The organism is Streptomyces neyagawaensis, assembly GCF_023516595.1.
GTDB lineage: Bacteria > Actinomycetota > Actinomycetes > Streptomycetales > Streptomycetaceae > Streptomyces > Streptomyces neyagawaensis.
Genome location: NZ_JAMGBG010000148.1, coordinates 1 through 53718, shown reverse-complemented (window position 1 = coordinate 53718; position 53718 = coordinate 1). Strand labels below are relative to the sequence as shown.

The window sequence follows — 53718 nt, the reverse complement described above, 5'->3', positions numbered from 1 at the left end:
GTAGTCGGCGAGGACCTGGGGATGGATGCCGTGGATCAACTCCCGCAGCTCCCCGAGGACCTGGTCGGCCTCCCGGTGCGCGGCGGCGAGCCGGTCGGCCAGCTCCGGAGGGGCGTCCAGCCGGACCAGGCCCAGTGTCATGCTCAGGGACACCAGTCGCTGCTGGGCTCCGTCGTGCAGATCGCGTTCGATGCGGCGCCGCTCCGCCTCGAAGGCGGCGACCAGCCGCGCCCGCGAGCGGGTCACCTCCGCCAGCCGCCGCTCCCCCTCGGCCTCACTGGGCGCGAGCAGCAGCCGCGCCACCCCGGCGCGGGCCCGCGCGTACAGGGTGAGCGGCCCCAGCAGGGCGAGGACGAGGGCGAGTCCGGCGGCCGCGCACAGCAGGGCCTGGCCCTGGGTGTCGATCAGCCACAGCTTGACGATGCGGGTGTCGCCGCCCGAGAGGGCCAGCTGGAGGGGCGCCCCGAGCAGCGCGCCGGGCACGGCCACCGCCGCGCACAGCGCCAGCGCGTCCAGCGGCCACAGCACGAACCCGAGGAGCAGGGTGTACGCCAGCTCCCGCCAGGTCGCCCGCTCGGTGAACCGCAGCCGCGCCCAGGCGGCGAGCCCGGGTTCGACGGGGGTGGCGTGCGGGCCGGGCGGTGGGGATGTGCGGGTGACGAGCAGCCGCCGGCGCTCGAGGGCTCCGACGGGGACACCGGACAGGGCGAGCAGGGCCAGCAGCGGCAGGCCCACGAGGAGGGGGGCCAGGGCGAGGCCGAGGGCGCCCAGGACGAGGAGCAGCAGGAGCAGGGGCACGCCCACCAGCACCCCGCTCAGCAGGTACGCCACCGCACCCGGTGTGTCCCGTACGACCGTTCGGATCATGGGCTCACGGTAGGCGGCGGCGCCGGGCAACGGCCATACGGACAGGGGGTGTTCCGAGGTAGGTCCAGCCCTACCTCGGGGTGGGCCCGGCCGGCGGCGGGCCGGGCCCTCGTCCGCCCGCCCGGCTATCGGGTCAGCAGCTCCTCCCGGCCCCGTGCCCGGTACTCGGTGACCAGTGCCGCGAGGTCCACCGCGGTGAGCCTGCGGTACGCCCACTTGCCCGGAGGCCGCCACCAGACGGGGTCGGGGCAGCGGAAGCCCTCGCGGCGCAGGGTGGCCCGCTGGATCTTGTTGGTGGCGGTGACGGGCATGCGGGGGACGACGCGGACGAAGCGGGGGGTCATCTTGGTGCCGAGGTCGGGCTGGTCGAAGAGGAACTCGGTGAATCCGTACGGGTCGAAGGTGCCCGCGATGGTGGCCATGACCTGGTCCCCGGCGACCGGGTCGGGGACGGCGTAGACGGCGACGGCGTCGGCGCCCTCGTACCGGGCGAGGATGTTCTCGATGGTCGCGGCGGCGAGGTTCTCGCTGTCGACGCGGAGCCGGTCGTCGGTGCGGCCGGCGAAGTAGAGGAAGCCGCCCGTGTCGCGGTAGAAGAGGTCGCCGGTCCAGTACCAGCCGTCGTGGCGGCGGGCCGCGTCCGCCTCGGGGTTGCGCCAGTAGCCCTCGAACGGGTTGGGGCCCCGGTTCACCAACTCCCCTATCGCGTCGGTGCCGTTGAGGAGGCGGCCGTCCTCGGCGAAGACCGCCGGCGGGCACTCCTCGCGGGTCTCGGGGTCGACCACGGCGAGGTCGTCGCCGGGTGCCGCCCGCCCGATCGCGCCCGGCGGGGTCCCCGGTGTCCGCTGGATCGCGGCGCCGCCCTCGGAGGAGCCGTACCCCTCGACGAGCCGCACCCCGAAGCGCCGCTCGAAGGCCGCCGCGTCCACGGCCCCCGCCTCCGTGCCGAAGCCGGTGCGCAGCGGGTTGTCGTGGTCGTCGGGCCGGGGCTCGGTGGCGAGGACGTAGCTCACGGCCCGGCCGACGTAGGTGAAGTACGTGGCGCCGTACGCCCGTACGTCGTCCAGGAAGTTGGAGGCCGAGAACCGGCGGCGCAGGGCGACGCCCGCCCCGGCGACGAGGGCGGGCGCCCAGTCGGCGATGACGGCGTTGCCGTGGAACATCGGCATGCACACGTAGTGCACGTCGTCCCGTGCCACGTCGAAGCGGTCGACGAGGGCCCGGCCGGCCGCCGCGAGCCGGCCCTGCGAGCAGATCGCGGCCTTGGGGGCGCCGGTGGAGCCGGAGGTGAAATAGAGCAGGAGCCGGTGGGACGGGGTGGCCCCGGAGGGGTCGGGTGCGGCGCCCGCGTAGGGGGCGACGAGGGCGGTGTACTCCTCGGTGTCCGTCACGAGGATCCGCACACCGGGCAGGTGCAGGCCGTCGAGCAGCGGGAGGTGGGCGCGTTCCGTGACGAGGATCCGGCACTCGGTGTGGAGGATGTCGCGGGCCAGTTCGGGGCCCCGGCGGGTGGGGTTGATCCCGGCGACGGCGGCGCCCGCGAGGGCGGCGGCGCTCAGCCACAGGGGGTACTCGGGGGTGTTGTCGAGGAGGACGCCGAGGTGTGGCTCGGCGCCGGGTGGCAGCAGGTCGGCGAGGAGGGCCGCGCGGGCGGCGGCACCGGCGGCGACCTCGTGATGGGTGAGCACCTCGTCCTCGAACCACAGCCCCGGCCGGTGGTCGCCCCACCGGTCGGCGACGAGCTGCGCGACCGTACGCCTCGTGGACTCCATACGGGCGCACGGTAGTTGACGTTCCGTCAGTTGGGGAGGCGCATGTCGGTCACGGGCTCGGGAAGGCGGCGTCGGCGGACATCTGGTGGAAGGTGACCATGAAACCGACACAGAAGACGAAGATCACACCGAGGAAGGCGAGGATGCCGAAGCTGGCCGCCGCCTGCTTCGCCCGGCCCGGCTGGTGGGCCGTGGCCACCACGGACGGGCCCTCGGTGTAGTACACCGTGACGAAGTCGCCCTCGACGGTGGTCATCGGACCGTCCTCCTCCTCGAAGCGGATGGGGCGGCCGTCCCGGGTGGTGAACTCGTACACATGGTGGATCGTGGTGTGCACGGCGCTGCTCTTCCCCATGGCCTTGCTGACCGTGGTGAACGCCTTCAGGCAGCGGCCCTCCGCCGTCAGCCCGCTGTTCCAGGCCCGCTGGATCAGCAGCCAGCGGCGCAGTACGCGGTAGGCCGCGAAGGCGACGACGGCCATGATCAGACCGGGAACGATGTACAGAAACATATCCATGGTGATCCCCCGCTTTCGGTGACCGCCCTGGTCGGCGGTGCGTGGGGAACCTACCCGCGCGGGGGCCCCGCGCAGCTCAAGCGATGCTCAGAACTCGCGGGGCCGGTGCGCTGTCGGTCAGAACGTGACGTCCGAGCAGGCGTAGAACGCGTTGCCGGTGTCGGCGATCGTCCACACCGCGAGGATCACGTGGTGGCCGCTCAGACCGGACGGCAGGCGTCCGGTGTGGGAGAGCGTGGACGGGGGTCGCTGACCGTTGTAGGGGACGGTGAAGAACGGGGTGAGGTTGAGGTCGGAGCGGGCCAGCGCGTGGTTCTGGTTCCAGCCCGGCTTGGTGACGTAGTACTTGAAGTCGGTGGTGGCGTGCATGGCGGTGAACTGCCAGCGGAACGTGTAGTTCTGGCCGCCCGTCACCCTGGTCGTGGGCCAGGCGCCGCCGCCCGGCCTGGTGGGCGAGTTGAGCTGCCCGAACCGGCTGTGCCCGGCGGAACAGATCTGGCCGTCAGCCGGCCCTGAGCCCGGGAAGCCCTTCGGGCCCTCCACGCTCTGCGGCTCCCACTGGATGTCGCCGCAGTTCGTGACGGTGCCGTTCTGACAGAGCTTCTGCCGGCTGACGGGGAGATCGGTGTAGCCGTGGCCGGAGGCGCCGCCGCTGGAGAAGACGAGGGCTCCCATGGTGGCGAGACCGACGCCGGCGGCGTACCACTTGGCGCGTTTTCGGGTGAAGGTCCTTGGACGCATGCTGCCGCTCCCTGGAGTACGTGGGGATGTTCCAGGTCTAGACCAAGCATCAGAGTAGGAGCGGCGGTTGGCTGTGTCCATATCAACAACAGAACGCTGCCGGGCGGGTGTTCACGGCGACACTTCGCGCCGCCCCGTGTAGAACGCCACCGTCAGGTCCTTCACCAGCGCCTTGCGCTCGTAGTCGTCGAGTTCCACCAGGCCGCGCATCGTCAGCCGGGTCACCGTGTCCTCGACGGAGTCGACGACCGACGTGAGCACGGTGTCGCGGTGCTGGGCGTCGAGCGCCGCGATCCGCCGGCGCTGCATCACCGCGGCGACCTCGGGCGCGTACTCGATCCGGATGGGCTGCACGGAGAACACCTCCAGGCCGACCGGTGCCGTGTCCGCGACGAGCAGCCGGGTCAGCGCCTCGCCGACCGCCTCCGTGTTGCGCAGGGTGGAGTCCCGGACGAGGGCGTTCGGCGGTACGTCGGCGGGCAGTTGGGAGAGCACCCGGGAGAGCGCCGCCTCGACGCACTCGCGCAGGTAGCGCTCGTGGTCCTCGATCCCCAGCACGGCCCGCGCGGTGTCCTTCATCCGCCAGGCGACCAGGACGACGGCCCGCAGCGCGACCCCGTTCGCGTCGACGGCCGGCATCGGCTCGCTCCGCCAGTGCCGCAGCCGTACGTCGACCCGGCGGCGCAGCACGAGCGGGTTCACCCACAGCAGCCCGGCACGGCGGACGGTCCCCCGGTACCGGCCGAACAGGTTCAGCACCCAGGCTCGCCCGGTCCGCCCTCGCGCGAGCCCGCCGAACCCGAACAGCGTCAGGGCCCCGGCACCGGCGTACGCGGCCCACTGCGCCGGACCGAGTCCCCCCGGATACCCGGTCGGCAGCCCCAGCCCCCTGACGACCAGCTCCGGCAGCACACCGGCCCACCACGACGTCAGGACGCAACCGGCCACGCCGCAGGTCCCGCCCAGCACGCCCACCATCCCGGGCAGCACCCGCGCTGGGCGCTCGACCAGGTCGGGGTCGACCTCGACGGCGGGCCGCGGCTTCACCGACGCGGGGCCCCGCCGCACCCTCGGCTGCTCCCCGGTCCCCCGCCGGCGGCCCACGACGGCGGGGGTGACCGGCACGGACACGGGGGCCGGGTCGTCCCGGAACAGCAGATGGACGGGGATCTCGGTGGTCGTCTCGTTCTGGATGAGCCGCGCGGGCCGCGCGACCCCTTCCGGCTCCGGTGTGGGTGAGGTGGTCGTACTCATACGTGCCTCCATGCCTCCGCGCAGGAAGAACCGTGGTGCGAGCTGATGAGGGTGAAGAGAGGGCGAGCGAGGGGGGGCGAGATCGGGGCGAGCGGGGGTCGGGAACAGGGCGAGCGTGAGGGTGAGAACAGGGGAGCGTGGGGTGAAACATCGGGCGGGCGTGGGGCGAGCGGCGGGGTGTGTGACGTCGAGACGGGGCCGTCGGCCTGCGGTCGAGCGCCGGGCGAGCGGCGGTGGTCGGGGCCGGGCGAGCGGCGGTGGTCGGGGCCGGGTGTCGGGCGGGGTTCGGTGGCCGGGGTGGGTGGGGGTGTTCGGCGGGGCGGGGCTCCGTGGCCGGGGCGGGCGCGGGGCGTGATGGGTGCCGGGCTGGGCCGCGGGGGTCGTGGTCGTGTCAGGAGAACAGGCGGCGCCAGGTCTCCGGGCCCGGGTAGCCGTCGGCGGCGCCGCCGCGCCAGCCCTGGGACCGCTGGAACGCCTCCACGTTCCGCCGGTCCGCCTCGCCCCAGCGCGGCCCCGGACCCGAGGTGTAGTACTTGCCGAACCCCAACTCGACCAGCCGCTTCCCGAGCAGCGTGACGTGCGCGTTGTACGCGCCGGGCCGGAACGCGCCCCGTCCCGGATACCCGGGCACGCCGTGCGAGGCGGGCGCCTCGGAGCCGTCGGACGGCCCCGGTGTGAGCGGCGGCTTGGTCGTGACCGGCGGCCGGGACGTGACCAGTGGCCTGCCGCGCGGGCCCGGGCTGTCCGCAGGCGGAATGTCCTGGCCCTTCCCGCTCACCAGGTACGACCAGGTCATCGGGCCCGGCAGCCCGTCCGCGTCCGGCCCGGTCCAGCCCTGCGCCCGCTGGAACGCCTGGGTGGCCCTGCGGTCCGCGTCCGACCAGCGCGGCCCCGGCCCGGCGGTGTAGAAGCGGGCCCCGCCGCGCTCCACCAGCATCTGCCCGAGCCGGGTGACGTACCGGTTGTCGGCGCCGGGCCCGAAATAGGCGGCACCCGGGTACCGGTTGCCGCTCGACGGACTCGTCGACCCCTTCGTACCGCCGCTCCCGGAGGAGTCGGGGTCGTCGGTGGAGCCGTCCGTCTCCTCCGGGACCACCGTGCCGTCGTCGACCACGCCCTTGTAGCGGTACGGCACATAGCGCGTCGGGGTGGACCAGTAGCCGTACGGGGTGACCTCGCGGCGGGCGTGGGGTCGGGTCGACTCATAGGCGATGTACGAGCTGTGCGTCGAGTCCGTCCAGCCGCCGAAGATCACCACGTGCGAGCCCTTGTGCGGGTCGCTCCGATTGTGGAAGAGAAGCATGTCGCCGGGTTGCAGCGATTCCTTGGAAATGCGGTCGGCGAACTTGTCCAGACTGCCCGTCCACTCGTTTCCGGGCAGATGCCAGGCCATGGAGACGAATCCGGAACAGTCCTGCCGATATCCGTCCGACCAGTACTCCGTCATGCTGTACGGCACCTCGGCGGTGACCCAGGTCCTGGCCCGCCGGATGATCTCCGCCCGGCTGATCGGCGGCGTCTTCACCTCCTCGGACGGCTTCTCCTCGTCGGCCGGCCGACCCGCCGGGCCGTGCAGCGGGGTCTTCTCCCCCTGCGGGGTATCGGGCCCGTCACCTGCGGGAACGCCTCCGGGGAGGGTGGGGGCGTGGGCTGCCGCGACCGCCGGCGCGACATGCCCGGCGCCGAGGGCAGCGCCTGCCGCCGTGGCCACGACGAGAGCGCGCCTGGCCGTTCTGGCGGCCGGGTGACCCGGGTGGTCGTACAGGGTCGAGTACGGCATCACGCGCCGCCAGTGAACACAGCCGGGGCATTCGCAGGCGGCGCCCGGATCGATTTCCTCGAATGCCGGAGCGTCCATGCGATTCCCCTCACGGGCGGGGCGGAGAATTCCACGATTCTGCACGACGTCAAGTTTTCCAAGTGTCTCGTGCTGTCGCATGCTGACGGTCCAAATGATGTACGCGCGGCACTGAGCGCACCGGCGGGCCGACGGCCGTGGGCGAGGGCGGGGCGGGGCGGGCTCGGGGCGAGGGAGGGCGGGGGCGGGGCGAGGGTGAGGGTGGGGGAAGTCCTTCCCTCCCGGAAAACGGGGGGCGCTCGATGCGCCGAGGGGCGCGTGAAACCGCGCGTGCAACCACATGTGCCCCACAACCGACGGTCGCCGCCGCCCCGCCCCAGGCGCCCGGCACGGTGGTCGGAAGCACCCCCGTCCCTCCGGTAAACTTTCACCGCACGCGCCGCTAGCTCAGTTGGTTAGAGCAGCTGACTCTTAATCAGCGGGTCCGGGGTTCGAGTCCCTGGCGGCGCACCACCGAAGAGGCCCCTCGCAGCAGCGAGGGGCCTCTTCGCATACCTCCGCACCCCCACAAAGCGCCCCAGGTTTCACAGATCCTCCACTCATGCCCCAAACACCGCGTATGACCGGTAAACACCGTGTTTCCGTCTTGCGATCAAGAAGAGCGCCGTAGAACCCTGGGCCCTAAGGGACTGCGGATACACGGCAGTTGGGGGGCGTGGGCGACGTGCGCGCGGGGATGCGGATCATAGCCGCCCGGCGACGCCGCGACGCGCGAACTCTCGAACGAATGCCTGGGGGGCATCGAAGGAACCGGAAGGTTCCCCGTCCCGTGTCTCCATGGTGTAGATCACATGGTGGCGGCGACGATCCGCCACCGATGCGTCCGTAAAGGTCGAGGGGGACCGAAGCGGGCGGAAGACCGACTAACACACACGAACGTGTGTGCGGGGGGAATGACTCATGACGCCGACGGGCGCCCGGCATAACTCCGACCCGTCCGACACGACACGACTGAAGGTCCCGTCGCACCGGACCGGCACCTTCCGAAAGCTGAGGAAGACACTTCCGAGATACGACTACGAGCACTACAGCCGACTCGCGGGGCCGCTCACCCAGCCCGATCCGAGCAAGCCCTACACGGTGCAGTACCGCTCCCTGATCTCCCAGGAGCCGCACCGCCTGAGGGTCGCACTGATGCTGGCCGCCGCCCCGCTGCTCTCCCTGGTCCTGCTCACCTGGCTGCTCCAGCCGGAGCACTGGACCAGGCGCGACTACGTCGAGTACGAGTTCCTGCCCGCCCTCGACATGGTCATGCTGGTCTCGATCGGCCTGATCGAGTTCTTCCGCTGCATGAACGTGCTGTCCAACGCGCACGCCACCCTGGTCGCCCGGGACCCGATCCCCGTGGTCCCCGAGGTCGGCACCAGAGTCGCCTTCCTCACCTCCTTCGTGCCCGGCAAGGAGCCGCTGGAGATGGTGACGAAGACCCTGGAGGCCGCCGTCAGGCTCCGCCACCGCGGGCTGCTGCACGTGTGGCTCCTCGACGAGGGCGACGACCCGGAGGTGAAGGAGGTCTGCGCGCGCCTCGGCGTGCACCACTTCTCCCGCAAGGGCATCGCCAAGTGGAACCAGCCCAAGGGCCCCCACCGCGCCAAGACCAAGCACGGCAACTACAACGCCTGGCTCGACGCGCACGGTGACGACTACGACTTCTTCGCCTCCGTCGACACCGACCACATCCCGCTGCCCAACTACCTGGAGCGGATGCTCGGCTTCTTCCGGGACCCGGACATCGGCTTCGTCATCGGCCCCCAGGTGTACGGCAACTACGACAACTTCGTCACCAAGGCCGCCGAGTCGCAGCAGTTCCTCTTCCACGCGCTGATCCAACGCGCCGGCAACCGCTACGGCGCCCCGATGTTCGTGGGTACGTCGAACGCCGTACGCATCAAGGCCCTCAAGCAGATCGGCGGGCTCTACGACTCGATCACCGAGGACATGGCGACCGGCTTCGAGATCCACCGCCACAAGAACCCGGTGACGGGCCGCAAGTGGCGCTCGGTGTACACACCGGACGTGCTCGCCGTGGGCGAGGGGCCCAGCGCCTGGACGGACTTCTTCACCCAGCAGATGCGCTGGTCGCGCGGGACGTACGAGACGATCCTCAAGCAGTACTGGAAGGGCTGGTACTCGCTGCCGCCGACCAAGCTCTTCAACTACACCATGATGATCATCTTCTACCCGATGTCCGCCCTCAACTGGATCCTCGCCGCGTTGAGTTGCGCCCTCTTCCTGGGTCTCGGCGCGTCGGGCGTGAACATCGACCCGACGGTGTGGCTGATGCTCTACGGGAACGCCTCGGCGCTCCAGATAGGCCTGTACGTCTGGAACCGCAGGCACAACGTCTCCCCGCACGAGCCCGAGGGCTCCGGCGGGGTGGCCGGCATGGTGATGTCCGCACTGTCCGCGCCGCTGTACGCGAAGGCGCTGATCGACTCGGCACTGCGCCGCAAGAGCAAGTTCGTCGTCACGCCCAAGGGCGACTCGGCCAGCCCCGACCGGTGGTTCGGCACCTTCCGGTACCACTGGTACTTCATCGCCATCTTCGGTGGCTCGATCGCCGCCGGCCTCGTCTACGGGCACGCGCACCCGGCGATGATCACCTGGGCCACGTTCGCCCTGCTGATCACCGCGCTGCCGATCTTCGTCTGGCGCCACATGCTGCGCCAGGACAGCAAGAAGGCCGCCGCCGCGGCCGAACTGCAAGGGTCGATGGTGGCCCCGCCCGAGGCGGCTCCCACGCCGCACGCGCCGCACCACGCACCGCACGCCCCACCCGCGCCGCACGCTCCCCAGCACAAGCCGAGCTGGGCCGCGTCCGGATCGGGCGGCGGAGGTAGCGACCAGACCATGCAGATCGCCCTGGGCGGACTTGGGGGACGTAAGGAATGAAGGACCGTGCAGGCCACCGCCGCGCCCGTCGCCTCGCGATCGGCGGGGCGGTGGTCCTCGCGCTGGCCGGGATGAACGGGCCGTGGCTGTACCGCTTCGGCACCGAGCAGTACCACCAGTACAAGATCAACCGACCTGAGTACAAGGCCGCCAACGGGCACTGGCAGATCGTGGAGTTCCCGAAGAAGTACCGGCAGAACACGATCCACGCCGCGCTCCTGCACACCGGCAAGGTCCTGTTGATCGCGGGGTCGGGCAACGACCAGGACAACTTCGACGCCAAGAAGTTCGACACCCGTATCTGGGACCCGGTCAAGCAGACGATCAAGCGGGTGCCGACCCCGGCCGACCTCTTCTGCACCGGGCACACCCAGCTGTCCAACGGCCGGCTGCTGATCGCGGGCGGTACCAAGCGCTACGAGAAGCTCAAGGGCGATGTCACCAAGGCCGGCGGCCTGATGATCATCCACAACGAGAACCCCGACAAGAAGGTGGAGCTGAAGCCCGGGACACGGTTCGTCGGCAAGGAGAACGGCAGGACCTTCGTCCTGAAGGACGAGGTCGAGATCAAGAAGGCCACCAAGACCTTCGACCCGGACACGGGGAAGTTCACCGGCAACAAGCCGGGGCTCGCCCGCGCCTACGTCGAGGCCGAGCGCAGCGGCAAGCGGTACGAGACCGGCACCGAGGACAACTACCGGATCGTGGGCCTGAAGGGCGCCGACGCCCGCAACACCTACGGCATCGCGCAGAAGCTCGCCCTCGACAAGAAGGACTTCCAGGGCATCAGGGACGCCTACGAGTTCGACCCGGTCGCCGAGCGGTACATCAAGGTCGACCCGATGAACGAGGCCCGCTGGTACCCGACGCTGACCACGCTCGCCGACGGCACGGTGCTCAGCCTCTCCGGGCTGGACGAGATCGGCCAGCTGGTCCCCGGCAAGAACGAGATCTACGACCCCGCGACCCGGAAGTGGACGTACACCAAGGGTGTGCGGCAGTTCCCGACGTATCCGGCGATCTCCCTGATGCAGAACGGCAAGCTGTTCTACTCGGGCGCGAACGCCGGGTACGGCCCGGACGACGTGGGCCGGCAGCCGGGCGTGTGGGACCTGAGGACGAACACGTTCACCAAGATCCCCGGTATGAGCGACGGCAAGCTGCTGGAGACCGCCGGGACGGTGCTGCTGCCGCCGGCGCAGAAGGAGAAGTACATGGTGATCGGCGGCGGAGGGGTCGGTGAGTCGGAGCGGTCCAGCCGGCGGACCCGGATCGTCGACCTGCTGGACGACAGCCCGCGCTTCGTGGACGGACCGCGCCTCGAGAAGGGCACCCGGTATCCGCAGTCCTCGATCCTGCCCGACGACACGGTCCTCATCTCGGGCGGTTCCCAGGACTACCGGGGCCGCGGCGACTCCAACATCCTCCAGTCACGCATCTACGACGCGCGCACCGGCACGATGCGCCGGGTCGCCGATCCGCTGGTCGGCCGCAACTACCACTCCGGGTCGATCCTGCTGCCCGACGGACGGGTCGTCTTCTTCGGGTCGGACTCCCTGTACGCCGACAAGGCCAACACCAAGCCGGGGGAGTTCGAGCAGCGCGTGGAGATCTACACGCCGCCGTATCTGTACCGGGACGGGCGGCCGACGCTGTCGGGCGGACCGAAGACGGTCGAGCGCGGCGGGAAGGCGACGTTCGGGACGCGGCACGCGTCGTCCATCAAGACGGCGCGGCTGATCCGGCCGAGTGCGTCGACGCATGTCACCGATGTCGACCAGAAGTCCGTCGCGGTGGACTTCACGACGTCCGGCGACAGCGTGACCGTGACGGTGCCGAAGAACCGGAATCTCGTGCAGTCCGGCTGGTACATGCTGTTCGTGACGGACGCGGCGGGAACACCTAGCAAGGCGCGGTGGGTGAAGGTGCCGTAGGGCTCCGCCGGGTTGTGTGATTCGGGTGCGGGTGTGTGGGGGCTGGTCGCGCAGTTCCCCGCGCCCCTGGAGGGACGGGCCTGCGGCCCGCCCTCCCCCTTGAAGGGTTGGGCCTGCGGCCCTCCCTTCGGCCTGAAAAGCACGGGCGCAGCCCGGGCGCTTTTCAGGGGCGCGGGGAACTGCGCGAGAAACCACACACCACCCGCACCCGCCAACGAACCGCGCACCCCCGAGCCATCAGGCACCCCGCGTTCAGTCAGACGCCTTGGCCAATGCCAGCGCGTACTCCGGCCACCACTCCCCCGCCTTCGGCCCCCCCTTGCACTCCCCGTCCGACTCCCCCGGCCGCTTGACCCACAGATACGCGTCCACCAGCGGATCCGACGTCTTCGTCGTCGGCGTCTCCCCCAGCGCCCGCCCCGGCGGGTTGCACCACTGTTCGTCCTTGTCGCCCCCGGTGTAGGGGCCGTTGCCGTTGCGGCTGGTGTCGATGACGAACGGCTTGCCGCCGACCTTCGCGGACAGCTGCTTGCCGTACCGGACGGAGTCCTCGGTCGTGTAGAAGTTCGAGACGTTGACGGCGAACCCGTCGGCCTTGTCGATGCCGGCCCACTTCAGCGGCTCGGCGATCTTGTCGGCCTCGCTCCACCCTGCGTTCCCGGCGTCCAGATACACCTTCGTGTTCTTCAGCGCGCCGAGCTTCTCGATCGCGCCCTTGAGCAGGTCGTACCGCTCCCCGTGGAACTCGCCCGGCGTGCAGCCGTCCACCACGTGGAGGACCGCGTCGGGTTCGAGGACGACCGTGGCCGGGCGGTCCCCGATGCCCCGGGCGACGGCGTCGATCCATGCCCGGTACGCGTCGCCGTCGGCCGCGCCGCCGCCCGAGTACTGGCCGCAGTCGCGGTGCGGGATGTTGTAGAGGACGAGGAGGGCGTCTCGGTCGGCCTTCTTCGCCGCCTCGGTGAAGCCCTTGGCCTCCCGCTCCGGGTTCTCGGGGCCGATCCACTCGCCCGTGGGCTGTTCGGCGATCCTGCGGATCAGCTCGGCGTTCTCGTCCTTGCCCGCCTTTTCGTAGGCGGCGACCTGGGCCGCCGCGTTCCCGTCCGGGTTGACCCAGAACGGGTCGGTCCCGCTCGGCTGTTGGGTGATCCCGGAGCCCGTGGTCTTGTCGTCCTCGCCTTCGCCGTCTCCCCCGAAACAGCCTGCGAGCAGCAGCGTGGCCCCCGCCACCGCCACGGACGCCCGGACTCCGGCCCCCCTACTGGCGTACATCCAACTCCCCCTTGGGTGCACCGTGTCGTAAGGGCCAATCCTGGCATATTTCCCGCCTCGCCCACGAGGATGCCGCCGCCTGACCGAGAGCTGTTGCCTCCTGATCACCTCGGACGGAAACCGCCTGCGAACGGGGCCGCGGGCTGCCCGGACGATCATGTGCGGGACCGTGTGTCATGGGTTCAGGGGCGGGTGCCGCTGAGGTACGCGGAGACGACGACGTTCGCCGTGTAGGTGCGGCTCTTCTTGTCGAAGGTGCCGCCGCAGGTGACCAGGCGGAGTTCGGCGCGGCCCGACTGCCGTACACCGTAGGCCTGTCCGGCGTCGAAGTCGTCGCGGCGCAGGACCCGCACGTCGTCCACGGTGAACTCGGCGACCGTGCCGTCGTCGCGGGCCACGCGGATCAGCTCGCCGAGCCCGAGGGCGCTGAGCTTGTAGAAGACGGCGGGGCGGGTCTCGGTGTCGACGTGTCCGACGAACAGCGCGGTCCCGGTGGCGCCGGGCCGGGTTCCGGCGGCGTACCAGCCGACGACGCCCGGCTGGTCGAAGGAGGGCGGGTCGATCGCCCCGTCGACGTCGAGGCCACGTGCCACGACCGGGGCCTGCACCCCCATGGCGGGGATGTCGAGGCGTTGGGGGCGGGCACCCTTCAACGGTTCGACGGCGGGCGGGAGTTCGGCCTGCGCCGGCCTGCCGACGGCGGCCACGTCACCGGTGGTCGGCGCCGCTATGCCATGCCGTACGTCGGTGACCTCGCGGCCCCAGAGCCACAGGCCGAGCAGCAGTACGGCCCAGGCGACACCGGTGGTGAACCGGCCGGCGCTCGTACCGCCGCCGCTCTCGCCGATGTCGGAGTAGTCCTGACCGGACACGGCGACCCCTTACCTCGCGCCCCGGCCCCGGCGGGCGCCGCGCACCACGACGACGGCGGCCGCGACACCGGCGAGGACCAGGCCGACCACCGCGTGCCGGGCGCCGGGCCCGGTGTTGCGGGCGTTCATGGAGTTGACGCCGTCCGCCGAGGCGGCGGCGTCCGCGGAGGCCACCGGGTGCGCCGCGAGCAGCGCGGCCGCTCCGCCGCCGCCCGCACGGACGGGGGCGACCGGGGAGGCGGGCGCCGAGGGCCGCCCGGTGGGCCGGGCGGAGGAGGAGGGCCGAGTCGAGTCCGAGGGCCGGGCGGGGGGCTGCTTGCCGTCGCCCACCTCGATGGTGCCCTTGACCTTGTCCTCCGTGCCGTCGCAGGAGACCCGTACGCCGTAGGTGCCGGGTTTCAGCGAGGACCGGATACGGGTCTCGCCGGACAGGGTGCCGGCCCGTTTGCCGCCGGCCACGGTCAGCTGTGCGTCCGCGACGAACGCCGCCGAGGCCGCGGTGCCCGACTTGCCCCCGCAGCCCTTGACCCGCACCTGGATGTCGGTGCCGGGCGCCGGCGCGGCCGGCACCACCGAGACGTTCCCCGCGTCGGCCGCGTGGACCGGGGGTGCCGACGCGGTCAGCGCGGCGGCGACCACCGCCCCCGAACAGAGAGTGAGTCGCAGTGAGCCCATGGTGAACCTCCAGACTCCTGAGACTCCCCCGCCGGCACGGGGGCCGCATCCGGGGAGGGCCTGTCACTGCTCCGTACGGGTGCCCGTGGGTTTACCGCCCGGGGCTCCGCCCGCATGGGGGCATGGCGGAGGCGTGGGTCAGATGCGGTCGACGAGGTCCGCGATGGAGTCCACGATCTTCGAGGGCCGGTAGGGGAACTTCTCCACCTGGTCAGGGGTGGTCAGACCGGTGAGCACCAGGTAGGTCTGCATCCCGGCCTCCATGCCGGCGAGGACGTCGGTGTCCATGCGGTCGCCGATCATGGCGCTGGTCTCGGAGTGGGCGCCGATCGCGTTGAGGCCGGTGCGCATCATCAGCGGGTTCGGCTTGCCGGCGAAGTACGGCTTCTGCCCGGTCGCCTTGGTGATCAGCGCGGCCACGGCGCCGGTCGCGGGCAGCGGGCCCTCGGTGGAGGGGCCGGTCTCGTCCGGGTTGGTGGCGATGAAGCGGGCGCCGGCGTTGATCAGCCGTACCGCCTTGGTCATGGCCTCGAAGGAGTAGGTGCGGGTCTCGCCGAGGACCACGTAGTCGGGGTCGTGGTCGGTGAGGACGTACCCGATGTCGTGCAGGGCGGTGGTCAGGCCGGCCTCGCCGATGACGTACGCCGTGCCGCCGGGCCGCTGGTCGTCCAGGAACTGGGCGGTGGCGAGGGCCGAGGTCCAGATGTGGTCGACGGGGACGTCCAGGCCCATGCGGGAGAGCCGGGCGTGCAGATCGCGCGGGGTGTAGATCGAGTTGTTGGTGAGCACCAGGAAGGGCCGGCCGGACTCCCGCAGCTTCTTGATGAAGGCGTCGGCGCCGGGGATCGGCACACCCTCGTGGATGAGCACCCCGTCCATGTCGGTGAGCCATGACTCGATGGGCTTGCGCTCTGCCATGTTCGATCTCCTGCCGTACGTGCGGATCGGCTCCCAACCCTAGGGTGGCGTGGCTGAAATGAGGAGGGCGATCTTGGCCGCTGAGACCGTCGCGCCCGTTCATCGCCGACGTCTGCGCACCCCTGTCGCCAGTACCCCTCCGACGGCGAGGGCCAACACCCCGACGGCGTACGGCAGCAGGACGTGTCCGGCGCCGCTCGCGGCCAGCTCCCCGGGGTACGGTCCCGCGTCCGGCGCCGGGTCGGGTTCCGCGCTCACCCGGTCACCGGGGGGCCGCTCGCTCTTCCCCGCCGACGGTGTCGGGCTCCCGTCGCGCCGCCCGTCCGCGTCCCGGTCCCGCTCCTCGCTCTCTCCTTCGTGCTCGTCCTCTTCCTCGTCGGTGATCCGGAAGCGGTAGTCGTCGGACTCCCCCACCCATTCGCTGTCGTCGCCGCGCCGCTGGACGACGGCCGCGTTGGCCACGACGTCGTTGGGCACGGCCGCGTCGGAGGTGACGGAGAGCCGGACCTTGACGGTGAGGGTGCCGCCGGCGGGCACGGTGAAACCGTCGCCGTCCTCGTCGAGCACGCCGACCAACTCGTCCGAGTCGGTCTCCTCGAAGACGACCGGCCGGGAGGTAGTGCCCTTCGCGTCCTCGAAGTACTCCAGCTGCGGCTGCGATCGCTTCAGGGCCCGCCCGTCGTCGACCAGCACGATCACCGGGTGGACGTCCGCGCAGGTCCGGTCGGTGGTGTTGGTGAGCTCCACCGCCCAGGTCCGGAAGCCACCGCCGGCGACATAGGTGGCCGGTCCCCCGTCGATACGGGTCAGGATCGGGAACTCCTCGCTGTCGGCCCCCGCGCAGCCGACGGCCTCGCCCACCGCCGCGACCGCCACTCCCGGACCACCGCCGAGGCCGGCTCCGACGGCGAACACCAGGGTCAAACAAGTACACAGTCGCATGAACACATGACCATGCCAGCGCCGCCGGGACGGGCGGGGAGCCACGCCCGGGACCGCCGGGGAGACGGCGGAAGTCCCCTCGATCAGCGGAGGGAGGGGCAGGAGGGGCACCGGAGGGGCGCCGCCCCTCGGGACCGCTCGGGGGCGCGGGGCTGTGACCCGTGCGGCTCCGCCGCGGGCGGTCCGAGCGACGCCCGGCGGGCCTACCCGTCGGCGCGGCCGAACAGCGGGGCCAGCAGCAGTTGGGCCGCCCCCTCCGCGACGCCCAGCGACCCGCCGGAGGCGACCCGTACCGGCACGTACGGCTCCTCTCCCTGGAGCCGGGCCCACTCGTCGAGCATGGCCCCCACTCCCCGGACGAACACGTCGGGCTGTTCCTCGACCGTGCGTCCCCCGAGCAGCACCAGCTCGATGTCCAGCAGCCCGACGAGGTTCGCGGCCCCGGCCCCCAGGACGCGCGCGGCCTCGTCCACGTCCCCCCGCGCGACGGCCGCGAGGCACAGCGCCTCGATGCACCCGCGGTTGCCGCAGCCGCACAGGGGCCCGTCCAGCTGGATGACCTGGTGCCCGAACTCCCCGGCACGGGTTCGCGCGCCCCGGTGGACGGCCCCGCCGAACACGAGCCCGGCGCCGAGGCCCGTACCGAGGTGGATGTACGCGAAGGAGCCGTGCGTCGCGAGGGCCACGGCCAGCCGCAGCGCCGCCGCGTTGGTGTCCTTGTCGACGACCACGGGGGTCCGCAGCCGCCGGGCGAGGGCGGCCCGCAGCGGGAACCCCTCCCACTCGGGGAACCCGGTGACCCGGTGGAGGACGCCGTGCAGATGGTCGAGGGGGCCGGGCAGGGCGACACCGACGCCGAGGAGGGGGGCGTCCCCCTCGGCGAGCAGCCCCTCCACCTCTTGTGCCGCGCTCTCGACCACGGCGTCCGCCCCGGCGCCCAGGTGCAGAGGGGCGCGCCGCTCGCCGACCACGGCGCCGGTGAGGTCGCAGACCACGGCGGTCAGCGCGTCGCGGTCCAGATGGAGCCCGACCGCGTGACCGGCGTCGGGGACGAGCCGCAGGACGGTGCGCGGCTTGCCACCGGTGGAGGCGCGGTAGCCCGCCTCCGTCACGAGCCCGTCGGTGCGGAGCCGGGCGATGATCTTGCTGACGGCCTGCGGGGTGAGCCCCGTCCGGTCGGCCAGTTCGAGGCGGCTTATCCCGGCCGCCCCCGCGGTCCGCAGCAGGTCCAGCACCAGCGCGCCGTTGTGGCTGCGCAGCGCCAGGAGGTTCACTCCCGACGCCCCCGCGGCGCGCCCGTTCCGGTTGCCGGTGCCGTTCCCATTGCCGTTCACCCTCCCATTGTCCCCCGTGCTTGCACTTTGGCAACAGCGTTGCTTAAGTGGGGGCATGACTGGCACCACGAACGGCACGGACTCCACCGGTACGGCCCCCTCCGCACCGGACGCGCCCGGTGCGGCCCCCGCCGCTCCCCTGCGCGTGGCCCTGGTCGGCTACGGCCTCGCCGGCTCCGTCTTCCACGCCCCGCTGATCGCCGCGACGCGGGGCCTCGCCCTCGACACGGTCGTCACCTCGAGCCCGGAGCGGCAGGCGCAGGCCCGCGCCGAGTTCCCGGACGTACGACTCGCGGCCACCGCGGACGAGGTGTGGGACCGGGCGGACGAACTGGACCTGGTCGTCATCGCCTCCCCGAACAAGACGCACGTCCCGCTGGCGACCGCCGCGCTGGAGGCGGGTCTCGCGGTCGTCGTCGACAAGCCGATCGCGGGGACGGCGGCCGAGGCGCGTGAACTGGCCGCCCTGGCCGACGCCCGCGGCCTGCTCCTGTCGGTCTTCCAGAACCGCCGCTGGGACAACGACTTCCTGACCCTCCGCAAGCTCCTCGCCGACGGCGAGCTGGGCGAGGTCCGCCGCTTCGAGTCCCGCTTCGAACGCTGGCGGCCCCAGCTCAAGGGCGGCTGGCGCGAGTCCGGCGACCCCGCAGAGATCGGAGGTCTCCTCTACGACCTGGGGAGCCATCTCGTCGACCAGGCCCTCACCCTGTTCGGCCCCGCCACCCTCGTCTACGCCGAGTCCGATCTGCGCCGCCCCGGCGCCGAGGCGGACGACGACACGTTCATCGCGGTCACCCACGCGAGCGGCGTCCGCTCCCACTTCTACGCCTCCGCCGTCACCCCCCAGCTCGGCCCCCGCTTCCGGGTGCTGGGCTCCGAGGCCGGCTATGTGAAGTACGGCCTCGACCCGCAGGAGGCCGACCTCCGCGACGGCGCGCGTCCCGCGCCGGGCGCCCCCTGGGGCGTGGAGCCCGAGGACCTGTGGGGTCGTATCGGCGCCGGCGAGTCCCCCGCCACCGGCGGCGGCGGCCCCGTCCCCACGGTCCCCGGCGACTACCCCGCCTATTACGCGGCCGTGGCCGCCGCCCTGCGCGGCACCGGCGAGAACCCGGTCACGGCGTACGAGGCGGCCGCCGCGCTGGAGGTCCTGGAGGCGGCGCGGAAGTCGGCGGCCGAGGGAGTGGCGGTGAGGCTCGCATGACGAACACCCCGAGCAGCGAGACGCCGGGCATCGAGGAACTGGAGGCGCAGGAACGCCGCCTGGTCCTGCCCCGCTTCGGCTTCGACGACGCGTGGGCGCTGGGCTCCCTGCTGGTGGAGATGGCCCGTGAGCGGGAGACTCCCGTCGCCATCGACATCCGCCGCGGCCCGCAGCAGCTGTTCCACGCCGCGCTCCCCGGCTCGACCCCGGACAACGACGCCTGGATCGACCGCAAACGCCGCGTGGTGGAACGCTACGGCGCCTCCTCCTACCTCGTCGGCGCCCGCTTCCGCGCCAAGGGCACGACGTTCGAGGCGTCGTCCCGCCTGGACCCCGACCGCTACGCGGCCCACGGCGGCTCCTTCCCCCTGGCGGTCGAGGGCACGGGCGTCATCGGCACGGTGACGGTGTCGGGCCTGCCCCAACTGGAGGACCACGCGATGGTGGTGGAGGCACTGGAGCGCTTCAAGCTGGAGCGCTCCGAGGGCGACGCGTAACCCCCGCAACCCCTCAGGGGCGCGGGGAACTGCGCGACCGGCCACGACGAACCCGCGGCCGCCGACCAACCCCAGCACCCCCGCCCCTCAGGCGCCCGGCGCCCCGCGGCTCGCGTTACGCCTGCCCGAACTCCTGCCGCTGCCGCCCGAGCCCCTCGATCTCCAGCTCCACCACATCCCCGGCCTTCAGGAACGGCTTGGGATCGGGCTCCCCCAGGGCCACCCCCGCGGGCGTCCCCGTGTTGATGACGTCCCCGGGGTAGAGCGTCATGAACTGGCTGACGTACCGCACGACCTCACTCACCGAGAAGATCTGCTCGGCGGTCGTGCCGTCCTGCTTCAGCTCCCCGTTGACCCACAGCCGGAGCCCCAGCTTCTGCGGCTCGGGTACCTCGTCCGCCGTGACTAGCCACGGCCCCAGGGGATTGAACGTCTCGCAGTTCTTGCCCTTGTCCCAGGTCCCGCCGCGCTCCAGCTGGAACTCCCGCTCGGACACGTCGTGGGAGACGGCGTACCCGGCGACATGCGTGAGCGCGTCCTCGCGGGACTCGACGTAGCGCGCCGTACGGCCGATGACGACCGCGAGCTCGACCTCCCAGTCCGTCTTGCCCGACCCGCGTGGGACGAGCACCGTGTCGTACGGGCCGACGACGGTGTCCGCGGCCTTGAAGAAGATCACCGGCTCGGCGGGCGGCTCGGCCCCCGTCTCGCGGGCGTGGTCGTGGTAGTTGAGCCCGATGCAGACGATCTTGCCGATCCGGGCGAGTGGCGGCCCGACCCGCAGTCCGGTCGCGTCCAGCTCCGGCAGGTCTCCCGCCTCGGCGGCCTCCCGGATCCGGCCGAGCGCCGCCTCGTCCGCGAGCAGCTCGCCGTCGATGTCCGGCACGACCGCCGAGAGGTCCCGCAGGACACCCTCGGCATCGAGCAGCGCGGGCCGCTCCGCGCCTGGCGTACCGACTCGCAGCAGCTTCATGATCACCATCTCCCTCGAACGCCGACCGCCCGACCGATGGGTGCAGCCATCGGAGGACTGGTCGATCGTCCAAGGTCACCATTCACTCCGCAAGACCCGGTTCACGGACTGGACCACTACCCGCTGGTAGCCCCCGTACCGGGGACGGTCCCGCTACGCGGCGGCGGGCGTCGGGGCGGCCGCGGGGGTCACGGGGTAGAGCGCCGCCCGCTCGATCGCGCTCCACGTCGTGCTGGTCACCACGTACAGCGCGGCCGCCAGCGGGACCACCGCCACGGTGAGGAGGGTGAAGAACGACATGAACGGCATGATCTTGCTGACGGCTCCCATGCTCGTCGCCAGCCCGGGCACCGGGTCGTCCCCGGCGGCCGGCATCCCGGCCGTCCCCGCCGCCATCATCCGCTTCGTGCGACGGAAGTTGAAGGCCGCGACCCCGGTGACGATCAGGAACAGCCCCACGTAGACCAGGCCCTGCGGCCCGAGGAGGCCGCCCGCGCCCAGCGCGTCGGCGAAGCGGTCGCCGAGCGGTGCCGCGAACAGCCGGTGGGTGAGGAGTTCATTGGCCTCGCCGCCGATCTCCTTGTTGGAGAACAGGTGGTAGAGCAGGAAGAACGCGGGGAGCTGGCAGAGGCTGGGCAGGCATCCGGACAGCGGTGACACCTTCTCCGCGGCGTGCAGTTCCAGCACGGCCTTCTGCAACTTCTCCGGGTTCTTCGCGTGCTTCTTCCGCAGCTCAGCGATCTTCGGCTGCAACGCCACCCGGGCCCGCTGCCCGCGTGCCGCCGCCCGGGACAGGGGGTGCACGAGCAGCCGTACGAGCGCGGTGAACAGGACGATCGCGGCGGCCGTGGCGGAGGCGTGGAACAGCGGGTCGAGCAGATCGGCGAGACGCGCGACAAGGTCGGCGAAAACGGACATGGGTGGGAGCCCTCCAGGGGTCTCGTCGTGCCAGGAGTGGTCCGGAACAGCCCGGTGACCGGGGCGTCCGATGACGGGGAACTCGACGCGACGGCCCGCGTGAGGGGCACGGGGGTGGTACGAGGAGGTGGTGGTGTGCCCTACGCGGTGACCGTCAGGAGGGCACGTCCGGGCGCCCGGGGTCGCGTACGACCGCGGGCGTCGGGGTCACGTTGGGCGAGGAACGCCGTACGGCGCTCCCGGTCCCTGATCGCCGTCCTTACGCGCGTACGCGGGACGACGGGGGCACAGCGCGACGCGATGACCGCGCAGGCGGCGAAGGCCGACCCGGCCGCGGCGGTGGCCGCGAAGGCCACGGCGGCGGAGAGGGAGCCGGCGTCCAGCACGGACAGCTCGAAGAGCACGAGGAGCACGACGGCGAGGGGACGCAGCGAGGCCAAGACGCGGAACACGGCTGACTCCCCCTTTCGATGCGACACGGGCTCCCTCCCGTTTATACAGGACGCCCCGGACCCCGTTGCCGGGTCCGGGGCGTGGGATCCGCTGCACCGGGCCTCGCCGGACCACACCCCGGCGTCGCCCGGCCGCACCCTGCATTCGCCGGGCCTCGCCGCGGCACTCACCGCGGCCCTCACCGCAGGCTCACTGGGCCGGGGCGTCGGGCGGGGGCAGCTGGACGGTGCGTTCGCGGTCGAGGGCCTCGACGCCGTCGACGGCCTGCAAGGCCTCGATCCGGTTCTCCGGGACGGTTCCGGAGAGCGTGCCGACGACGGGCTGTTCGCCCGTGACGGTCAGCCCGGCGCGCCGCAGGGCGTCGACGACCTCCGCGAACCGGTCGGGGTCGACCGCGAGGACGACCCCGACCGGCGCCGAAGCGGCGGACTCGCTCACGGGGCCTGCAGCAGACCGTGGCCGACGTCCCGGACGGGCTGCGCCAGCGGGAACGCGCCCGCCTTGAGGCGGGCCACGAGGTCGGCCGCGGACACATTGGGGTGCGCCTCACTGAGCAGGGCGAGGACGCCCGCGACATGCGGCGTGGCCATGCTCGTACCGCTCAGGTTCTGGTAGCCGCCACCGGGCGCCGCCGAGCGTACGTCCCTGCCGGGCGCGGCGAGGTTGATCTCGCCGCCCTGGCCGTTGATGCCGCCGTTGGAGAAGAACGACGGGGTGAGCGCCCGGTCCAGGGAGGCCACCGCGAGGATGGAGGGACAGTTGGCGGGGCGGCCGACGGGTTCGATGACCGGGGGCCGGTTGCTCTCGTTGCCGGCCGCGGCGACGATCACCGTCCCGCGCTCCAGGGCGCGCCGGGCGAGGATCTCGTACGTCTGCGGGAACAGCTCGCCAGGCCGGACCGGGGCGCCCAGCGACATGGAGATCACCCGGGCGCCGCGGGAGATGGCCCAGGCGATGCCCGCGAGGATCTGGCCGTCCGCGCCACTGCCCCGGTTGCTGAGAACCTTGCCGGCGAGGATCCGTGCGTCGCAGGCGACGCCGTAGCGAGGGCCCTGATGGGGCTTGGCCGGCCCGGCGACGGTGCCGATGCAGTGGGTGCCGTGGCCGTTTCCGTCCTCGACCGACTCGCCGAGCACGAACGACATGGTCTCCTCGATGCAGCCGGCCAGGTCCGGGTGGTCGGTGTCCACACCGGTGTCGAGGACGGCGACCTTCACTCCGCGACCGGTCAGGTGGGACAGGTTGGCCCGGATGGCCTGGAGGCCCCAGGTGAAGGTCTGCTCGTCCACGGCCGGGCCCTGGGCGGCGGCGATCTCGGCCCGCGTGTGGCGGTCGACGACCTCCTCGTCGCTGCGGTAGGCCGGGAAGAACTCGGTCGGCGCCTGCGTCGGGGCGGTGATCGGCATGGCGTACACCATGCGCTCGGGCTCGGCGGCGATGACCGCCGGGTCGGCCTCGGCCGCGGTGACCAGCGCGTGGCGCTGTTCGGGCCGCACCTCGACGACGGCGGCCGCGAGCTCCTCGAAGTGGACGGAGACGTCGGGGCGCTCCAGCAGTTCGGAGACGTTGCCCACGTCGCCTCCGCGGACGCGTTCGACGGAGGCGATCTCGGCGGAGGAACGCAGCGCGTTCAGTCCGCTCTCCTGGTTGCCCGGGTCGAGCAGGACGACATACCTACCGGTGTACTCCGCGCCCTGGGGAGCGCCGGAACCGTTCATGCGCTGGGGCTGCCCGTTGTGACCACGTCTGTCCATGGGGCTGTTCGCCATTGAATTTCCCGCTTTCTGTGCACTGCCCCCGAGGGATCGTGGACGCGCGTCGGTTCACGGAGCGCTGGCATGCCGACATGGCGCAGGGTCGTGTGGGCGCGGCCGGGCCGCACGTCGACGCGCGGCGCCCTCGCCTGGGGCAGAGCGGTCCCGTGACGGACCGCCGCCTCCGCGTGGCGCCTCGAACACCGTCGCACCGGGTGCGGAGGTCGGCAACACAGCACGGCCGGGCGGGGCAGTGACCGCGGCCGCTCCGGCTCTCACCTGAGTCGGACGGACCGGAGCTTGCCCCAGACCACGAGCCGGTACGTGGAGGTGTACGCCGGCGTGCAGGTGGTGAGCGTGAGGTAGTGGCCGGGCCTGTCGTACCCGTACGCCGGCAGCACCCCGCTGCGCGGCACGGGGCGCAGGACGCCGCCGTCGCCGGGCGTGGTGCGGGGGAGCGTCCGGTCGACGACGTACGTGTGGACGGCGTCGCGGGTCTCGATCCGTATCTCGTCGCCGCGGTCCAGACGGTCGAGGTACCGGAAGGGCTCGCCATGGGTGTTGCGGTGCCCGGCGAGCGCGACGTTCCCCGGCTGCCCAGGCTGCGCGGTCCGCGGGTAATGGCCGACGTACCCGCGGTCGAGGACGTCCGCCCGCCCGATCCCCTCGGCGACGGGGACGCGGAGGCCGAGGCGGGGGATGGCGAGGACGGCGTAGACCTGGGCGGGGCGGGGCCGGGCGGAGTCCGGGGCGCCCGTGGGAGCGGAGGGCGCGGAAGGGGCGGAGGGGGCGGAGGGGCGTACGGGTGCCGTGTCGAGCCCCGGCGCCGTGGTGCCGGCGAGCGGCGCCGACCCGTCACCGTGCCCGGCGGCCCACTCCCTCTCCAGGGCCTCGACCTGGCGCCGCGCGCCGTCCTGGGCCTGCCGGTTGGTCCACCAGAGCTGGTGGACGACGAAGAGGAGGAGGACCAGGCCGAGGGTGACGGCGAGTTCGGCGGCGGTCCAGAGCGCGCGGGCGTACGCGGTCCGTCGGCGCCGGCCGCGGTGGTGGACGACCCGGGGTGTCCTCACGGCCGGAACGATAGGACGGCTCGCGGGAAGTGACCAGGGCGCCACCGCGCGAAGAGAACGGGCCCGAACCGACCCGCGCCCTCCCCCTCCAGCCAGGCGGGCCCTCTCCGGGCAACCAGATGATCACGGACGGCAAGCCTTTTTTCCGCCCTTCTCACAACCGTTGAGGGAAATCGGAGAAAGCGCTGTCAGACCTCTCGACAACCTCATGGTTCACCCCTGACTCTTCCGATGGCCCTCCTGCGTCTCTCCACCTCCCCCGGGGTCTCCCCACCCCGGCACCCCCGACCCGGAGTTGACATGACCGCTTCCACACCGCCACCGCAGAACCCCAGGAACATCCACCGCCCCGAACCACGCGCCTCCGCCTCCCCGGTGCTGGGCCGCAGAGCCCTGCTGGCCGCGGCCGGCGGCGCGGTCGCGGGCACCGCCCTCGCCACCGGCACCGCCCACGCGGACGCGACCATCGCGATCAACCCGGCCACGAGGTACGGCACCTGGGAGGGGTGGGGCACCTCGCTCGCCTGGTGGGCGAACGTGTTCGGCGCGCGGGACGACTTCGCCGACCTGTGGTTCACGACGAAGACGACGACGTACAACGGCACGGCGCTGCCGGGCCTCGGCATGAACATCGCCCGCTACAACCTGGGCGCGTGCAGCTCGAACTCGGTGAACGGCGAGTCGATGGTCGTGTCGCCGAACATCCCTGCGTTCAAGCAGATCGAGGGCTACTGGCAGGACTGGAACAACGAGGACCCGGCGTCCTCGGCGTGGGACTGGACGGCGGACGCGAACCAACGGGCGGCGCTCACCAAGGCGGTGGCCCGCGGCGCGACCACCGAGCTGTTCGCGAACTCGCCGATGTGGTGGATGTGCAGCAACCACAACCCGTCGGGCGCGTCGGGCGGCGGCAACAACCTCCAGACGTGGAACTACCGCCAGCACGCCTCCCATCTGGCGGCGGTGGCCCTGCGCGCGAAGAACAACTGGGGCGTGAACTTCGCGACGGTCGACCCCTTCAACGAGCCGGCGTCGACATGGTGGACGGCCACCGGCACCCAGGAGGGCTGCCACATGGACCCGGCCGTCCAGGCCGCCGTACTCCCCTACATGCGCAGCGAGTTGGACAAGCGGGGCCTGCAGTCGGTCCGTATCTCCGCGTCCGACGAGACGAACTACGACACGGCCCGCTCGACCTGGAACTCCTTCAACGCCACGACGAAGGGCCTGGTCAGCCAGGTGAACGTGCACGGCTACCAGGGCGCGAACGGCCGCCGCGACCTCCTCTACACGGACGTCGTGACGACCGCGGGCAAGAAGCTCTGGAACTCGGAGACGGGCGACAGCGACGGCACGGGCTGGGCCCTCGCCCGCAACCTCTGTTACGACTTCCGCTGGCTGCACCCGACGGCCTGGGTCTACTGGCAGGTGATGGACCCGACGGCGGGCTGGGGCATGATCAAGTACGACGCGAACACGCTCCAGCCGGGCGCGATCGAGACGAAGTACTACGTGATGGCGCAGTTCAGCCGCCACATCCGCCCGGGGATGACGATCCTGGACGCGGGCTCCAGCTACACGGCGGCGGCGTACGACGCGGCGGCCCGCCGCCTGGTGATCGTCGCGATCAACACCGCCACGTCCGCCCAGACCCTCACGTTCGACCTCTCCCGCTTCACGACGGTCACGGGCGGCACGAACGGCGCGGTCCCCCGCTGGAACACCCACACCTCGGGCGGCACGGACCGCTACCGCGCCTACTCCGACACCCGCCTGAACGGCAAGTCGGTGGCGGTCCCGTTCGCGGCAGGAGCGGTACAGACGCTGCAGATCGACGGGGTGACGATCTAGGGGAGCGGGGTGGTACGAGCCGGAGCGCGGTGGTGCGGCCCGGAGCGGGAGCGGCGAGAGCCGCACCCGCCTGGACGGCGAAAGCCACGCCCCGGCCCGCGCCCCGCCCACAACCGGCCGGAAGCCCGCGCACCACCACCCCGTGGGCCTTCCCCGGGCAGTACGGTGTCGTCCATGCGCCCCGACACGCCTGCCGAGAACGTCGACCACCCCGCCGAAGCGGCCCGCCTGGAGCGGACCGCGGACCTCTACCCGGAGGACGCGGAACACCTCCTCCTCCAGGCCGCCGCCCACCGCGAACTCGCCGGCGACCGCCCCACGGCGACCGCCCTCTACGACCGCCTGCTCGCCTCCGACGCCCCCCTGGAGAACCCCCACCTCGTACGGGCCCTGAAGGCGTCGAACCTCTGGGAGTACGGCCACGAGGCCGAGGCGAGGGCGATCATCGACGGCATCCGAGCGGCCGCTCCCCGGGACCCGGCGCCCTGGGTGATCGTGGCGGAGGCGCTGGAGGCCCACGACGAGCTGGAGGCGGCCCAGGACACGTTCACGGCGGCCGCGCTGCTCCTGCTGACGGACGTGACGGAGCCCCCGTACGCGACCCGCCCCCTCCTCTTCGGCCGCCACCGGGTGCGCCGCATGCTGGGCGCCCCGCACGACGACTGGGACGCCCTGGCGGACACCCTCCACTCGTCGTCGGTCTCCCTGGACGAGCTGCACGACCCGAAACGGGTCTGGTCCCTCGGCTCGGACAACCCGGCGGAACTCCAGGCGGAGATCTCCCGCCTGCGCGCGGAGTTGGGCACGTACAGGGAGGCCCTGTCCCGCCCGTTCCCGGTGGCGGTGCTCCACTGGCCGACCACGGAACTCTCGGAACTGGTGACGGCGTACCCGGGCCTCCTCGCGGAGTACCCGTCGCACGAGGACCACCTGGCGACCATAGAGTCCTCCCTGCGCGAACTGGCCTCGTCGGGCACCCCGAACCTGGGCATCGTGACAGGCACGGTCCCCTCCTACGAGGCCTTCGCAGCCTCAGAGGGCACGACCCCGGACGACGCGACCCTCCTCCCCCAGTACGCGACGACACTGGCGGCGCGGGGGCTGGCTGTGGCTTGGCCGCCGCAGAAGGGGTCCGTTTGTTGGTGCGGGTCGGGTGAGGCGTACGAGGGGTGCCACGGGGCACGGTAGACGGAGATCCCCACCCCCGGCCGGGCCCCAGCCAACCTCACCCGGGCCCCGGCCGGGCCACCCACAGCGCCCGCCCTCAGACGAGCCTTCTTCACTCAACTCCAGCTCGCCCATCATCGCGTCACCCCTCGTGCCACCGAATTGACGGTTGTTAGGGTCATGACATGACAACCAAGGCTAGCGCGATCCTTCCTGGAGATGTGCGCACGCGGGCAGAGATTCGGAAGATATTCGGAGGGAGCGGGCAAGGCGGAATATGCCCCTCCGTCGAAAAACAGAGCGTCAATCTCTACTCGGACCCTACTGTCGGAGAAGGTAACGGGTACTACGATGGCTGGCTTGCCGAGGAAGACGATCTGGGGCCCATCTTCGAGTACACCGGAGCAGGAAAGTCCGGCCATCAAACATTCGATGGAGTTGCCGGCTCAGGCAACCGAGCGATATTACGTCACGCCGAACAGAATCGCACCCTGAGAGTATTCACCCAGGTAGGCATGGTTCCCGGCACCGGAACCAAGACACATCAGTACATCGGGGAATTTACACTAGATTCACTGGAACCCTATGTGTGGCGCAGGGTGCACGATAAGGATAACAAAGAACGCGATGTGATCGTATTTCGCCTGCGCCCAGATGGCGAATTCGAGCGTTCACCACAGAATCTGATCCCCGCCGCAACCAAGACCACCTGGGAACTCGTCCCGTTAGAGATAGTCACCGCAGCAACCCTGCAACGCGATTCTGCCACTATCGGGGAACCGACAAGCCCACAACGTAAGAAAAGGAGAGGATCTCGACGCAAGGCCGTCGAGAACTCCGCAACCAGCGGCACGTTCGTGGTATCAGAGTCGTTCAATACGAAGATGAGTCTCCGATCGTCCATTGCGGCACACGTCGCCGTTCGCCGTGAAGCCGAGCTCACTCGCACGTACATGGCTTACCTTAGATCTCTCGGGCGCAAGACCGGCGCTTTCCAGATACGGGTCAAAGGACTCACCTCCACCCTAAAGACGGATCTATATGATGCCACGGAACACGTGCTCTACGAAGCTAAGGGGTCTAGCGCACGCGAGGAAGTACGAATGGCTCTGGGCCAGATTCTGGACTACAGCCGCTACGTGCGAACCGAAGACCATCCCGGGCCGCCAAAGCGCGTCATACTTCTCCCCGCAGCGCCTGACCTGGACATGTTCGACCTGTGTATGTCACTTGGGGTGGACATAGTCTACAGATCAGAAAACGGTAGCTTCGTCGGAAACTCAGTCCCAGCCGACTAGGCGCTTCACTTTCCCCTCACGGGCCTTCCAGCATCTTCGGTGGTCTACCCGCGGGAGTCATGCGCCATCGGCGCGAAATGGTACCGAGGCGAGTGGCTCCCGCATACGGCACGAGATCCAGCGGATTCATCCATGCATCAGAGAAGTGAATATTCAAGTGCAGCGCGAGAGCAAGAAGGATGTCCTGAGACGCATCCGTATCTATTTGGGCGAGCAGCGACCCCGGCTGAGGCGAGCGCTCAAGCATGTGGCTGTCGGGGTTCTGCCACTGAAGGTGGCCATTTCCTAGCACCCAGACACTATCGGGCCATTCAACAGGCGGCCGAGCCTGACACCACTCCATAAGATGACCGCCTATGGTCTCCAGCTTGAGACTGCTAAAAGCGACGATAATCCCAGACGTAGGGAAATAGTCGTAGACCTCCCCATAGGCTAATGTTCTCCGGGGCATGAGACCAGGCGTCACACGATAGGAACCCTTCGACATGCGTCGCAATTTACTGATCTTGTTGCACGCATCTATGAGTTGCTCTTTGTCTAGCTTGGTCTTGACTTCGACCACACCATAGACGCACTCATTAGGGAGGATTCGATACCCATTCAGAGTGGTGAAAGGCGGGGTGCCTCGATCGGCGAGAACGATGTCACACTGAGGGGAGGTCTCACCTGCTGATGTGACGATCTCGGCGTTATGCACTGTTTCCACATGGGACGGTAGATAGCTGGCGAGAAACTCACGAACTAGGGCTTCTCGGGAAGTTCCCGCTTCTCCGTTGTGGCTGAAGTTCCTTGACTGCTCAAAGTCCGCGCGCATCCGCATGGCAACAGACCTGAGGATGTTTCCTAGTTTCTCTCGAGGCATGAAATAATTTTAGTCAGACAAGCGAGGTCCTTGCAGGAAGCGTCGGCGGATCGCCTCTCCTCTCATCTAGCAATCGATCGCCCTCTGCACACTGTCAGTCTCCTCTGTTACACATGAGCACACCTGCTGAGCGTTCAAGGAGAGTGAGTGTGTCTGAGTCGGGGGATCTCGTGCAGCCTGTCACTGGCGTCTACGAGCAGCTCATCACAGTGCGCTTCGAGCAAACACTGAGGCAGTTCACGAACCTCGGATGGCATCCGGTGAGCGGCACCGTCGGGGACGAATCCGCACCCCACGTCCTGGCAAGACACGTCGCCCGGACAGTACGCCGCGTACTACAGAGCCTCCCAAGTGAGGAACGGGTGTACGCGGTGAACCACATCCTGGAGTCCATCAGCACACTCAAGGGGGCTCAGGAGTGGGTGGATTTGGTAGCAGACGGACCTCGGCAACTCCTGGCTCTGACTCGGCAGGAGGCTCCCGGCGTCTTCGCTGTCCGGCCTGGCATCCCGCTGTCTGAAACTGCGCTCATCACCAACGCGCCGGAAGACCCCAGCCTGGGCTTCGAGTTGCGCGCCGAACTGGCCACGGCGGATCGCGTCGACCTGCTGTGCGCATTCGTCAAGTGGCACGGTCTGCGCGTCATCGAGCAGTCCTTGAAAGCGGCCCGCGAACGGAACGTACCCATACGGGTCATGACAACGACGTACATCGGCGCGACGGAGCGGCGCGCACTGGATCGACTGGTGCAGGATTTCCACGCTGAGGTCAAAGTCAACTACGAGACCCGGTCGACGCGGCTCCATGCCAAGGCATGGTTGTTCCGGCGTGACAGCGGCTACGACACCGCGTACGTCGGCAGTTCCAACCTCTCCAAGGCTGCGTTGCTCGACGGCTTGGAGTGGAACGTCCGCCTGTCCTCCATCGCCACGCCGGACGTACTCCGGAAGTTTGAGGCGATGTTCGAGGCCTACTGGAGCGACCCCTCCTTCGAAATGTACGACCCGGACTCCGATGGAGCTCGGCTCCAGGAAGCATTGGCGATCGCCGGCGGAACCTCAGCTACGTCTGGTGCAGATCGCAGGATCACCCTGTCCGGGCTCGAAGTACGCCCCTATCCGCATCAGCGCGACATGCTAGAGCGGCTCGAAGTTGAGCGGGGCGTGCATGACCGCCACCGGAATCTGTTGGTCGCGGCAACGGGCACCGGCAAGACCGTGATGGCAGCGCTGGACTACAAGCAACTGCGGAGGAAGCACGGCCGCGACCTGCGCTTGTTGTTCGTCGCCCATCGCAAGGAAATCCTCCACCAGTCCTTGCGAACGTATCAAGATGTTCTAGGGGAGGCAGGCTTCGGCGAATCCCTGCACAGCGGGGAGATCCCGGAACGGTGGACACATGTCTTCGCCAGCGTGCAGGCACTCAACTCACGGGCGCTGGAAAGGCTCGCTAGCGACCACTTCGACGTGATCGTGATCGACGAGTTCCACCACGGGACATCACCGACGTACCGGAAAATTCTCGATCACTTTGAGCCGCTCGAGTTGCTCGGACTGACGGCGACTCCTGAGCGCATGGATGGCAAGAACATTCAAGATGAGTTCTTCGACGGGCGCATCGCCGCCGAGATGCGCCTGTGGGAGGCGTTGGAGAACGATCTCCTCAGCCCATTCCACTATTTCGGCATCACCGACAACACCGACCTGAGCGCTGTGAAATGGCATCGCGGAGCATACGACACGAGCGCTCTAAGCGAGGTGCTGTCTGCCAACCACGCGCGGGCCTTGCTGGTGTTGAAGGCTGTCGAAGAGAAGGTCGCAGACCCTAGTGCCATGCGCGCGCTGGGTTTCTGCGTTTCCGTTGAACACGCACACTTCATGGCTGAATCCTTCCGTGAGGCCGGCCTCAACGCCATTTCCCTGTCCGCAGGAACCCCAGCTGATCAGCGCAAGCAAGCGCTATCTGATCTCCGCTCAGGGGCCTTGCAGGTGATCTTCTCAGTCGATCTCTTCAACGAGGGCCTCGACGTCCCTGACGTCGACACCCTGCTTCTACTCCGCCCTACGTCTAGCGCGACAGTGTTCTTGCAGCAGCTCGGTCGGGGTCTCCGGCGTACCGAGAACAAGGCAGTCCTGACCGTACTGGACTTCATCGGACAGCATCGGAAGGAATTCCGCTTCGAGAAACAGTTCCACGCGTTGACCAACCTGACTCGCAAAAGACTCTTGGACAACATCGAACGCGATTTTCCGCAGCTTCCGTCCGGCTGCCAGATCCTCCTGGAGGAAAAGGCCAAGAAGACCATTATCGCCAACATTAAGGATCAGATCGGTATCAACGTCACCGTTCTGGCACGTGAGGTGGCGAACTATGCCGAGCCGAGGCTCAGCCGCTACCTCGACGAGAGTGGACGCGAGCTTAAGGAGCTCTACCGAGGAAACGGAAACTCTTGGACAGGCCTGCTTCGCCGCTCCGGCCTTCTGAAGGGCGAGGCCCCAGAAGGTGAGGCAGCACTACTCAAGCGCGTCGCCTCCTTCCTCCACGTGGACGACCCGCTCAGGGTTGCTGCGTACACGCGAATGCTGACAGACGATGCTCCTGCCTACAGCTCGCTCGATGAGCAAGGACAGGCCTACGCCCGCATGCTCTTCTTCCAGTTGTGGCCGCTGGGCGGAGTCATTCGCAAGGGCTTCCCCACCTACGATGCTGGATTCGCAACGCTGCGCGAGCAGCACGCCTTCCGTAGTGAGCTGCGTCAGGTGCTGTCGTACAACCTCGCCCACACCGAGCACGTACCGATCCCGCTGCTGGGAGCGGGCGGACTGCGTGGTGTCCCACTCACTGTGCATGCTTCGTACAGCCGGGAAGAGATCCTTCCTGCGCTGGGGCAGTCGTACATCGGCGGATTTATGCCGGCTGACTTCCGTGAGGGCGTGAAGTGGTGCGAGTCAATCAAGACAGACGCGCTCCTCATCACCTTGGAGAAAGACGAGAAGGATTTCTCACCTCAGACGCGCTATCACGATTATGCGCAGAGCGAGACCCTCTTCCACTGGGAGTCCCAGAACCAGACATCAGAGTCCTCACCCACCGGTCTGCGCTATCAGCATCATGCCGCGCAGGGAAGCAACGTCCTGCTCTTCGTCCGCCGGTACAAGAGCACCGATATCGGTGGCGCCCAACCTTGGATGCTGTTGGGTCCGGCCGAGTACGAGAAGCACACCGGCAGTAAACCGATGGCGATCACGTGGAGACTGAAGCACGAGATTCCGGCCGACGTGTGGACCTACTCGACCATCGCAACCGGATGACACCCATGAGCGAGCTCAAACAGCCAGCGAGGCTGCGCCACCAGCGCCGTCCCGCCGCCATGCGCCAAGCCGCCGTGACCGCGCCGTGCGCCTGCTTCGTGCTCGCCGGGCAGCCTCAGCGGCGCGCCCACGTGGACGCGGAGGTTGGGGCGGCGGAGTGGGGCCGTGGCCAGGCCCGCCAGTCGCGGTTCTGGCACAGCGAGGAGACGCGTGCCGCGTGGGGCGTTCTCCGCCGCGCCTCGATCACGTGCTGCGCCACCATCTGCGGGTTCTCGTGCTCCCAGAAACGAAGGACAGTCCAACCCTCAGCCTGCAGGTGTTCGGTCGTCTCCCGATCACGGGCCATGTTCTTGTCGAGTTTTGCGCGCCACCACTCTGTGTTCGACTTTGGCTGCGTCGCATGGTCTGGGCAGCCGTGCCAGAAGCAGCCGTCCAGGAAGACCGCGATCTTGGACCCGCTGAGGGCGATGTCGATGGTGCGGCGCCGCATCCCTGGAACTGGGACATTGAGGCGGTAGCGCAGCCCGGCGGCGTAGAGGAGGCGACGTACCGCGACCTCGGGGGCTGTGTCTCGGGAGACTTGGCGACTCATGCGGGCCGAGACGGCGGCTGAGGAAGGGACAACACTAGGCACATCGGTATTGTGCCTCCGCTGCAAGGACTCCGCACCGACGGGTACACAGTCAGCACGGAGAGCGACCGCGTAGCTCGACTTCGAGGACCGGCTTCACAGCTCGCTACCGGACCGCTCCGCCTCGAAGTGCATCTGGGCGCGGTCCAGGACCTCATCCCCGTCACAGCCATGCGCCCGGAGCCAGTGGAGGAAGTCCGTGATGACGTCGATCACCGCTTCCTCGGCGACGGCCGTGCTCAGTCGGCCCGCCTCGGAACCACGAGGCAGCTTGGTCGCGGCGTAGAGGTCGAGTAGCGCTTCGGCTCGCGTCACGCCCGGACTTCCGACGTGACCGGTCGGTGAGACGAGGCTCGTCGCCAGCTCGCACCAGGTCACCTTCTGGTCGTCACGGAGCTGAACGCCCCAGCGATCGGCAACGGCATCGATCAGGGCCATGCCCCGGCCGCCCTCGGCGTCGGAATCCGCAGCGATGAGAGTTGGCAGCGAACGCGTGTCGGGGTCGTGGACCTCGATGCGCAGATACGTCCCGCTCATCGAGACCGCGAGGGTGACCGGGGTGCCGTGGCCGACGTGCGTGACCACGTTGGACACGAGCTCACTCACGCACAGTTGGGCTGCGTCGGAGACCTCCTGCAACCCCCAAGCTCCCATATGAAGTCGCATGATGCGCCGCAGAGCGGCCACTTCCTCGGGTTCGGCCGTGAAGGCCAAGTCCCACGGCTTTCGCGACATGCACGCTTCCTGGATCACAGAGACCTCTCTCTCGTCGCACGTCGTCTCCCCGACCTCACACATGAGCGGAGCGTGACGTGTGCTCACGGTGAGTCGCACTGCTGGCAAGAATGACGCCATCACATCCCCATATGCAATGTGCACGGCGGGATTCCCACTTCTGAGTGATTGGCAGGCACAGCCCCTTGGCGCGAGACTGAACGCCCGTTATTCGACGGGGCGTTGACAAGGGGTTGAGATGGCCGGTTCACCTACGGCACGGCGTCGTCGTCTCTCGATCGAGCTGAAGAAGCTACGCGAGACGAACGGGTTCACCTGCGCCCAGGTCGGCGAGGCGCTGGACTGGAGCGGCTCCAAGGTCAACCGGATGGAGACGGGGAGTGGCCGGGTCCAGCCGTCCGACATCGACGCCCTGTGCCGCTTCTACGGCACGAGCGATGAGCTGCGGGAGTTCCTCAAGTCACTGGCCCGACAGGCCAAAACGCGCGGCTGGTGGCAGGTGCACGGCGCGGGTGTTCCCGAGTGGTTCAACATCTACATCGGCCTGGAGCAGGACGCCTCGACGCTCCGCCAGTACCAGTGCGAGCTGCTGCCTGGGCTCATGCAGATCGAGGCGTACGCCCGGGAACTCCACACGACGGGTGCGTACATGTCCGCCCAGGACATCGACAGGGCCGTACGCGTTCGTATGGAGCGACAGGCCATGTTGACCCGACCGGACGCCCCGGATGCCTGGTTCATCGTGAACGAAGGTGCTGTACGCAATGTCATCGGGAATCAAGCACTGATGCGGGAGCAGCTCGAACGCGTTCTGGACTCAGCCGAGTTGCCGACCGTCACTGTGCAGGTGCTTCCCTTCGACTCAGGCACATGCCCGGCCACCGGATCGTTCACCATGCTCGGTTTTCCAGCCCCGGAAGACCCGGATCTGGTGTACAGGGACGGCATCACAGATGCCGTTTACCTGGAAGGCGAGCATCATGTTCGGGAGTACACGAGGGCGTTCGACGGCTTGCGGGCCGCGGCCTTGAGTCCTCAGCGTTCCGCCCAGTTGATCAAGTCTGTTCTGAAGGAATTCGCCAGGTGAGCATTGCGGAGTCCGGCGGCGGCAACGGCCGTCCGACATGGTTCACGTCGTCGTACAGCAACGGGGCGGGGGGAGAGTGCGTCGAGTGCGCGGTATCCGACAAGCTCGTTCTCATACGTGACTCCAAGAGTTCAGAAGGTCGGTGCATGCCCGTTGCGAGCAGCGCTTGGCAACCCTTCGTGCACGCCCTGAAGCAAGGGAAGCTCGATCGTGCATGAGGTGGCAGAGCTCTCCGAGATCCGTCTCTTGTCCTGATACGCGAGCAGGAGTTCCACGACCTGACGCGAAGAAGCTGTCACTTGCGAGGACAGCCGTGGCGCGGAACGAGTACGAGGTGGGGCGTCACATTCTCGCTGAGCCGACCCTCTCTCTTTTCTTGACGACGGGCAGGGCCGGCGAAGCTACGCCCCCAGCGCCGCCGCCTCCCCCAACCGCCCCGCCGCCGTCCGCCAAGCCGCCGTGACCGCGCCGTGCGCCCGCTTTGTGCTCGCGGTGTGCTCGCCGTTCAGCCTCAGCGGAGCGCCCACGTGGACGTGCAGGCTGGGGCGGCGGAGTGGGGCCGTGGCCAAGCCCGCCAGTTGCTTCGCCGGGTTGCCTGACGTGACGCGGCGGGCGCCTGCCTGGCCTACCGGGATGACCGGAGCGCCGGTGCGTTGGGCCAGCCGGGAGAGGCCCGTGCGGAACGGGGCCGGGGGCGCTTCGGACGCGTCTTTGCGGGTGGGGATGCCGCCCTCGGCGTAGATGAGGATCAGTCGGCCCTCCCGCAGCGCGGCTGCCGCCAGGTCCAGGGCCTGGGCGGCGCGGGGGTCGTTGCGGTGGACCGGAATGTGGCCCTCTCGGGCCAGTGCGCGGCCCAGCACGGGGATACGCCACAGGCCCGCCGCCGCCATCACCACCGGGTGGACGTCCAGGCGGTGCAGCGCGGCCAGGACTATGGCCGGGTCCGCGAGCGACGTGTGGTTCGCGGCGATGATGCTGCCCGGTGCCAGCACGGCGTCCGCGTCGGCGGTCACCGTGAGGCGTCCTACGGTCGGTACCAGGACGTCGGCGAGGCGGCTGAGCATGCGGTCTCCTGGACTTGCACTTCGATGAGTGACATGAGTGAGATGAGTGATGTGAAGGGTGATCCTCATCGTCGGTGCGGTCCCCGTCCGCGGGCCTGAGTGCTCCTACTCAGTTGGCGGGCGTGCGGTACCCATCCGGTCGACTGCGCTACGGCCCACCTGAATTCGGTGGCGGGCCGCGTCTTCGCTCCGCCAGGCTCACCCGCATGACCTCGGTACTGCAGAACGTGGCGATCGACTGTGCGGACGCCTACGAGTTGGCCCGGTTCTGGAGCGCGGTGACCGGTTGCCCCGTGCATCCCGACGCACGGCCCGGCGACCACGAGACCCAAGTGATGCTGTCCGACGGGCCGGTCCTCTACTTCAACCAGGTGCCGGAGCCCAAGACCGTCAAGAACCGGCTCCATCTGTGTCTGCGGCCTACGACCTCACGGGAGAAGGAGGTCGAGCGGCTGTTGGGGCTCGGCGCCTCGTTCGTCGCCGATCGACGGCAGCCGGGCGGGGCCGGCTGGGCCGTCCTCGCCGATCCCGAAGGCAATGAGTTCTGCGTCCTTCGTAGTGCGTCCGAGCGCGCCGCGATGAACGGGGCGGGTTCGGTGACTGCAATGGGTTCGGCGGAGGAAGGGGAAGGAGAAGGGGAGTCGGTCGTTGGAGGGCGGTCGGTTGGTCGTCCGGATCATGGGGGGCTCGCGGACGTCGGCTCGTTGCCCACCGCCGAGTTCGCCTTTCCCGGTCCGTTGCGGGATCGGCTTGTCGCCGCCATCCTCGACCGGGCCAAGACCTCCACCACCGGGCTCGTCGTCGACTACGAGCACGAGGGGGAGGCTCTGCCGGCCGTCGGGGACCGTTCCGTGGTCGTGAACTCCGACGAGCGGCCCGTCGCCGTCATCGAGGTGACCGGTGTGCGTGTCATCCCGCTGGCGGACGTGGACCTCGCCCATGTCGTGGACGAAGGGGAGGGGCACACCAGCGTGGCCGAGTGGCGGGAGGACCACGAGCGGTTCTGGCACAGCGAGGAGATGCGTGCCGCGTTGAGGGACCCCGGCTTCACCGTGGACGACACGACGCCGGCCGTGCTGGAACGGTTCCGGCTCGTCGCCGACCTTCGTCCCGACCACCTTCGACCAGACCGCCCTTGATCCGACCGCCTTCGCCCCGACCACCCGCGCCCCGACCGCCCTCGACCCGACCACCTTCGTCCCGACCACCTTCGTCCCGCCGAGCCGCGGCGTAAGTGACTCGTCGGCATCCCTCCCTGGCTCCCGCGAGGGAACGGCCACTCTCAGGCCCCCCTCCCAGGCCCCTACCAGTCCCTCAAGTCCACCCGGCGCCAACAGTGCGGGTCCCTCTTGTCCTTCCGTCGGCGTTCCTTCTCGCGGAGCACGGAAGGGAGCGCCGCCTCGATCGCCGTCAGGGGGCCGGAGAGGTGTACGTCCGCTGCCACGATGCCCGGCGCCGTGGGCGGGGCCAGGTAGAGGCGGACGGTGCCGGGGGCCGTGGGGAGGAAGCCGACCAGGGGCAGGAAGGGCAGGTCGTCCGTCGCGGGGCAGGTCAGGGACGTGAGGAGGGAGAGCCGGCGGTGGGCGGCGGGTTCCTTCGCCGTCGGGTCTTCCGACGGGTCCAGGTGGATCACCGTCATGCCCATCGTCTCCTCGATGCGGCTCGACGAGTAGAGGCGGGTGCCTCGGTGGGCCGCGCGGAGGAGCGCGAGCATGTGGTGCGGGGTGATGGGCTCCCCGGCGTGGGTCAACGGGATCTCGTAGAGGCGGAAGTCGGGGGGCGCGGCCTTGCGGCGGCCCGTCGCGAGGCGTAGGGCGGGGCGGCCTTCGGGGGCGGGGAGGACGCCTCGTACGTAGTGCTTGGAGCCGAGGGGGAGGTGGAGGTAGTGGAGGAGGGTGCGGACCGTGGAGGCCTGGTCCTCCACCGTCTCGGGGGTGGGGCGGGTCACCGTTTCGTCCGGGTGGCGTGCTGACGCATGGCGTCACAGTAGTCAAGCAGTCAGGAAGCGGTGAGTCGTCGGCGGTCCGCAGGGACCGACCCCACTCCACGGCCGACCTGAAGTCGGCAGTGTGTGGGGGCTCCTGGCCGGCGCCGGACCGGTGTCCCCCACCATCCGGTCGGCACACACCATGGCCAGGAGCCTCCTTCTCGGACGGCGGGGCGACGGGTTACGCCGTGGCCACCTCGCCCTTCGTCAGCAGCCACTCCTTCTGGAGGGCGCCCAGCGGGATCTTCTTCTGGAAGATCGGGGTGCCGAATATGGAGAGCTGGATGTTCAGCGTGCCGGTGAGGTCCACGCCGCCGTAGAGCGCCCAGGAACCCCTCGCCGAGCCGGTGCCGTTCGCGGAGCCCTCGGCCCTGGCGTCGGCCTCGGCGCGGAGGTACGGGGCGAGGTCGGCGGTGACGCCCACCGTGCCGTAGAGGCCGATCGTGGCCTCGGCGCCCAGCGCGGCCTTGACCTTGCCGGTGGCGGTGACGGTCGCCTTCAGGGGCTCACCGGTCATCTCGGACTCGCTCACACCCGTCCAGCCCTTGGCCCAGGTGAAGTTGCCGCCGACGCGGAAGTCGCCCTTGAGGTTCTGCTCGACGTCCACGGTGACGCGGCCGTCGGCGTCCACCTGGAAGTAGCAGACGAGGTCCAGGTTGACGACGATCGGAACCGGGCCGACCTGGATGACGGGGTCGGCGTGGAGTTCGGCGAACGGGACGCGGACCGGCTTGCCGTCGGTCGTGCCGGCCGCACGGCCCTTGAGCGACCACTTCGACGCCCAGTCGCCGGTCAGCCCCAGGAACGCCCCGCCGGGCGCGGCCCCCGTACCGGCTCCGGAGCCGTCGTACGAGAAGGCGACCTCGGGGGCGAGTTGGACGAATCCGTGGACGGACGCGGCGGCCGAGGCGGGGGCGCCGGCCGCGGTCTCCACGGCGGCGCCCACGTCGATACGGAGGCTGCCGAGCGGGAGTTTCGCGCCCTGCGGGCCGAAGGTGAGGTCACCGGTCTTCGCCCAGGAGACCTTCACGCCCTGGACGAGCGGGTCGATGTCCATGGTGGACGGGTCGACGGGGACCGCGCCGTCCGCCTTGCTCTCGCCCAGGACGGAGTTGAGTTCGGCGGGCTCGGTCTGGACGGTCGTACCGCTGCCGTCCTCCGTCGTGCCGACGATGTCCGTCACCTTGGCGAGCAGGCCGTCGGGGGCGCCGGGGGCGGGGGCGCTTGCGATGACATCGCCGACGGCGACGGGGTGCGAGCCGTCCGCCGGGGCGGACGCAGGGGCCGAACCCGACGCGGAGCCCCGCTCAGACCCGGAGCCCTTCGCCGGCCCCGAGTCCCGCTCCGCATCCGGGCCCTGGTCCGCCGCCGCGCCCGACTCCTCGTCCGACCCGGCGTCCGATTCCGCCCCCGGCCCCGTGGCGGCCGACTTCGACGGCGACGGGTCCGCCGTCGGCTTCGTGTCCCGTGCGGGCGGTGCCGCGATGACCGCGCGGCCGGTCTTCCTGTCGTACGACGCGACCTTGAGCGTGGACTTCTTCGCCTTGCCCTGGTCGACGGCGTTCCCGTCGGCCACGGCCGTGGGGGTGGCCCCGTCGGTCGGGGCGGAGACGACGGCGAGTTGCTCCTCGGCCGCCGCGGCCTCGGGGGTCTCGACCGCCGCCGCGCGCGCCTTGTCGGCGGTGGAGGACGAGTCGTTGGAGCAGCCGGTGGCCACCAGGGTGGCGACGGTGATCGCCGAGAGGGCCGAGAGCAGGGCATGTCGTCTGAGCTTGTGCACGCGTGATCCTCGGGATCGGTGTGGTGGGGGGTGCGCTTACACGGAGGGCGGCATGACGGCAGGGCCGCGCGCATGACACGGCGGCAGCAGATGACCGACGGTTACCGTCCAGTAGCTATGCATGAGCATGCCAGCCCTGGCGAACGCCGCGATCCACTTCCGGCGGCTTTATGCAGTGACGTGAGTCACACTCGCCGTGCAGAGCGGCCCGCATCATTCCGGATGCCTGGAAATCGACCGTGAAGCGTCTGCTCCCGAGGCGAAGCTCGCGAAGACCGTGGGCGAGGCGCAGCGCGCGGTGGAGAAACCAGCCCTGGGGGCAGGGCCGACGACCGCAAGGCGATCGAGCGCCATCTCGCGCGCAAGCGTGAGGTGTTGAGAAAGGTGGGCGCTGGTACGGCCGGCAGGAAGGCGGCCACCGGCGCGCCCCACCGGCGGTGAGAGGTAATGAGAAAGCGAGCCGGCGTCGCCCTCCAGTGGGCGACGCCGGCTCGCCGACGGGAAGCCGGGGGCACCGGACGTTCGCGCCGCCGGTCGGCGCGGACCGGTACCCCCGTGGCCCGGTCGGGCCGGGCGGTCAGCGGTCGATCTGGCGCCGTTCGCTGCCGCCGCTGATCTGGATCTTGCGCGGCTTGGCCTTCTCCGCGATCGGGATGCGCAGTGTGAGGACGCCGGCCTCGTAGGAGGCGTCGACGCGCTCGGCGTCGAGGGTGTCGCCGAGGAAGAGCTGACGGGTGAACGTACCCGTCGGGCGCTCGGCGGCGACCAGTTCGGCCCCCTCGGGCGCCGGGGAGCGGCGCTCGGCGCGGACGTTCAGCACGTTGCGCTCGACGTCCAGGTCGATGGTCTCCGGGTCCACGCCCGGCAGGTCGAAGTGGACGATGAAGTCGTCGCCGGCCCGGTAGGCGTCCATCGGCATGACGGCCGGCCGGTTCTCGGTGCCGAACACCTGCTGCGCGAGCCGGTCGAACTCACGGAACGGGTCGGTACGCATGAGCATCACGGGTCACTCCTCTCATCAGGCACTGGATGCGATGCCCGGTGATTTCCTACGCCTTCTTATATAGCTCCGAGGAGGAAAGTTGACAAGCCTCGACTCAGCTTCGGCGAGTGGGGTGCTAGAAGAGTTAGCCTCGGGGCGACAGCGCGCGACAGCCGGCGCTGCGACGACCAGGAGGCGGACGATGGCGAGGATTCCTGCGGCGGCGGTGGCCGCGAGCGGGCTCATCGGCGGGTACGGGGTGGCCCGCTGGACGAAGAGGCGGCAGCTGGGCGGGGCCGTGCTGGCCGTCGCCGGCGCCGCCGCGGCCCAGCAGTGGCAGCGCGCGGCCGGGCGCAGGGCCGCGGGCGCCCTGACCGCCGGGTACGTCGCCGCGTTCGCCGGGTCGCATCCCCTGGCGAAGAAGGTGGGTGCCTGGCCCGCGGTGTTCGGCGTGGCCGGAGCGGTGGCCCTGGCGTCCTGGGTGGTGGCCGACCGCCGCGCATGACGCGGAGCGTCCGAGCCCCTGACGCGCTCGCCCGATACGGCTACTCCCCCGGGGCTACTCCCCCCGGAACGCCCGCCGGTACGCGTACGGGCTGGTCCCGACCACCTTCTTGAACCGGTCACGGAAGGCCGTCGGGGAGCCGAAGCCCGCCTGGCCGGCGATGCGGTCGACCGTGTGGTCCGTGGACTCCAGGAGGTACTGGGCCCGGCGGACCCGCGCCCGGTGCAGCCACTGCAGCGGTGTCGTGCCCGTCTGCTCCCGGAAGCGGCGGTTCAGCGTACGGGCGCTGGTGCCGGCGTGGGCGGCGATGTCGTCCAGCGTGAGGTCCCGCTCCACGTTCGCCTCCAGCCAGCGCAGCAGGGGCTCCAGGGTCGCGCCGGCCGGGGCCGGGGGCTGGTCCTGGACGATGAACTGGGCCTGGCCGCCCTCGCGTTCCAGCGGCATGACGCACATCCGCGCGGTGAACGCCGCGACCGCCGAACCGTGGTCCTTCCGGATCATGTGCAGACACATGTCCAGCGCCGCGGCGGCGCCCGCCGAGGTCAGGAACTGGCCGTTGTCGACATAGAGGACGTTCGGGTCGACGGTCACCCGCGGGTGCCGTGCGGCCAGATCCGGGGCCGCGATCCAGTGGGTCGTGGCGCGCAGCCCGTCCAGCAGGCCCGTCGCCGCGAGGAGGAACGCGCCGACGCACACCGAGGCGATACGCGTCCCGTCGGCCGCCGCCGCGCGCAGCGCCTCCGCCACGCCCGGGGGGAGCGGGGCGGTCGGGTCCGCCGTCCCCGGCAGGATGATCGTGTCGGCCTCCGCCAGCGCCTCCAGCCCGTACGGCGCCCGCACGGTGAACGGCCCCGCCGGCACCTCCGCGTCCCCCGTCGGCGAGCACACCCGCACCCGGTACGCCTCCCGGCCGTCCGGCAGCCGGGCCCACCCGAAGGTGTCGATCGGGGCGGAGAGATCGAACGGGATGACCTGGTCGAGCGCCAGGACGGCCACTGTGTGCATGGCGGGAGCGTAGGGCTCCGCCTGGTTCTCGCCAAGCAGAGGCCCACCGTCCCCGTTCACCATGCACACCCCTGGCGAGAATCCGTTGCCACCTGGCAATCTCGCCACTCCCCCCGGCTTGTCGCGCGCCCTAGCGTCCCTGCGTGACCAAGTTGCTGCTCTCCCTCCATGTCCTCGCCGCGATCGTCGCCGTGGGGCCCATCACCGTCGCGGCCAGCATGTTCCCGCCGAGCGCCCGCAAGGCACTGGCCGAGCCCGGCGGCGAGCGGGCCGTGTCGTCGCTACGGCTGCTGCACCGGATCTGCCGGGTGTACGGCGGTGTCGGTATCGCGGTGCCCGCGCTCGGTTTCGTCACGGCGATGAGCATGGGGGTGCTCGGCGACGCCTGGCTGATCGCATCGATGCTGCTGACGGCACTCGCGGCGATGGTGCTGCTGGCGCTGGTGCTGCCTCGACAGGAGGAGATTCTGGAGGGGGTGGCGGGGGCCGGGCCCGTGCCTGGGTCGGCGGTGAGCGTGCGGACCACGGCGCGACTCGCCATGTTCACCGGTGTGTTCAACCTGCTGTGGGCCACCGTGACGGTGCTGATGATCGTACGGCCCGGGTCCACGACCGGGGCTTAGGGCCTGTCGTCGCACAGCCTTGCGCAACCTTGGCCTCACCCCGCCTTTCGTGATCCGGCCAGGGCGGGGCATGATCCAGCCATGCATCCACAGCAGTCCGCCTCGCAGTCCTATGTCGCCTCCCTGGGGGCCCGTCTCGCCGCCGATGAGTGCCGTACCTGGTGGGAGGACTGGGCCGGAGTGCCCGTACTCGTCGGGCGGCGGGCCGACTTCAAGTGGCGCTGGATGGGGACGAAGCTCCACCTGTTCACCGTGGCGGCGGCGGTCCCCGAGATAACCATCCCTACGATCGCGACGTTCACGGATCAGGTACTGGCGTACGCGAAGAAGACGAAGGGTGGGTTGCCGGCCGGGCTGCAGAACGGGGTCGCGGCCTTTCCCGTGCTGGTCAGCGACCGGGTCGATCCGGCGGCCGTGCGGTGGGCGGAGGCCGAGCAGCGCAACAAGTGGGCGTGCATGGCGCGGCCGGTCGTGGTGGACAGTGCGCAGCAGTACGTCGGCACGTATCGGGGGACGCCGGCGATAGGGCTGGTGTACTCGTCGTACTTCGAGCGCAAGGCCGCGCAGTACTTCTACGGGTGAGTCGGGGGCGCCTTGTAGCTCGGGGGTGCGGGTGGTTCTGGCGGGTGCGGGTGAGTGGGGGTTGTTCGCGCAGTTCCCCGCGCCCCTGAAAAGCGACCGGGCTGCGCCCGTGCTTTTCAGCCGAAGGGCGGGCCGCAGGCCCGTCCCTCTAGGGGCGCGGGGAACTGCGCGAGAAACCACAACGAACCCGCACCCGCCAGAACCACCCGCACCCCCGAGCTACTAGGCGCCCCGGCCCGCTCACCCGGCCGCGGACAGCGGCCGCGCGACCTCCTCCAACGACCTCCGCTCCGCCCGCACCGCGAGGAACACCGCCACCAGCCCCGCCGCGCACATCAAGCCCGCCCCGATCTGGAACGCCAGCACCGTGTCGCCGACGGCGCCCGACTCCGTCAGGTCCGCGAAGACCAGCGGGCCGCTGATGCCGCCCGCCGCCGTGCCGATCGCGTAGAAGAACGCGATGGCCATGGCCCGGGTCTCCATGGGGAAGACCTCGGAGACCGTGAGGTACGCGCTGCTCGCCCCGGCCGACGCGAAGAACAGCACCACGCACCAGCACACCGTGAGCGTGACCGCGTCCAGCGCGCCCCGGTCGAACAGCCAGGCCGTGCCGAAGAGGAGGACACCCGACAGCAGATACGTCGACGAGATCATCACCCGGCGGCCGACCGTGTCGAACAGCTTGCCGAGGAGCAGCGGGCCGAGGAAGTTGCCGGCGGCGATGAACGCGAAGTAGTAGCCGGTGTCGGACGTGGGGACGTCGTAGAACGTGGTGAGGATCGCTCCGAAGCCGAAGGTGATCGCGTTGTAGAGGAACGCCTGCCCGATGAAGAGGGAGAAGCCGAGGACGGCGCGGCGGCGGTAGCGGGAGAAGACGGTACGGGCGATGGTGCCGAAGCCGATGCTCTTGCGCTGGTGGATCGTCATCTCCTCGGTGACCGCGGGCAGTCGGCGGCCCTTCTCGGCCTCGACCTGCCCCTCGATGTCCGCCACCAGTTGCTCCGCCTCCCGCTCCCTGCCGTGGATCAGCAGCCAGCGGGGGCTCTCCGGGACGTTCCGGCGGACCAGCAGGATCACCAGGCCGAGCACCACACCGAGCGCGAACGTCAGCCGCCAGCCGACGTTCGCCGCGAAGAGGTCCGTGTTCAGGGCGACGATCGACAGCAGCGAGCCCCCGATCGCGCCGAGCCAGAAGCTGCCGTTGATGACGATGTCGACGCGGCCCCGGTACTTGGACGGGATCAGCTCGTCGATCGCGGAGTTGATGGCCGCGTACTCCCCGCCGATGCCGAAGCCGGTGAGGAAGCGGAAGAGGAAGAACCACCAGGAGGAGAAGGAGACGGCCGTCAGCGCGGTCGCGCCGAGATAGACCGCCAGCGTCACCATGAACAGCTTCTTGCGCCCGAAGCGGTCGGTGAGACGGCCGAAGAAGAGGGCGCCCGCGCAGGCGCCCGCCACGTACAGGGCCGCCGCGGTGCCCGTGACCTGCGCGGAGCTGATCGGTAGACCGCTGCCCTGCTCGGAGAGCCGCCCGGCGATGTTGCCGACGACGGTGACCTCCAGGCCGTCGAGGATCCACACCGTGCCGAGTCCGATCACCACCATCCAGTGCCAGCGCGACCAGGGCAGACGGTCCAGGCGTGCGGGTACGGCGGTGGTGACCGTACCGCCCCCCTGCGGCGACTTCCGTTCGGTTACGGCCATCTGTGCGGCCCCCTCCTCCTCGAGCGAACCGCGTCCGAGTGCCCGGAGGAGAAAGGTCTACGCCCCCAGCGCCCTCGACACCGTGTAGATCAGCAACCCGGCCAGGGAACCCACCACCGTGCCGTTGATGCGGATGAACTGCAGGTCACGGCCGATGTTGGCCTCGATCTTCTTCGTCGTGTGCTCGGGGTCCCAGGCCGCGACCGTGTCGGTGATGAGGGAGGTGATCTCCTTGCGGTAGGTGGTGACGACGTGGACGGCGGCGCCCTCGATCCACTTGTCGACCTTGGCCTGCGCCGACGGCTCGGTGGCCAACCGCGTGCCCAGGGACAGCAGTGACGCCCGTACCCGCAGCCGCAGTTCGCTGCGCTCGTCCTCGGCGGCGGACACGACCATGGAGCGTACGGCGGTCCAGGCGGCGGCGATGAGGTCCTGGACCTCGCCCCGGTCGAGCATCTCGCCCTTCAGGCGCTCCACCCGCGCGCGGGTGTCGGTGTCGGACTGGAGGTCCTGGGCGAAGTCCGTGAGGAAGCGGTCCAGGGCGCCGCGCGCCGGGTGCGTGGGCGAGTCCCGCATCTCGGAGACGAAACGGAGCAGTTCCTTGTAGACGCGCTCACCGATCCGCTTGTCGACGAAGCGCGGGGTCCAGCCGGGGGCGCCGCCCTCGACCGCGTCCATGACCTGGTCGTCGTGGAGGATCAGCCAGTTCTGGGCGCGGGCGCAGATCAGGTCCACGGCCCGCCGGTGGCCGCCGTCGGTGACGATCCGCTCCAGCATCTTCCCTATGCCGGGCCCGATCTCCTGACTGTTGGCCCGCCGGGTGATGGCCTCCCCGACCACGGCCTGCACATCGGTGTCGCGCAGCACGGTGAGGGCGCCGCGCATCGCGGTCGCCAACTCCTCGGTCACCCGGTCGGCGTTCTGCGGCTCGGCGAGCCACGCGCCGAGCCGGCTGCCGATGCCGACGGCGCGCAGCCGCTGCCGTACCACGTCCTCGGAGAGGAAGTTCTCCCCGACGAACTCACCGAGCGTGACGCCCAGTTGGTCCTTCTTGCGAGGGATGATCGCGGTGTGCGGGATGGGGATGCCGAGGGGGTGCCGGAACAGGGCGGTGACGGCGAACCAGTCCGCCAGCGCACCCACCATGCCCGCCTCCGCGGCCGCCGCGACATAGTCCGCCCAGGCTCCCGCGCCCTCGTGGGAGGCCCACTTCGCCAGGATGTACACCACGGCCACGAACAGCAGCAGCCCGGCGGCGGTCAGCTTCATCCGCCGCACGCCCCGCTGCTTCTCCTCGTCGGCCGCGCTGAACGTGGTCATCGTGCGATGCGACACACGAGGCGCACCGGACCCGCCGGGCGCGTCCCCCGCCGCCCGCGCGCCCGGCGTGGTGTCCGTCACCTGGTTCCCGGCGCCACCGGGGAGGGAACGCTGTCCCGGGGTGCCGTTCTCTTCCGGTTTCGTACGGTCCATTCACTCCACCCGTTCCTGTCCCCCGTACACATTGTCCCCTTCTCGGTCCCTTGGTGACCTACTGCATGACGTACTCCTGGAACGCCACAGGAGTTCCCCGCGTCTGTCCGGACGGGGGAACCGACGAGGGTTCGCACCGACCGCCCCCATCCCATGCCGCATCATGGGGTGATCACCACGGAGCCTCGGGGCTCCATTGTTCGAGGAGCCACACACCGCATGACCAAGCGTCACGCCGGGGGTGTGGGGGATTCCCCCACAAGGCACGGCGCACTGCTGGCGGCCATCACCGCCCTGATAGTCGCCGTCTCGGCGGCCATATACGTCGCAGTCGGCATCGACGACGGCAGCCGGCGCCAGGAGACCTTCGCCGGCGCACCACGCAACTCCGCCGCCCCCGCCTCCACCGGGGTCTGGGTCGGCGCCTGGTCGGCGTCACCGAGCGGATCCGAGCCGGGCACCGAGACCAACGGCCTCGCCGGCCGCTCGGTGCGCAACGTCGTACACAGCTCCGCCGCGGGTACGAGTGCCCGCGTCACGCTGTCCAATCTCTACGGCCAGCAACCGCTGACCATCACCCACGCCTCGCTCGCGGTCGCCGCCGCGGTGAACAGCCCGGCGGCAGCGGCCGACACCATGCGCCGGCTCACCTTCGGCGGACGTCCGGCCGTGGTCATCGCCGCAGGTCAGCAGGTGGTCAGCGATGTCGTACGGATCGCGATCCCGCACGACAGCGACGTACTGATCACCACCTACTCGCCCACCCCGTCCGGGCCCACGACCTATCACGCGCACGCCCGGCAGATCTCGTACACCGCCGAGGGCGACCAGGCGGCGGACGTCACCGGGACGCCGTACACCACGCAGAGCATGCACTGGCGGTACGTCACCGCGCTGGACGTGCTGAGCAAGGAGTCCGCGGGCACCGTCGTGGTCCTCGGCGACTCGCTCACCGACGGGATCACCTCGACCGTCGGTGAGAACCGCCGCTGGACCGACGTCCTCTCCGACCGGCTGCGGGCCGCCGCCGGCTCCTCCGACGTGCCCCGCTACACCGTCGTCAACCAGGGCATCAGCGGCAACCAGGTCCTCGCCAACGGGCGGGGCCGCCCGGCCGACAACCCCAGCGGCCTGTCCCGCTTCCCGCGCGACGTGCTCGGCCGGACCGGCGTCAAGGCCGTCGTCATCGACCTCGGTGTCAACGACATCCTGAAGAACCCCGGTCAGGCCGACCCCGAGACGATCGTCGCCGGCCTGCGCGGACTCGTCGACCTGGCGCACGCGCGCGGGCTGCGCGTCGTCGGCGCCACACTGATGCCGTTCAACGGCCACCGCGGCTACACCGACCAGCGCGAGGCCGTACGCCAGGCCATCAACGCCCGCATCCGCTCCGGCAAGGTCTTCGACGCGGTCGTCGACTTCGACAAGGCACTCCGCGACCCGTACGCCCCCGGCCGGCTGCGCTCCGACTACGACTCGGGCGACCACCTCCACCCGAGCGACAAGGGCTACGAGCGGATGGCTCAGGTCTTCGACCTGAAGGCGCTCAAGGGCGCGGTCCCGGCCGACCTGTAGGTGCGGGGAGGCCGGGGCCGCCTCAGCGGCCCTTGCCCAGTTCGCGGCGGGCCCGGCGGCGTTCCAGTCGTTCCTGCCGCCGGGCTTCCTTCAGCCGTTGCCGCTCGGCCTTGGGGAGCTTGCGCTCGACGCCGACGCCACCCCAGAAGGCGAACCCGGTGATGACCACGCGAGGGGCGCCGGGCTCGCCCGGTTCGCCCTCCTCGCGGTGGTCGAAGCCGCCCATGACACCGATGCCGCGGACGACGACCTCGACGCCGGGCGGCACGATCACATTGATCCCGCCCATGACGGCCACACAGTTGATGGTGACCTCGCGCACCGCGAAGTACGCGTCCCTCAGGTCCAGTTCACCGCCGCCCCAGAACGCGAAGCAGTCGAACCGCTCGGGCACCGTCCAGCGGCCCTTGCGCTCGAAGCCGGACATCACCGCCACGCCCCACGTCGACGAGCCCTGCCCGCCGACGATCCGCTCCGCCCAACTCCCGCTCTCCGCAGGCCCCTTCACCAGGGAGACGGACGGCGGCGCCACCGTCCGGGCACCCGGCAGATCGCGGGTGATCGGCGCCAACTCACCGTAGGTGCGCGCCTGGTAGGTGGCGTCCAGCCGCTCCCCGAACTCCTCCATGTCGAGCCGCCCCTCCGCGAGGGCGTCCCGCAACTGCTCGGCGACCCGTTCACGGTCGGCGTCGGAGGCACGGAGGTCCGCGGCGGCCGGCAGGTCCGGGAGATCGTCCGTCATACGGCTCAGCCTACGAGGAACCTCGGCCCCCGGCTACGAGACCGACTGGCCCGACTCCCCCACCCGCTCCGCCTGTTGCGCGTACATCTGGGCGATCACCGCCTCGATGTCCGGCTCCCGCACCGACAGGTCCACCAGCGGATACTCCGACGCGATCCGCGCCACCAGCGGGGCCGCCGACTCCGACGCCGGGAACGCCAGCCACTGCCGGGGCCCCTCCACCCGTACGACCCGGGCGGGCGACGCCTCGATCGGGGGCAGCTCGCGCTCCAGGTCGACGACGAGGGTCCGCTCGCTCTCCCCCACCTCGTGCAACCCCGTCAGCGGACCGTCGTACATGAGCCGACCGTGGTCGATGACCATCACCCGGCGGCACAGCTGCTCGATGTCCTGGAGGTCGTGCGTGGTGAGCAGCACGGTCGTACCGCGCTCGGTGTTGAGGTCCTTCAGGAACGTGCGGACCTTCGCCTTGCTGATGACGTCGAGCCCGATCGTCGGCTCGTCCAGATACAGCACCTCGGGGTCGTGCAGCAGCGCGGCCGCGATGTCGCCGCGCATGCGCTGACCGAGGGACAGCTGCCGCACGGGCACGTCCAGCAGGTCGCCGAGTTCGAGGAGTTCGACGCAGCGGTCCAGGTTCTCGCGGTATCGGGCGTCGGGGATGCGGTACATGCGGTGCATCAGCCGGTACGAGTCGATGAGCGGCAGGTCCCACCACAGGGTGGTGCGCTGCCCGAAGACGACACCGATCCGGCGGGCCAGCCGGGTCCGTTCACGGGAGGGGTCGATGCCCGCGACCCGCACCCGGCCGCCGCTCGGGGTCAGGATGCCCGTCAGCATCTTGATGGTGGTGGACTTCCCCGCGCCGTTCGGGCCGATGTAGCCGACCATCTCGCCCCGCGGCACGGTGAAGGAGATCGAGTCCACGGCCCGCACCTCACGCCGCTCCCGCCGCAGGAACCCGGTCTTCCTCCGGACGTCGAAGACCTTCTCGACCCGGTCGAGTTCGATGAACCGCTCGTCCATGTGTCCCTAACTCCCCGTACTCCGGTACGAACGCAGCCCCGCCCGCCATGCCGCGCCGGCGAGCGCGCAGCAGGCCGCCGCCACCAGCGGCGGCGCGAACGCCAGCCAGTGGGGCACGTCGAGCGGGTAGGGGCGGCCCAGGACGTACAGCCCGGGCAGCCAGTTGACGAAGGCCAGCGGCAGGACGAACGTCACACCGCGCAGCAGGTCCTTGGCGAAGAGGGCCGGCGGGTACTGCAGAAGCGTGGCCCCGCCGTACGTGAAGGCGTTCTGCACCTCGGAGGCGTCCTGCGCGACGAACTGGAAGGCCGCGCCCCCGACGAACACCGCCCCGAAGATGATGCCGCCGCTGACCACCATCATCGGGAGCATCAGCACCTTCAGCGGCGTCCAGGCGATGTCCAGCGTGGCCAGCGCGTAGCCGAGGACCAGGGCGCCCTGGGTGACCCGGCCGAGGCGTCTGAGCGCGAACTTGTCGGCGGCGACCTGGGCCAGCACCGGAGCGGGCCGCACGAGCAGGGTGTCCAGCGTGCCGTCGCGGACCCGGCGCCCGAGCCGGTCCATGGAGCCGATCATCAGGTCGGCGAGACCGAAGGCGATCGCGGACGTGCCGTACAGCAGGGCGATCTCGGACAGGGTGAAGCCGCCCAACTCATCGACCTGGGAGAACATCAGCAGGATCGCGACGAAGTCGAAGGCGGTGGCGGCGAAGTTGCCGAACGCCGTCATCACGAAGGAGGCGCGGTACGCCATCGTGGAGCGGATCCACATGGCCGCGATCATGCGGTAGGCGCGCAGCCCGTCCCGGAGACGGCCGTACGGGCCGTACGCGCCGAACGGGTCCTCCGTGACCCTCGTCACCGGGCGCTCGTCGACGTCAGCCACCCTGGACCACCACCTTCCGTGTCGCCGCCGACTGGATCAGCCGCCCCACCGCCAGCAGCGCGACCGCCCAGCCCGCCTGGAACGCGAAGGTGCCCCACACGTCGGCCTCTCCCAGCAGCACGTCGGCGGGCGCCTGGAGCAGCGCGGACCAGGGCAGGAGGCGGGCGAGGTCGCCGAGGGCGCCGGGGAAGACGTTCAGCGGCAGCAGCATGCCGGAGAAGAAGACCCCCGTGAGCCAGGTGATCTGCATCGCTCCGGCGCCGTCGAGGAGCCAGAACGCCCACAGGGCGACGATGTATCGGATCGCGAAGCTGACCAGGGTCCCGAGGGCGACCGCCACGAGGCAGGCGAGCCACGGCAGGGCACTGGACGGCAGCGCGAGATCGAAGAACAGAGCACCGCACAGCATGGGAACGACACCGCGTCCGAGCAACTGGAACAGGGCCCGGCCCAGGTCGGCGGCGAGCCACCACAGCTGGAGGTCGGCGGGCCGGTACAGGTCGACCGCGATGTCACCCGTACGGATCCGCTCGATGAGCTCTTCCTCGAAGCCGGCGCTTCCCAGCACCATGACCGCGAACATCGCCTGGCCGACCCACACATAGGTGAGTGCCTGCGCCTGGTCGTAGCCACCGAGGTGGGGCTTCTCCTGCCAGAGGGCGATGTAGGTGTATGCGAGGATGAAGCCGAAGACGGTGTTGGTGAACACCCCCGCCGCGGTGGCCACCCGATACGTCGCGTACCGCCTGAAGCCACCGGCGGCGACGGCGGCGTACAACCGCCCAGTGCCCACGAGGAAACTCCCATCCGCTGCGAAGAGTCAGGCGAAGGACCGAGGCCGAGGCCGATCCGGGCCGAAGCGCGAAAGCCTAGTCCGCGGCCGGATCGGTGTGCCAGGCGTTTTCGGGCCGGGCGGTGGTGCTCCCGGGGCGTACGAGGCGCGTGCCGGTGTCCGGGAACGGATCAGCCGGTACGAGAGTCTTCACTCCTGGGTGCAGAACTTGCCCGGAGCGGGCGCAAAGCGTACGAGGCCGTACGGAAATGAACGTACGACGCGGAAACAGGAGCACGGCAGCACGATGAGCGACGAGCCGCAGCCGAAGCGGAACGGCCCGGGCCGGGCACCGGGAGAACCGGAGCGCCGGACCCCGGGCACGCCCCGGAACCCCGCCGAGCCGCGCCCGGGCACGCCCCCGGAGCGCCCGACGACCGGCACCGGGCCCGGCTCGCCGTCCGGCCCCCGCCCGGGCTCGACCCCGGCCGACGGCCCGGACCGGGCCTCCGGCGAACGGCGCGAACCGGGTGCGGTGTCGGGCGGACGGTCGGGGTCGGCCACGGGTTCGACCTCGGCTTCGGACGGGCGGTCGGGCTCGACCTCGGGCGGACAGTCGGGGTCGGCCACGGGTTCGGCTCCGGGCGGGCGGTCGGGGTCGGCCGCGGGCGGACAGTCGGGGGCGGTCTCAGCATCGGGCGGACGGCCCGGTGCGGCGAGCCGCGACGGGGCTGCGGCGGGCGGCGACAGGTCCGGCGGGGGCTCGGAGGCTCCGGCCGCAGGCAGGCCCGGCACCGGAACGGGCACCGGCGGTCGGCCGACCTCGGCGTCCGGCGGCGAGCGCTCGGCGGCGAACGGTGCGACGTCCGGCCGGCCGTCCTCGGCTGCGGGTGACGGGACCGGTCGGCAGACCGGTGGACCGTCCGGCCCCGCGCAGGGCGGCTCCTCGGGGCGGTCCTCCGGCGGGGGCTCCGGTTCGGGGGCCCAGGGGCGTGAGGCCGGGCAGCGGAACGGCACGCCCGGCGGGGGCAAGTCGCCTTCGCCGAGCGCCGGGACGGCGTCCGGTGGTGCGGCCGGGCGAACCTCCGGCGGGGCGGGTGCTCCGGAGAGCGACGCCGAGCTGACCATGCCGCTGAGCGTCACCCGCCCCGAGAAGTCCGGTTCGGCGAAGCCCGGTTCGGCGCCCGGTTCGGCGAAGCCCGGCGGCAAGCCCGGCTCCACGGGCGGCGGCGCGTCGCGCCCGGCGGCGGCCGGTGACGCCGAGATGACCATGACCCTGGGCGTCACGCGCGCGGGCAGCACGAAGCCCGGCGGCAAGCGGCCCGGCAGGCCCGGCGGCGCGGCGGCCGCCGGAGCG

48 protein-coding genes, 1 tRNA gene and 2 pseudogenes are annotated in these 53718 nt (G+C 70.3%); 18 read left to right on the top strand and 33 right to left on the bottom strand.

Annotated elements, in window-relative coordinates; all coding sequences use genetic code 11:
- From M8J73_RS38685 to M8J73_RS38660, 6 genes are all read right to left on the bottom strand, one after another.
- Nucleotides 1–867: sensor histidine kinase (locus tag M8J73_RS38685; protein ID WP_249829678.1), on the bottom strand; the 867-nt coding region annotated here is incomplete at its 3' end.
- Between the two features lie 125 nt (nucleotides 868–992).
- Nucleotides 993–2639 carry a long-chain-fatty-acid--CoA ligase gene (locus M8J73_RS38680; protein WP_055538848.1) on the bottom strand — a complete coding sequence of 549 codons (1647 nt, stop codon included), beginning with the start codon at nucleotides 2637–2639 and terminating at the stop codon, nucleotides 993–995.
- Between the two features lie 49 nt (nucleotides 2640–2688).
- A complete protein-coding gene (locus tag M8J73_RS38675) occupies nucleotides 2689–3156 on the bottom strand; it encodes a DUF3592 domain-containing protein (RefSeq protein WP_055538847.1) in 468 nt (155 codons plus the stop codon).
- Between the two features lie 117 nt (nucleotides 3157–3273).
- The gene (locus M8J73_RS38670; protein ID WP_055538846.1) at nucleotides 3274–3897 is read right to left on the bottom strand and encodes a lytic polysaccharide monooxygenase auxiliary activity family 9 protein; all 624 of its coding nucleotides are present in this window, start codon (nucleotides 3895–3897) and stop codon (nucleotides 3274–3276) included.
- Between the two features lie 111 nt (nucleotides 3898–4008).
- Nucleotides 4009–5151 carry an SPFH domain-containing protein gene (locus tag M8J73_RS38665; protein WP_249829677.1) on the bottom strand — a complete coding sequence of 381 codons (1143 nt, stop codon included), beginning with the start codon at nucleotides 5149–5151 and terminating at the stop codon, nucleotides 4009–4011.
- Nucleotides 5152–5542: 391 nt separating this feature from the next.
- Nucleotides 5543–7009, bottom strand: a complete 1467-nt coding sequence (locus M8J73_RS38660; protein ID WP_055542491.1) for a peptidoglycan-binding protein — start codon at nucleotides 7007–7009, stop codon at nucleotides 5543–5545.
- 376 nt (nucleotides 7010–7385) lie between these two features.
- Here M8J73_RS38660 and M8J73_RS38655 point away from each other — a divergent pair.
- The 3 genes from M8J73_RS38655 (at nucleotide 7386) to glxA (ending at nucleotide 11835) form a co-directional block, all read left to right on the top strand.
- A tRNA-Lys gene (locus M8J73_RS38655) sits at nucleotides 7386–7462 on the top strand.
- Nucleotides 7463–7909: 447 nt separating this feature from the next.
- Nucleotides 7910–9901 (top strand): glycosyltransferase family 2 protein, encoded by a 1992-nt coding sequence (locus M8J73_RS38650; protein ID WP_055540353.1) that lies wholly within the window; start codon nucleotides 7910–7912, stop codon nucleotides 9899–9901.
- Entirely contained in the window at nucleotides 9898–11835 is a 1938-nt protein-coding gene (gene glxA, locus M8J73_RS38645) for a radical copper oxidase GlxA (RefSeq protein ID WP_055540354.1), read from the top strand. Before M8J73_RS38650 ends, glxA begins: the two co-directional genes overlap by 4 nt.
- Nucleotides 11836–12087: 252 nt before the next feature.
- Here the strand turns inward: glxA and M8J73_RS38640 are convergent, their stop codons facing one another.
- The 6 genes from M8J73_RS38640 to M8J73_RS38615 all read right to left on the bottom strand — a co-directional run bounded on the left by M8J73_RS38640 (nucleotide 12088) and on the right by M8J73_RS38615 (nucleotide 17905).
- The gene (locus M8J73_RS38640) at nucleotides 12088–13107 is read right to left on the bottom strand and encodes a glycoside hydrolase family 6 protein (protein ID WP_249829676.1); all 1020 of its coding nucleotides are present in this window, start codon (nucleotides 13105–13107) and stop codon (nucleotides 12088–12090) included.
- Nucleotides 13108–13289: 182 nt separating this feature from the next.
- Nucleotides 13290–13979, bottom strand: coding sequence for a class F sortase (locus M8J73_RS38635; RefSeq protein ID WP_055541489.1), 690 nt, complete (start codon nucleotides 13977–13979; stop codon nucleotides 13290–13292).
- A gap of 9 nt (nucleotides 13980–13988) precedes the next feature.
- Nucleotides 13989–14654, bottom strand: coding sequence for a hypothetical protein (locus M8J73_RS38630; protein ID WP_249829675.1), 666 nt, complete (start codon nucleotides 14652–14654; stop codon nucleotides 13989–13991).
- Between the two features lie 138 nt (nucleotides 14655–14792).
- Complete coding sequence (locus tag M8J73_RS38625; RefSeq protein WP_055541326.1) at nucleotides 14793–15572, bottom strand: HAD-IIA family hydrolase; 780 nt, start codon at nucleotides 15570–15572, stop codon at nucleotides 14793–14795.
- Between the two features lie 99 nt (nucleotides 15573–15671).
- Entirely contained in the window at nucleotides 15672–16487 is an 816-nt protein-coding gene (locus M8J73_RS38620; RefSeq protein WP_249829681.1) for a cell wall protein, read from the bottom strand.
- Between the two features lie 230 nt (nucleotides 16488–16717).
- Entirely contained in the window at nucleotides 16718–17905 is a 1188-nt protein-coding gene (locus M8J73_RS38615; RefSeq protein WP_283947419.1) for an ROK family transcriptional regulator, read from the bottom strand.
- Between M8J73_RS38615 and M8J73_RS38610 the strand changes: the two genes are divergently transcribed.
- Nucleotides 17904–19049 (top strand): Gfo/Idh/MocA family oxidoreductase, encoded by a 1146-nt coding sequence (locus tag M8J73_RS38610; RefSeq protein WP_249829673.1) that lies wholly within the window; start codon nucleotides 17904–17906, stop codon nucleotides 19047–19049. The genes M8J73_RS38615 and M8J73_RS38610 overlap by 2 nt on opposite strands.
- Entirely contained in the window at nucleotides 19046–19546 is a 501-nt protein-coding gene (locus M8J73_RS38605) for a heme-degrading domain-containing protein (protein ID WP_249829672.1), read from the top strand. Before M8J73_RS38610 ends, M8J73_RS38605 begins: the two co-directional genes overlap by 4 nt.
- A 115-nt stretch (nucleotides 19547–19661) precedes the next feature.
- Here M8J73_RS38605 and M8J73_RS38600 read toward each other — a convergent pair whose 3' ends face one another.
- The 6 genes from M8J73_RS38600 to M8J73_RS38575 form a co-directional block, all read right to left on the bottom strand.
- Entirely contained in the window at nucleotides 19662–20519 is an 858-nt protein-coding gene (locus tag M8J73_RS38600; protein WP_055543399.1) for a fumarylacetoacetate hydrolase family protein, read from the bottom strand.
- Between the two features lie 153 nt (nucleotides 20520–20672).
- Nucleotides 20673–21437, bottom strand: coding sequence for a YidC/Oxa1 family membrane protein insertase (locus tag M8J73_RS38595; protein ID WP_055543397.1), 765 nt, complete (start codon nucleotides 21435–21437; stop codon nucleotides 20673–20675).
- Nucleotides 21438–21577: 140 nt separating this feature from the next.
- A complete protein-coding gene (locus tag M8J73_RS38590) occupies nucleotides 21578–21868 on the bottom strand; it encodes a DUF6412 domain-containing protein (RefSeq protein WP_372504089.1) in 291 nt (96 codons plus the stop codon).
- 211 nt (nucleotides 21869–22079) lie between these two features.
- On the bottom strand, nucleotides 22080–22328 hold the full coding sequence (locus M8J73_RS38585; RefSeq protein ID WP_055543324.1) for a hypothetical protein: 249 nt from the start codon (nucleotides 22326–22328) through the stop codon (nucleotides 22080–22082).
- Entirely contained in the window at nucleotides 22325–23644 is a 1320-nt protein-coding gene (locus M8J73_RS38580; RefSeq protein WP_240501808.1) for a S8 family peptidase, read from the bottom strand. Before M8J73_RS38580 ends, M8J73_RS38585 begins: the two co-directional genes overlap by 4 nt.
- Before the next feature lie 275 nt (nucleotides 23645–23919).
- Nucleotides 23920–24714, bottom strand: coding sequence for a class E sortase (locus M8J73_RS38575; protein WP_249829671.1), 795 nt, complete (start codon nucleotides 24712–24714; stop codon nucleotides 23920–23922).
- 375 nt (nucleotides 24715–25089) lie between these two features.
- Between M8J73_RS38575 and M8J73_RS38570 the strand changes: the two genes are divergently transcribed.
- From M8J73_RS38570 to M8J73_RS38560, 3 genes are all read left to right on the top strand, one after another.
- A complete protein-coding gene (locus tag M8J73_RS38570) occupies nucleotides 25090–26565 on the top strand; it encodes a glycoside hydrolase (protein WP_249829680.1) in 1476 nt (491 codons plus the stop codon).
- Nucleotides 26566–26739: 174 nt separating this feature from the next.
- The gene (locus M8J73_RS38565) at nucleotides 26740–27753 is read left to right on the top strand and encodes a tetratricopeptide repeat protein (RefSeq protein WP_055541452.1); all 1014 of its coding nucleotides are present in this window, start codon (nucleotides 26740–26742) and stop codon (nucleotides 27751–27753) included.
- 164 nt (nucleotides 27754–27917) lie between these two features.
- The gene (locus M8J73_RS38560; RefSeq protein WP_157873285.1) at nucleotides 27918–29030 is read left to right on the top strand and encodes an SRA domain-containing endonuclease; all 1113 of its coding nucleotides are present in this window, start codon (nucleotides 27918–27920) and stop codon (nucleotides 29028–29030) included.
- Between the two features lie 16 nt (nucleotides 29031–29046).
- Here M8J73_RS38560 and M8J73_RS38555 read toward each other — a convergent pair whose 3' ends face one another.
- Nucleotides 29047–29892 carry a DUF6602 domain-containing protein gene (locus tag M8J73_RS38555; protein WP_157873284.1) on the bottom strand — a complete coding sequence of 282 codons (846 nt, stop codon included), beginning with the start codon at nucleotides 29890–29892 and terminating at the stop codon, nucleotides 29047–29049.
- Between the two features lie 149 nt (nucleotides 29893–30041).
- Between M8J73_RS38555 and M8J73_RS38550 the strand changes: the two genes are divergently transcribed.
- Nucleotides 30042–33203 carry a DEAD/DEAH box helicase gene (locus tag M8J73_RS38550; protein WP_055541451.1) on the top strand — a complete coding sequence of 1054 codons (3162 nt, stop codon included), beginning with the start codon at nucleotides 30042–30044 and terminating at the stop codon, nucleotides 33201–33203.
- Between the two features lie 115 nt (nucleotides 33204–33318).
- On the opposite strand, the gene M8J73_RS38540 is transcribed toward M8J73_RS38550, so the two are convergent.
- Together M8J73_RS38540 and M8J73_RS38535 are read right to left on the bottom strand one after the other, a co-directional pair.
- The gene (locus tag M8J73_RS38540; RefSeq protein WP_274757615.1) at nucleotides 33319–33837 is read right to left on the bottom strand and encodes a very short patch repair endonuclease; all 519 of its coding nucleotides are present in this window, start codon (nucleotides 33835–33837) and stop codon (nucleotides 33319–33321) included.
- Nucleotides 33838–33930: 93 nt separating this feature from the next.
- Entirely contained in the window at nucleotides 33931–34569 is a 639-nt protein-coding gene (locus tag M8J73_RS38535) for an ATP-binding protein (protein ID WP_055541453.1), read from the bottom strand.
- Between the two features lie 238 nt (nucleotides 34570–34807).
- Between M8J73_RS38535 and M8J73_RS38530 the strand changes: the two genes are divergently transcribed.
- Nucleotides 34808–35656 (top strand): helix-turn-helix domain-containing protein, encoded by an 849-nt coding sequence (locus tag M8J73_RS38530; RefSeq protein ID WP_055541449.1) that lies wholly within the window; start codon nucleotides 34808–34810, stop codon nucleotides 35654–35656.
- Nucleotides 35653–35874 carry a DUF397 domain-containing protein gene (locus M8J73_RS38525; protein WP_079055115.1) on the top strand — a complete coding sequence of 74 codons (222 nt, stop codon included), beginning with the start codon at nucleotides 35653–35655 and terminating at the stop codon, nucleotides 35872–35874. Before M8J73_RS38530 ends, M8J73_RS38525 begins: the two co-directional genes overlap by 4 nt.
- 183 nt (nucleotides 35875–36057) lie before the next feature.
- On the opposite strand, the gene M8J73_RS38520 is transcribed toward M8J73_RS38525, so the two are convergent.
- Nucleotides 36058–36720, bottom strand: a complete 663-nt coding sequence (locus tag M8J73_RS38520) for a lysophospholipid acyltransferase family protein (protein ID WP_249829670.1) — start codon at nucleotides 36718–36720, stop codon at nucleotides 36058–36060.
- 206 nt (nucleotides 36721–36926) lie between these two features.
- Between M8J73_RS38520 and M8J73_RS38515 the strand changes: the two are divergent.
- Together M8J73_RS38515 and M8J73_RS38510 are read left to right on the top strand one after the other, a co-directional pair.
- Nucleotides 36927–37298: pseudogene (locus tag M8J73_RS38515) on the top strand (VOC family protein); the annotation flags it as partial.
- A 126-nt stretch (nucleotides 37299–37424) separates the two neighbouring features.
- The gene (locus tag M8J73_RS38510) at nucleotides 37425–37859 is read left to right on the top strand and encodes an ASCH domain-containing protein (protein WP_249829679.1); all 435 of its coding nucleotides are present in this window, start codon (nucleotides 37425–37427) and stop codon (nucleotides 37857–37859) included.
- Nucleotides 37860–38023: 164 nt separating this feature from the next.
- Here the strand turns inward: M8J73_RS38510 and M8J73_RS38505 are convergent, their stop codons facing one another.
- The 3 genes from M8J73_RS38505 to M8J73_RS38495 all read right to left on the bottom strand — a co-directional run bounded on the left by M8J73_RS38505 (nucleotide 38024) and on the right by M8J73_RS38495 (nucleotide 41487).
- Entirely contained in the window at nucleotides 38024–38668 is a 645-nt protein-coding gene (locus M8J73_RS38505) for a hypothetical protein (RefSeq protein WP_249829669.1), read from the bottom strand.
- Nucleotides 38669–38888: 220 nt separating this feature from the next.
- Complete coding sequence (locus tag M8J73_RS38500) at nucleotides 38889–40487, bottom strand: hypothetical protein (RefSeq protein WP_055540285.1); 1599 nt, start codon at nucleotides 40485–40487, stop codon at nucleotides 38889–38891.
- Between the two features lie 577 nt (nucleotides 40488–41064).
- On the bottom strand, nucleotides 41065–41487 hold the full coding sequence (locus tag M8J73_RS38495) for an Hsp20/alpha crystallin family protein (protein WP_055513272.1): 423 nt from the start codon (nucleotides 41485–41487) through the stop codon (nucleotides 41065–41067).
- A 184-nt stretch (nucleotides 41488–41671) separates the two neighbouring features.
- Between M8J73_RS38495 and M8J73_RS38490 the strand changes: the two genes are divergently transcribed.
- Entirely contained in the window at nucleotides 41672–41974 is a 303-nt protein-coding gene (locus tag M8J73_RS38490; RefSeq protein ID WP_055540284.1) for a hypothetical protein, read from the top strand.
- A 54-nt stretch (nucleotides 41975–42028) separates the two neighbouring features.
- On the opposite strand, the gene M8J73_RS38485 is transcribed toward M8J73_RS38490, so the two are convergent.
- The gene (locus M8J73_RS38485) at nucleotides 42029–42979 is read right to left on the bottom strand and encodes a GlxA family transcriptional regulator (protein WP_055540283.1); all 951 of its coding nucleotides are present in this window, start codon (nucleotides 42977–42979) and stop codon (nucleotides 42029–42031) included.
- A 143-nt stretch (nucleotides 42980–43122) separates the two neighbouring features.
- Here M8J73_RS38485 and M8J73_RS38480 point away from each other — a divergent pair, with 143 nt between their 5' ends.
- Together M8J73_RS38480 and M8J73_RS38475 are read left to right on the top strand one after the other, a co-directional pair.
- The gene (locus tag M8J73_RS38480; protein WP_055540282.1) at nucleotides 43123–43602 is read left to right on the top strand and encodes a protease; all 480 of its coding nucleotides are present in this window, start codon (nucleotides 43123–43125) and stop codon (nucleotides 43600–43602) included.
- A gap of 81 nt (nucleotides 43603–43683) precedes the next feature.
- Entirely contained in the window at nucleotides 43684–44184 is a 501-nt protein-coding gene (locus tag M8J73_RS38475) for a hypothetical protein (RefSeq protein WP_055540281.1), read from the top strand.
- Nucleotides 44185–44424: 240 nt separating this feature from the next.
- Here the strand turns inward: M8J73_RS38475 and M8J73_RS38470 are convergent, their stop codons facing one another.
- Together M8J73_RS38470 and M8J73_RS38465 are read right to left on the bottom strand one after the other, a co-directional pair.
- Nucleotides 44425–45888, bottom strand: a complete 1464-nt coding sequence (locus M8J73_RS38470; RefSeq protein WP_055539488.1) for an MFS transporter — start codon at nucleotides 45886–45888, stop codon at nucleotides 44425–44427.
- 57 nt (nucleotides 45889–45945) lie between these two features.
- Nucleotides 45946–47208: a DUF445 domain-containing protein gene (locus M8J73_RS38465; protein WP_055539495.1), complete on the bottom strand. Its 1263-nt coding sequence runs from the start codon at nucleotides 47206–47208 to the stop codon at nucleotides 45946–45948.
- Nucleotides 47209–47580: 372 nt separating this feature from the next.
- On the opposite strand from M8J73_RS38465, the gene M8J73_RS38460 reads away from it, so the two are divergent.
- The gene (locus tag M8J73_RS38460; protein WP_055539489.1) at nucleotides 47581–48936 is read left to right on the top strand and encodes an SGNH/GDSL hydrolase family protein; all 1356 of its coding nucleotides are present in this window, start codon (nucleotides 47581–47583) and stop codon (nucleotides 48934–48936) included.
- 22 nt (nucleotides 48937–48958) lie between these two features.
- Here M8J73_RS38460 and M8J73_RS38455 read toward each other — a convergent pair whose 3' ends face one another.
- The 5 genes from M8J73_RS38455 to M8J73_RS38435 all read right to left on the bottom strand — a co-directional run bounded on the left by M8J73_RS38455 (nucleotide 48959) and on the right by M8J73_RS38435 (nucleotide 53489).
- Nucleotides 48959–49678: a DUF1707 SHOCT-like domain-containing protein gene (locus M8J73_RS38455; RefSeq protein ID WP_055539490.1), complete on the bottom strand. Its 720-nt coding sequence runs from the start codon at nucleotides 49676–49678 to the stop codon at nucleotides 48959–48961.
- Between the two features lie 33 nt (nucleotides 49679–49711).
- A complete protein-coding gene (locus M8J73_RS38450) occupies nucleotides 49712–50704 on the bottom strand; it encodes an ABC transporter ATP-binding protein (RefSeq protein ID WP_055539491.1) in 993 nt (330 codons plus the stop codon).
- 6 nt (nucleotides 50705–50710) lie between these two features.
- Nucleotides 50711–51565: an ABC transporter permease gene (locus M8J73_RS38445; protein ID WP_240501359.1), complete on the bottom strand. Its 855-nt coding sequence runs from the start codon at nucleotides 51563–51565 to the stop codon at nucleotides 50711–50713.
- 16 nt (nucleotides 51566–51581) lie between these two features.
- Nucleotides 51582–52382 (bottom strand): ABC transporter permease, encoded by an 801-nt coding sequence (locus tag M8J73_RS38440; protein ID WP_055539493.1) that lies wholly within the window; start codon nucleotides 52380–52382, stop codon nucleotides 51582–51584.
- A 189-nt stretch (nucleotides 52383–52571) separates the two neighbouring features.
- Nucleotides 52572–53489, bottom strand: coding sequence for a hypothetical protein (locus M8J73_RS38435; RefSeq protein WP_249829668.1), 918 nt, complete (start codon nucleotides 53487–53489; stop codon nucleotides 52572–52574).
- On the opposite strand from M8J73_RS38435, the pseudogene M8J73_RS38430 reads away from it, so the two are divergent.
- Nucleotides 53488–53718 (top strand): annotated as a pseudogene (locus tag M8J73_RS38430) (hypothetical protein); the annotation flags it as partial. The gene M8J73_RS38435 and the pseudogene M8J73_RS38430 sit on opposite strands and share 2 nt — an antisense overlap.

What these genes read in the sequence shown, in the direction of transcription:
- M8J73_RS38470 (WP_055539488.1), bottom strand. Translation starts at nt 45,888, where the DNA reads ATGGCCGTAACCGAACGGAAGTCGCCGCAGGGGGGCGGTACGGTCACC.
- M8J73_RS38600 (WP_055543399.1), bottom strand. Translation starts at nt 20,519, where the DNA reads ATGAAGCTGCTGCGAGTCGGTACGCCAGGCGCGGAGCGGCCCGCGCTG.
- M8J73_RS38485 (WP_055540283.1), bottom strand. Translation starts at nt 42,979, where the DNA reads ATGCACACAGTGGCCGTCCTGGCGCTCGACCAGGTCATCCCGTTCGAT.
- M8J73_RS38460 (WP_055539489.1), top strand. Translation starts at nt 47,581, where the DNA reads ATGACCAAGCGTCACGCCGGGGGTGTGGGGGATTCCCCCACAAGGCAC.
- M8J73_RS38605 (WP_249829672.1), top strand. Translation starts at nt 19,046, where the DNA reads ATGACGAACACCCCGAGCAGCGAGACGCCGGGCATCGAGGAACTGGAG.
- M8J73_RS38475 (WP_055540281.1), top strand. Translation starts at nt 43,684, where the DNA reads ATGCATCCACAGCAGTCCGCCTCGCAGTCCTATGTCGCCTCCCTGGGG.
- M8J73_RS38555 (WP_157873284.1), bottom strand. Translation starts at nt 29,892, where the DNA reads ATGCCTCGAGAGAAACTAGGAAACATCCTCAGGTCTGTTGCCATGCGG.
- M8J73_RS38450 (WP_055539491.1), bottom strand. Translation starts at nt 50,704, where the DNA reads ATGGACGAGCGGTTCATCGAACTCGACCGGGTCGAGAAGGTCTTCGAC.
- M8J73_RS38455 (WP_055539490.1), bottom strand. Translation starts at nt 49,678, where the DNA reads ATGACGGACGATCTCCCGGACCTGCCGGCCGCCGCGGACCTCCGTGCC.
- M8J73_RS38610 (WP_249829673.1), top strand. Translation starts at nt 17,904, where the DNA reads ATGACTGGCACCACGAACGGCACGGACTCCACCGGTACGGCCCCCTCC.
- M8J73_RS38615 (WP_283947419.1), bottom strand. Translation starts at nt 17,905, where the DNA reads ATGCCCCCACTTAAGCAACGCTGTTGCCAAAGTGCAAGCACGGGGGAC.
- M8J73_RS38665 (WP_249829677.1), bottom strand. Translation starts at nt 5,151, where the DNA reads ATGAGTACGACCACCTCACCCACACCGGAGCCGGAAGGGGTCGCGCGG.
- M8J73_RS38595 (WP_055543397.1), bottom strand. Translation starts at nt 21,437, where the DNA reads ATGTCCGTTTTCGCCGACCTTGTCGCGCGTCTCGCCGATCTGCTCGAC.
- M8J73_RS38465 (WP_055539495.1), bottom strand. Translation starts at nt 47,208, where the DNA reads ATGACCACGTTCAGCGCGGCCGACGAGGAGAAGCAGCGGGGCGTGCGG.
- glxA (WP_055540354.1), top strand. Translation starts at nt 9,898, where the DNA reads ATGAAGGACCGTGCAGGCCACCGCCGCGCCCGTCGCCTCGCGATCGGC.
- M8J73_RS38640 (WP_249829676.1), bottom strand. Translation starts at nt 13,107, where the DNA reads ATGTACGCCAGTAGGGGGGCCGGAGTCCGGGCGTCCGTGGCGGTGGCG.
- M8J73_RS38675 (WP_055538847.1), bottom strand. Translation starts at nt 3,156, where the DNA reads ATGGATATGTTTCTGTACATCGTTCCCGGTCTGATCATGGCCGTCGTC.
- M8J73_RS38565 (WP_055541452.1), top strand. Translation starts at nt 26,740, where the DNA reads ATGCGCCCCGACACGCCTGCCGAGAACGTCGACCACCCCGCCGAAGCG.
- M8J73_RS38680 (WP_055538848.1), bottom strand. Translation starts at nt 2,639, where the DNA reads ATGGAGTCCACGAGGCGTACGGTCGCGCAGCTCGTCGCCGACCGGTGG.
- M8J73_RS38650 (WP_055540353.1), top strand. Translation starts at nt 7,910, where the DNA reads ATGACGCCGACGGGCGCCCGGCATAACTCCGACCCGTCCGACACGACA.
- M8J73_RS38520 (WP_249829670.1), bottom strand. Translation starts at nt 36,720, where the DNA reads ATGCTCAGCCGCCTCGCCGACGTCCTGGTACCGACCGTAGGACGCCTC.
- M8J73_RS38535 (WP_055541453.1), bottom strand. Translation starts at nt 34,569, where the DNA reads ATGTCGCGAAAGCCGTGGGACTTGGCCTTCACGGCCGAACCCGAGGAA.
- M8J73_RS38630 (WP_249829675.1), bottom strand. Translation starts at nt 14,654, where the DNA reads ATGGGCTCACTGCGACTCACTCTCTGTTCGGGGGCGGTGGTCGCCGCC.
- M8J73_RS38435 (WP_249829668.1), bottom strand. Translation starts at nt 53,489, where the DNA reads ATGGTCAGCTCGGCGTCGCTCTCCGGAGCACCCGCCCCGCCGGAGGTT.
- M8J73_RS38530 (WP_055541449.1), top strand. Translation starts at nt 34,808, where the DNA reads ATGGCCGGTTCACCTACGGCACGGCGTCGTCGTCTCTCGATCGAGCTG.
- M8J73_RS38490 (WP_055540284.1), top strand. Translation starts at nt 41,672, where the DNA reads ATGGCGAGGATTCCTGCGGCGGCGGTGGCCGCGAGCGGGCTCATCGGC.
- M8J73_RS38495 (WP_055513272.1), bottom strand. Translation starts at nt 41,487, where the DNA reads ATGCTCATGCGTACCGACCCGTTCCGTGAGTTCGACCGGCTCGCGCAG.
- M8J73_RS38580 (WP_240501808.1), bottom strand. Translation starts at nt 23,644, where the DNA reads ATGGACAGACGTGGTCACAACGGGCAGCCCCAGCGCATGAACGGTTCC.
- M8J73_RS38560 (WP_157873285.1), top strand. Translation starts at nt 27,918, where the DNA reads ATGACAACCAAGGCTAGCGCGATCCTTCCTGGAGATGTGCGCACGCGG.
- M8J73_RS38625 (WP_055541326.1), bottom strand. Translation starts at nt 15,572, where the DNA reads ATGGCAGAGCGCAAGCCCATCGAGTCATGGCTCACCGACATGGACGGG.
- M8J73_RS38660 (WP_055542491.1), bottom strand. Translation starts at nt 7,009, where the DNA reads ATGGACGCTCCGGCATTCGAGGAAATCGATCCGGGCGCCGCCTGCGAA.
- M8J73_RS38670 (WP_055538846.1), bottom strand. Translation starts at nt 3,897, where the DNA reads ATGCGTCCAAGGACCTTCACCCGAAAACGCGCCAAGTGGTACGCCGCC.